Annotated in this window: 55 protein-coding genes (1 of these 55 running past the window's edge); 8 read left to right on the forward strand and 47 right to left on the reverse strand. The window is 68.2% G+C overall.

The window, feature by feature from the left end; genetic code table 11:
- Positions 1-185: 185 nt before the first annotated feature.
- The 16 genes from tyrS to infC form a co-directional block, all read right to left on the reverse strand.
- Complete coding sequence (gene tyrS / locus ABEA39_RS05010) at positions 186-1,502, reverse strand: tyrosine--tRNA ligase (RefSeq protein WP_345373976.1); 1,317 nt, start codon at positions 1,500-1,502, stop codon at positions 186-188.
- On the reverse strand, positions 1,499-2,149 hold the full coding sequence (locus ABEA39_RS05015; RefSeq protein ID WP_345373978.1) for a DNA-3-methyladenine glycosylase: 651 nt from the start codon (positions 2,147-2,149) through the stop codon (positions 1,499-1,501). The genes tyrS and ABEA39_RS05015 overlap by 4 nt, the downstream gene beginning before the upstream one ends.
- A gap of 5 nt (positions 2,150-2,154) precedes the next feature.
- Positions 2,155-2,295: a hypothetical protein gene (locus ABEA39_RS05020; protein ID WP_345373980.1), complete on the reverse strand. Its 141-nt coding sequence runs from the start codon at positions 2,293-2,295 to the stop codon at positions 2,155-2,157.
- A gap of 1 nt (position 2,296) precedes the next feature.
- The gene (argH, locus tag ABEA39_RS05025; protein ID WP_345373981.1) at positions 2,297-3,757 is read right to left on the reverse strand and encodes an argininosuccinate lyase; all 1,461 of its coding nucleotides are present in this window, start codon (positions 3,755-3,757) and stop codon (positions 2,297-2,299) included.
- A complete protein-coding gene (gene argF, locus ABEA39_RS05030) occupies positions 3,754-4,698 on the reverse strand; it encodes an ornithine carbamoyltransferase (protein ID WP_345373983.1) in 945 nt (314 codons plus the stop codon). The genes argH and argF overlap by 4 nt, the downstream gene beginning before the upstream one ends.
- Entirely contained in the window at positions 4,695-5,915 is a 1,221-nt protein-coding gene (locus ABEA39_RS05035; RefSeq protein ID WP_345373985.1) for an acetylornithine transaminase, read from the reverse strand. Before ABEA39_RS05035 ends, argF begins: the two co-directional genes overlap by 4 nt.
- Positions 5,912-6,826 carry an acetylglutamate kinase gene (gene argB / locus ABEA39_RS05040; RefSeq protein WP_345373987.1) on the reverse strand — a complete coding sequence of 305 codons (915 nt, stop codon included), beginning with the start codon at positions 6,824-6,826 and terminating at the stop codon, positions 5,912-5,914. Before argB ends, ABEA39_RS05035 begins: the two co-directional genes overlap by 4 nt.
- Before the next feature lie 13 nt (positions 6,827-6,839).
- Positions 6,840-7,997: a bifunctional glutamate N-acetyltransferase/amino-acid acetyltransferase ArgJ gene (argJ, locus tag ABEA39_RS05045; RefSeq protein WP_345373989.1), complete on the reverse strand. Its 1,158-nt coding sequence runs from the start codon at positions 7,995-7,997 to the stop codon at positions 6,840-6,842.
- The gene (argC, locus tag ABEA39_RS05050) at positions 7,994-9,040 is read right to left on the reverse strand and encodes an N-acetyl-gamma-glutamyl-phosphate reductase (RefSeq protein WP_345373991.1); all 1,047 of its coding nucleotides are present in this window, start codon (positions 9,038-9,040) and stop codon (positions 7,994-7,996) included. Before argC ends, argJ begins: the two co-directional genes overlap by 4 nt.
- Positions 9,041-9,096: 56 nt before the next feature.
- Positions 9,097-11,673, reverse strand: coding sequence for a phenylalanine--tRNA ligase subunit beta (pheT, locus tag ABEA39_RS05055; RefSeq protein ID WP_345373993.1), 2,577 nt, complete (start codon positions 11,671-11,673; stop codon positions 9,097-9,099).
- Positions 11,673-12,713, reverse strand: a complete 1,041-nt coding sequence (pheS, locus tag ABEA39_RS05060) for a phenylalanine--tRNA ligase subunit alpha (RefSeq protein WP_345373995.1) — start codon at positions 12,711-12,713, stop codon at positions 11,673-11,675. Before pheS ends, pheT begins: the two co-directional genes overlap by 1 nt.
- 110 nt (positions 12,714-12,823) lie before the next feature.
- Positions 12,824-13,684 carry a DUF559 domain-containing protein gene (locus ABEA39_RS05065; protein WP_345373997.1) on the reverse strand — a complete coding sequence of 287 codons (861 nt, stop codon included), beginning with the start codon at positions 13,682-13,684 and terminating at the stop codon, positions 12,824-12,826.
- Positions 13,685-14,315: 631 nt separating this feature from the next.
- The gene (locus tag ABEA39_RS05070) at positions 14,316-15,233 is read right to left on the reverse strand and encodes a TrmH family RNA methyltransferase (protein ID WP_345375260.1); all 918 of its coding nucleotides are present in this window, start codon (positions 15,231-15,233) and stop codon (positions 14,316-14,318) included.
- 45 nt (positions 15,234-15,278) lie between these two features.
- Entirely contained in the window at positions 15,279-15,668 is a 390-nt protein-coding gene (rplT, locus tag ABEA39_RS05075) for a 50S ribosomal protein L20 (RefSeq protein ID WP_345373999.1), read from the reverse strand.
- A 33-nt stretch (positions 15,669-15,701) separates the two neighbouring features.
- Positions 15,702-15,896 (reverse strand): 50S ribosomal protein L35, encoded by a 195-nt coding sequence (gene rpmI / locus ABEA39_RS05080; RefSeq protein WP_286343274.1) that lies wholly within the window; start codon positions 15,894-15,896, stop codon positions 15,702-15,704.
- 75 nt (positions 15,897-15,971) lie between these two features.
- Entirely contained in the window at positions 15,972-16,634 is a 663-nt protein-coding gene (gene infC, locus ABEA39_RS05085) for a translation initiation factor IF-3 (RefSeq protein ID WP_345374002.1), read from the reverse strand.
- A 271-nt stretch (positions 16,635-16,905) separates the two neighbouring features.
- On the opposite strand from infC, the gene ABEA39_RS05090 reads away from it, so the two are divergent.
- A complete protein-coding gene (locus tag ABEA39_RS05090; RefSeq protein ID WP_345374004.1) occupies positions 16,906-17,277 on the forward strand; it encodes a DUF1844 domain-containing protein in 372 nt (123 codons plus the stop codon).
- Between the two features lie 30 nt (positions 17,278-17,307).
- Here the strand turns inward: ABEA39_RS05090 and ABEA39_RS05095 are convergent, their stop codons facing one another.
- The 6 genes from ABEA39_RS05095 to ABEA39_RS05120 all read right to left on the reverse strand — a co-directional run bounded on the left by ABEA39_RS05095 (position 17,308) and on the right by ABEA39_RS05120 (position 21,901).
- The gene (locus ABEA39_RS05095; protein WP_345374006.1) at positions 17,308-18,090 is read right to left on the reverse strand and encodes an SseB family protein; all 783 of its coding nucleotides are present in this window, start codon (positions 18,088-18,090) and stop codon (positions 17,308-17,310) included.
- A gap of 47 nt (positions 18,091-18,137) precedes the next feature.
- A complete protein-coding gene (priA, locus tag ABEA39_RS05100; protein WP_345374008.1) occupies positions 18,138-18,884 on the reverse strand; it encodes a bifunctional 1-(5-phosphoribosyl)-5-((5-phosphoribosylamino)methylideneamino)imidazole-4-carboxamide isomerase/phosphoribosylanthranilate isomerase PriA in 747 nt (248 codons plus the stop codon).
- 81 nt (positions 18,885-18,965) lie between these two features.
- Entirely contained in the window at positions 18,966-19,583 is a 618-nt protein-coding gene (hisH, locus tag ABEA39_RS05105) for an imidazole glycerol phosphate synthase subunit HisH (RefSeq protein WP_345375262.1), read from the reverse strand.
- 125 nt (positions 19,584-19,708) lie between these two features.
- On the reverse strand, positions 19,709-20,314 hold the full coding sequence (gene hisB, locus ABEA39_RS05110; RefSeq protein ID WP_345374010.1) for an imidazoleglycerol-phosphate dehydratase HisB: 606 nt from the start codon (positions 20,312-20,314) through the stop codon (positions 19,709-19,711).
- Entirely contained in the window at positions 20,311-21,405 is a 1,095-nt protein-coding gene (locus tag ABEA39_RS05115) for a histidinol-phosphate transaminase (protein WP_345374012.1), read from the reverse strand. Before ABEA39_RS05115 ends, hisB begins: the two co-directional genes overlap by 4 nt.
- A gap of 82 nt (positions 21,406-21,487) precedes the next feature.
- A complete protein-coding gene (locus ABEA39_RS05120; protein ID WP_345374014.1) occupies positions 21,488-21,901 on the reverse strand; it encodes a LysM peptidoglycan-binding domain-containing protein in 414 nt (137 codons plus the stop codon).
- A 271-nt stretch (positions 21,902-22,172) separates the two neighbouring features.
- On the opposite strand from ABEA39_RS05120, the gene lexA reads away from it, so the two are divergent.
- On the forward strand, positions 22,173-22,889 hold the full coding sequence (gene lexA / locus ABEA39_RS05125) for a transcriptional repressor LexA (RefSeq protein WP_345374017.1): 717 nt from the start codon (positions 22,173-22,175) through the stop codon (positions 22,887-22,889).
- 641 nt (positions 22,890-23,530) lie between these two features.
- Here the strand turns inward: lexA and ABEA39_RS05130 are convergent.
- Positions 23,531-25,231, reverse strand: a complete 1,701-nt coding sequence (locus ABEA39_RS05130; protein ID WP_345374019.1) for a TIGR03767 family metallophosphoesterase — start codon at positions 25,229-25,231, stop codon at positions 23,531-23,533.
- A gap of 7 nt (positions 25,232-25,238) precedes the next feature.
- Positions 25,239-26,795 (reverse strand): GTPase HflX, encoded by a 1,557-nt coding sequence (hflX, locus tag ABEA39_RS05135; RefSeq protein ID WP_345374023.1) that lies wholly within the window; start codon positions 26,793-26,795, stop codon positions 25,239-25,241.
- A gap of 41 nt (positions 26,796-26,836) precedes the next feature.
- Between hflX and ABEA39_RS05140 the strand changes: the two genes are divergently transcribed.
- A complete protein-coding gene (locus ABEA39_RS05140; RefSeq protein WP_345374025.1) occupies positions 26,837-27,445 on the forward strand; it encodes a class I SAM-dependent methyltransferase in 609 nt (202 codons plus the stop codon).
- 77 nt (positions 27,446-27,522) lie between these two features.
- Here ABEA39_RS05140 and dapF read toward each other — a convergent pair whose 3' ends face one another.
- The 13 genes from dapF to thyX all read right to left on the reverse strand — a co-directional run bounded on the left by dapF (position 27,523) and on the right by thyX (position 42,094).
- The gene (dapF, locus tag ABEA39_RS05145; RefSeq protein ID WP_345374029.1) at positions 27,523-28,404 is read right to left on the reverse strand and encodes a diaminopimelate epimerase; all 882 of its coding nucleotides are present in this window, start codon (positions 28,402-28,404) and stop codon (positions 27,523-27,525) included.
- Positions 28,401-29,297 carry a tRNA (adenosine(37)-N6)-dimethylallyltransferase MiaA gene (gene miaA / locus ABEA39_RS05150; RefSeq protein WP_345375264.1) on the reverse strand — a complete coding sequence of 299 codons (897 nt, stop codon included), beginning with the start codon at positions 29,295-29,297 and terminating at the stop codon, positions 28,401-28,403. The genes dapF and miaA overlap by 4 nt, the downstream gene beginning before the upstream one ends.
- A gap of 121 nt (positions 29,298-29,418) precedes the next feature.
- A complete protein-coding gene (gene miaB, locus ABEA39_RS05155; RefSeq protein WP_345374032.1) occupies positions 29,419-30,984 on the reverse strand; it encodes a tRNA (N6-isopentenyl adenosine(37)-C2)-methylthiotransferase MiaB in 1,566 nt (521 codons plus the stop codon).
- Between the two features lie 55 nt (positions 30,985-31,039).
- Positions 31,040-31,906 carry a regulatory protein RecX gene (locus tag ABEA39_RS05160; protein WP_345374034.1) on the reverse strand — a complete coding sequence of 289 codons (867 nt, stop codon included), beginning with the start codon at positions 31,904-31,906 and terminating at the stop codon, positions 31,040-31,042.
- Positions 31,903-33,024 carry a recombinase RecA gene (gene recA / locus ABEA39_RS05165; protein ID WP_345374037.1) on the reverse strand — a complete coding sequence of 374 codons (1,122 nt, stop codon included), beginning with the start codon at positions 33,022-33,024 and terminating at the stop codon, positions 31,903-31,905. Before recA ends, ABEA39_RS05160 begins: the two co-directional genes overlap by 4 nt.
- Positions 33,025-33,368: 344 nt before the next feature.
- Complete coding sequence (locus ABEA39_RS05170) at positions 33,369-33,593, reverse strand: DUF3046 domain-containing protein (protein WP_345374039.1); 225 nt, start codon at positions 33,591-33,593, stop codon at positions 33,369-33,371.
- Between the two features lie 307 nt (positions 33,594-33,900).
- Positions 33,901-34,209: a helix-turn-helix domain-containing protein gene (locus tag ABEA39_RS05175; protein ID WP_345374041.1), complete on the reverse strand. Its 309-nt coding sequence runs from the start codon at positions 34,207-34,209 to the stop codon at positions 33,901-33,903.
- 147 nt (positions 34,210-34,356) lie between these two features.
- A complete protein-coding gene (locus tag ABEA39_RS05180; RefSeq protein ID WP_345374043.1) occupies positions 34,357-34,863 on the reverse strand; it encodes a CinA family protein in 507 nt (168 codons plus the stop codon).
- Positions 34,860-35,519 carry a CDP-diacylglycerol--glycerol-3-phosphate 3-phosphatidyltransferase gene (gene pgsA, locus ABEA39_RS05185; RefSeq protein WP_345374045.1) on the reverse strand — a complete coding sequence of 220 codons (660 nt, stop codon included), beginning with the start codon at positions 35,517-35,519 and terminating at the stop codon, positions 34,860-34,862. Before pgsA ends, ABEA39_RS05180 begins: the two co-directional genes overlap by 4 nt.
- A gap of 4 nt (positions 35,520-35,523) precedes the next feature.
- On the reverse strand, positions 35,524-38,430 hold the full coding sequence (locus ABEA39_RS05190) for an FtsK/SpoIIIE family DNA translocase (RefSeq protein ID WP_345374047.1): 2,907 nt from the start codon (positions 38,428-38,430) through the stop codon (positions 35,524-35,526).
- Positions 38,431-38,563: 133 nt separating this feature from the next.
- A complete protein-coding gene (locus ABEA39_RS05195; protein ID WP_345374049.1) occupies positions 38,564-40,240 on the reverse strand; it encodes a ribonuclease J in 1,677 nt (558 codons plus the stop codon).
- Between the two features lie 74 nt (positions 40,241-40,314).
- On the reverse strand, positions 40,315-41,292 hold the full coding sequence (dapA, locus tag ABEA39_RS05200) for a 4-hydroxy-tetrahydrodipicolinate synthase (RefSeq protein ID WP_345374051.1): 978 nt from the start codon (positions 41,290-41,292) through the stop codon (positions 40,315-40,317).
- Positions 41,293-41,347: 55 nt separating this feature from the next.
- A complete protein-coding gene (gene thyX / locus ABEA39_RS05205; protein ID WP_345374053.1) occupies positions 41,348-42,094 on the reverse strand; it encodes an FAD-dependent thymidylate synthase in 747 nt (248 codons plus the stop codon).
- Positions 42,095-42,198: 104 nt separating this feature from the next.
- Between thyX and ABEA39_RS05210 the strand changes: the two genes are divergently transcribed.
- Positions 42,199-43,143 carry a TIGR01777 family oxidoreductase gene (locus ABEA39_RS05210; RefSeq protein ID WP_345374055.1) on the forward strand — a complete coding sequence of 315 codons (945 nt, stop codon included), beginning with the start codon at positions 42,199-42,201 and terminating at the stop codon, positions 43,141-43,143.
- A 55-nt stretch (positions 43,144-43,198) separates the two neighbouring features.
- Here ABEA39_RS05210 and ABEA39_RS05215 read toward each other — a convergent pair whose 3' ends face one another.
- Together ABEA39_RS05215 and dapB are read right to left on the reverse strand one after the other, a co-directional pair.
- The gene (locus ABEA39_RS05215; RefSeq protein WP_345374057.1) at positions 43,199-43,660 is read right to left on the reverse strand and encodes a hypothetical protein; all 462 of its coding nucleotides are present in this window, start codon (positions 43,658-43,660) and stop codon (positions 43,199-43,201) included.
- A complete protein-coding gene (gene dapB / locus ABEA39_RS05220) occupies positions 43,657-44,421 on the reverse strand; it encodes a 4-hydroxy-tetrahydrodipicolinate reductase (protein ID WP_345374059.1) in 765 nt (254 codons plus the stop codon). The genes ABEA39_RS05215 and dapB overlap by 4 nt, the downstream gene beginning before the upstream one ends.
- Positions 44,422-44,458: 37 nt before the next feature.
- On the opposite strand from dapB, the gene ABEA39_RS05225 reads away from it, so the two are divergent.
- Positions 44,459-44,935, forward strand: coding sequence for a GNAT family N-acetyltransferase (locus tag ABEA39_RS05225; protein ID WP_345374061.1), 477 nt, complete (start codon positions 44,459-44,461; stop codon positions 44,933-44,935).
- Positions 44,936-44,972: 37 nt separating this feature from the next.
- Here ABEA39_RS05225 and ABEA39_RS05230 read toward each other — a convergent pair whose 3' ends face one another.
- From ABEA39_RS05230 to ABEA39_RS05245, 4 genes are read right to left on the reverse strand one after another with little or no spacing between them, the layout of a single operon-like run.
- Positions 44,973-46,271, reverse strand: coding sequence for a hypothetical protein (locus ABEA39_RS05230; protein ID WP_345374063.1), 1,299 nt, complete (start codon positions 46,269-46,271; stop codon positions 44,973-44,975).
- On the reverse strand, positions 46,268-46,999 hold the full coding sequence (locus ABEA39_RS05235) for an ABC transporter ATP-binding protein (protein WP_345374065.1): 732 nt from the start codon (positions 46,997-46,999) through the stop codon (positions 46,268-46,270). Before ABEA39_RS05235 ends, ABEA39_RS05230 begins: the two co-directional genes overlap by 4 nt.
- 59 nt (positions 47,000-47,058) lie before the next feature.
- Positions 47,059-47,661, reverse strand: a complete 603-nt coding sequence (locus ABEA39_RS05240; protein WP_345374067.1) for a histidine phosphatase family protein — start codon at positions 47,659-47,661, stop codon at positions 47,059-47,061.
- Between the two features lie 14 nt (positions 47,662-47,675).
- Positions 47,676-49,076 carry a M16 family metallopeptidase gene (locus ABEA39_RS05245; protein WP_345374069.1) on the reverse strand — a complete coding sequence of 467 codons (1,401 nt, stop codon included), beginning with the start codon at positions 49,074-49,076 and terminating at the stop codon, positions 47,676-47,678.
- 221 nt (positions 49,077-49,297) lie between these two features.
- On the opposite strand from ABEA39_RS05245, the gene ABEA39_RS05250 reads away from it, so the two are divergent.
- A complete protein-coding gene (locus ABEA39_RS05250; protein ID WP_345374071.1) occupies positions 49,298-49,966 on the forward strand; it encodes a TetR/AcrR family transcriptional regulator in 669 nt (222 codons plus the stop codon).
- Between the two features lie 66 nt (positions 49,967-50,032).
- Here the strand turns inward: ABEA39_RS05250 and ABEA39_RS05255 are convergent, their stop codons facing one another.
- Complete coding sequence (locus tag ABEA39_RS05255; RefSeq protein WP_345374073.1) at positions 50,033-51,088, reverse strand: aldo/keto reductase; 1,056 nt, start codon at positions 51,086-51,088, stop codon at positions 50,033-50,035.
- 481 nt (positions 51,089-51,569) lie between these two features.
- On the reverse strand, positions 51,570-53,843 hold the full coding sequence (locus ABEA39_RS05260) for a polyribonucleotide nucleotidyltransferase (RefSeq protein ID WP_345374075.1): 2,274 nt from the start codon (positions 53,841-53,843) through the stop codon (positions 51,570-51,572).
- 409 nt (positions 53,844-54,252) lie between these two features.
- Between ABEA39_RS05260 and ABEA39_RS05265 the strand changes: the two genes are divergently transcribed.
- Entirely contained in the window at positions 54,253-55,590 is a 1,338-nt protein-coding gene (locus tag ABEA39_RS05265; protein WP_345374077.1) for an aggregation-promoting factor C-terminal-like domain-containing protein, read from the forward strand.
- Positions 55,591-55,739: 149 nt separating this feature from the next.
- Here ABEA39_RS05265 and rpsO read toward each other — a convergent pair whose 3' ends face one another.
- Entirely contained in the window at positions 55,740-56,009 is a 270-nt protein-coding gene (gene rpsO, locus ABEA39_RS05270) for a 30S ribosomal protein S15 (RefSeq protein WP_345374079.1), read from the reverse strand.
- A 111-nt stretch (positions 56,010-56,120) separates the two neighbouring features.
- Entirely contained in the window at positions 56,121-56,564 is a 444-nt protein-coding gene (locus ABEA39_RS05275) for a VanZ family protein (RefSeq protein ID WP_345374081.1), read from the reverse strand.
- A gap of 132 nt (positions 56,565-56,696) precedes the next feature.
- On the opposite strand from ABEA39_RS05275, the gene ABEA39_RS05280 reads away from it, so the two are divergent.
- Positions 56,697-56,918, forward strand: partial view of a M50 family metallopeptidase gene (locus ABEA39_RS05280; protein ID WP_345374083.1) — the beginning only. The gene runs 504 nt beyond the window's last position; 222 of the gene's 726 nt are visible here — the first part of the coding sequence; the start codon lies at positions 56,697-56,699; the stop codon falls past the right edge of the window.

The following is a 56,918-nucleotide window of genomic DNA, read 5'->3' on the forward strand; positions in this document are numbered from 1 at the left end:
CCCCCCACCCACCAGGCAAATCCCACCCACATCCCGGGCGTGTCGCACACCACAACCCCGGAAACACGGGGATGTGGGGCACGGGCCGCGGCGTGATGGGCGGGAACGTGCATCCCACGCTCTCGTCGACAATGACGAAACCGCCGCCCCAGAGGGACGGCGGTTCGTGAATAGCGAGATCGGACTCAGCCGGCGGAGACAGTGACCCCGGCGAGAGTCTTCTTGCCACGACGCAGAATGGCGTGACCACTGGCGAGTGCCAACGACGCGATGGCGGTCGACTCGTCCGAGACGCGCTCGTTGTTGACGTAGACCCCGCCCTCGGCGGCGGCCCGCTTGGCCGCACCGAGACTCGCCACGAGTCCGGTGGCAACGAGGGCCTGCCCCACGGTCGTCGTCGAATCGACGATCGCATTCGGCAGTTCGGCCACGGCGGCTTCGACGACGTCGGTCGGAAGGTCGGCGAGACTCCCCTGCCCGAAGAGCGCCGCGGACGCATCGATGGCCGCTTGGGCCGCCTCGGTTCCGTGAACGAGGGCGGTCACCTCGAACGCGAGACGCTTCTGCGCTTCACGAGCGAACGGTCGCTCGGCGACCTGGACCCCGAGTTCTTCGATCTCCGCACGAGTCAAGAACGTGAACACCTTCAGGCGCCCGATCACATCGGCATCGTCGGTGTTGAGCCAGAACTGGTAGAACGCGTACGGCGACGTGAGCGCGGCATCGAGCCAGATGGCGTTGCCCTCGCTCTTGCCGAACTTGGTCCCGTCGGAATTGGTGATGAGAGGCGTGCCGATCGCGTGGACCGCCACCCCTTCGGTGCGACGGATCAGCTCGGTACCGCTGGTCAGGTTGCCCCACTGGTCGCTGCCACCCGTCTGCAGAACACAGCCGTAGCTTCGGTACAGCTCGCGGAAGTCGAGCCCCTGCAGGATCTGGTAGCTGAACTCGGTGTAGCTGATGCCGGCATCGGAGTTCAGCCGCGCACTGACCGCGTCTTTCTTCAGCATGGTGTTGACGCGGAAGTTCTTGCCGATGTCGCGGAGGAATTCGATGGCGGAGAGCGGCTCGGTCCAGTCGAGGTTGTTCACGACGGTCAGGCCGTTCTCCCCCTCGGCCGAAAGGAACTTCTCGACGTGCACACGAATCTTCTGCACCCACTCCGCCGTCTGCTCCCGCGACTTCAGGGTGCGTTCAGCGGTCGGACGAGGATCGCCGATGAGGCCCGTCGACCCGCCCACGAGCCCCAGAGGCCGATGCCCGGCGAGTTGCAGCCGGCGCATGAGCAGGAGTTGGACCAGGTTGCCGAGGTGGAGGCTCTCGGCCGTCGGGTCGAAACCGCAGTAGTACGTGATCGGCGCACCGGCGAGAAGCTCTTTCAACGCGACCTCGTCGGTGGAGACGTGGACGAGCCCGCGATAGACGATCTCGCTCCAGATGTCGTCGAAGGAGGGATCGTTGCGCTGGGCCGCCAGGAGTTCGGCCGTCGAGAGGGACGTCACCGCGACAGTTTACCGGGTCCGCCGGTTCCGCCCTGCGGCGTCACGCCTTTCGACCGGCGGCTCACGGCAGCGCGATACGGCGACACGGTCGGGTCCCCTTCGAGCCAGAAACGCCAGGAGAACCGGTCGGTACCGGCATCCCCCGACACCCCGACGCGAGGGCCGGCGAGGATGCGCGGGGCCGGCTCGAGCGAGTCCGGCCAGTGGATCGAGAACGGCGGGCTGTCGATGGAACGACCGTCGTCGGAGAGCTCGATGCCGAGAGCGGTTCCGAGTCGGCCGGGCCCCCGCGCCAGGTCGTCGTCGACGCGTGAGGTCCGTCGGCGCTCTCGGGCGAGATCGAGTCCGTCGACCACCTGCCCGGATCTCAGGAGGACACCCGAGGCATAGCCCTTCGGACCGCACGCCAGATTGAGGCAACGGTGGATCCCGTAGGACAGGTAGACGTAGAGGGTGCCGGGCGGGCCCCACATGCTGCTGTTTCGAACGGTGCGACCGCGGTGCGCGTGCGAGCCGGGATCCTGGCCCTGCCCGTGATAGGCCTCGACCTCGGTCAGGCGGACGGCCACCTCTCCTGATCGGACGATGGCGCCGAGCAGGAGAGGGGCCGCTTCGAGAGCGGGAAGGGCGAGCGGCCGGAGATCCACCGGACTCAGAAGAACTTCTGGCCCGTCGCCACGGTGTAGACGATGGCGGCGACCACGACGACGACCGCCACGACGATGACGACCGTCAGAATCGTCGAGCGCTTGGGGTCGCCGGATGCGCGGTCGTGGCTGGTCTTCTTCGCCATCTCACACCGCCTGCGGGTCGAGCTCGGACACGAGCGCTCGCACGCGTGCCGTGAGGAGGGCGAGTTGTTCCGCGACGCGCTCGGGTGCGGTGCCGCCCACCCCGTTGCGACTCGCGATAGAACCTTCGACCGTCAGCACGGGGCGGATGCCCGGGGTCAAGTGCTCGGAGATCGACTGGTATTGCTCGTCGGTCGGCTCGTCGAGTTCGAGACCGTGGGCCTCGCAGAAGCGGACCAGCTCGCCGCTGATCTCGTGGGCGTCGCGGAAGGTGACCCCCTGGCGGACGAGCCACTCGGCGACGTCGGTCGCGAGCGAGAAGCCCTGGGGGGCGAGCTCGGCCAAACGTTCGACGTCGAACTCGAGGGTCGCGATCATGCCGGTGAAGGCGGGGAGCAGGACCTCGAGTTGGGTGACCGTGTCGAAGACGGGCTCTTTGTCCTCCTGCAGGTCGCGGTTGTAGGCGAGCGGCAGACCCTTGAAGGTCGTGAGGAGCCCCGTCAGGTTGCCGATGAGGCGGCCGGACTTTCCACGGGCGAGCTCGGCGATGTCCGGATTCTTCTTCTGCGGCATGATCGACGACCCGGTCGAGAAGGAGTCGTGAAGCTTCACGAACCCGAACTCGCGAGTGGACCAGAGGATGACCTCTTCGGCGAGTCGCGACACGTCGATTCCGATGGAGGCGGTCACGAAGGCGAATTCGGAGACCACGTCGCGACTGGCCGTTGCATCGATGGAGTTCTCGGTCGTCCGGTCGAAACCGAGCTCGGAGGCGACCAGGGCGGGATCCAGACCCAGCGAGCTGCCGGCGAGGGCTCCTGCTCCATAGGGCGAGGCTCCGGCACGGCGCGTCCAGTCACGAAGCCGTTCGAGGTCGCGGACCAGGGGCCAGGCATGAGCCAGCAGGTGGTGGGCCAGAAGGACCGGTTGAGCGTGTTGCAGGTGCGTCCGACCCGGCATGACCGTGGTCTCATGCCGAGTCGCCTGGCCTGCGATGGCGTCGATCAGCCCGACGACGAGATGAGCGATGCTCCGACCGTGGTCGCGGAGGTACAGCCGCACCAGGGTGGCGATCTGATCGTTGCGGCTCCGGCCGGCACGGAGTTTTCCGCCGAGCTCGGGGCCCGCGATCGTCATCAGGTGGCGCTCGAGGGCGGAGTGGACGTCTTCGTCGGAGTCGGCTGCGGTGAGGGTGCCGTCCGCGACACCGTCGGCCAGCCGATCGAGGGAGTCGAGCATCCCGCGCAATTCGGTCTCGTCGAGGTAACCGGCCGCAGCGAGGGCTTTCGCGTGGGCCCGCGAACCCGCGATGTCGTAGGGCGCGAGCTGCCAGTCGAACTGGGTCGACTTGCTGAGCGCGGCGAGCTCGGGTGACGGGCCGGAGGCGAAACGGCCGCCCCAGAGTGCGCCCGCCTCGGCGGCGCGGGACGTGCCCGCGCCGCCGAGAGAGGAGTCGTGACTCATCGAGCCGCTCCGTCGGGTGTGGGCTGCTCGAGCAGCCAGGTGAGCAGGGCCTTCTGGGCGTGAAGGCGGTTCTCCGCCTCGTCCCAGATGACGCTGCGGGGACCGTCGATCACGTCGGCCTCGACCTCGTAGCCGCGATCGGCGGGCAGACAGTGCAAGAAGATCGCGTCGTCGTCGGCGTGCGCCATCAAGGCCTGGTCGACCTTGTAGGAACCGAACGTGGCGACCCGATGCGCCTTCTCGCCTTCTTTGCCCATCGACACCCACGTGTCGGTCACGACGATGTCCGCGCCGCGGACCGCCTCGACGGCGTCGACCAGGACGGCGACGGAACCGCCGGTCTCGGCCGCGATCGCTGTGGCGTCGGCCACCACGGCGTCCTCGGGGGCGAATTCGACAGGGGCGCCGATCCGGACGTGCATGCCCGCCGTGGTGCCGGCCAGGAGGTACGACTGCGCCATGTTGCAGCGGCCGTCGCCGACGAAGGCCACGGTCAGGCCTTCGAGGCTGCCCTTGGTCTCGCGGATCGTCAGCAGGTCGGCGAGCAACTGACACGGGTGGAAGTCGTCGCTGAGCGCGTTGACGACAGGCACCGTCGTTCCCTTCGCCATCTCCTCCAGGCCGGACTGCGCGTAGGTGCGCCAGACGATGGCGGCGACCTGACGCTCGAGGACCCGCGCCGTGTCGCTCGGAGTCTCCTTGCCGCCGAGCTGGCTGGAGGCGGTCGCGATGATCAACGGCACTCCCCCGAGATCGGCGATGCCGACTGCGAACGACACGCGCGTGCGGGTCGACGACTTGTCGAAGATCACCGCAACCGTCTCCGGCCCCTCGAGCGGGCGGGCGGAGAATCGGTCTGCTTTCAGCTTCGCAGCAAGGTCGAGGACGGCCGACTGCTCGGCCGGGCTCAGGTCGTCGTCGCGGAGGAAGTGCCGGGTCATTCGAGGCCTTTCAGGACGGCGGTGAAGAGGCGCACGAACTCCGCGATCTCGTCGTCGCCGACGATCAGCGGCGGTGCGATGCGGATGCTCGAGTCGTTGGCGGCGTTGACGATCAGGCCAACCTCGAGAGCACGGGCGGAGACCTCCGCCGCGATGGGATCGACGAGGCCGACTCCGATCAGGAGGCCACGACCGCGGATCTCTTGCACGAGCGGCGAGCCGATGGCGGCGATGGCCTCGCGGATCTGGTGACCACGGACCTCGGCGTTCTGGACGAGGCCCGAGGACTCGATCTCGCCCAACACAGCGTTGGCCGCAGTGGTCGCGAAGGGATTTCCGCCGAACGTGGAGCCGTGCATCCCCGCTTCGAAGAGATCGGAGGCGTCGCCGAACGTGACGAGGGCGCCGATGGGCACTCCCCCGGCGATGCCCTTGGCGACCGTGATCGCATCGGGCACGATGCCGAACTGCTGGAAGGTGAACCACGAGCCCGTGCGGCCGACACCCGTCTGGATCTCGTCGAGGATGAGCAGCGCACCGTGCTTGGCGGTGAGCTCGCGGGCGGCGACCAGGAAGCCCTCGGGAAGGTCGACGACGCCGGCCTCGCCCTTGATGGGCTCGATGATGATGCCCGCGACGGTCTCGTCGATGGCCTGTTCGAGGGCCTCGATGGACGTCTCGATGTGCTCGACACCGGGGAGCATCGGCTCGAAGTCTTTGCGGAGCGCGGGCTTGCCGGTCAGTGCCAGGGCGCCCATGGTGCGGCCGTGGAACGAGCTCTGCAGGGCGAGGATCCGTTTGCGGGAGCCGTCGCCCTTGTTGAGGCGGAGCAGCTTGAACGCGGCCTCGTTGGCCTCGGCACCGGAGTTGCCGTAGTAGACGCGCCCGCGTTCGCCGGCGCCCGTGATCCGCTTGAGGCGTTCGGCGAGTTCGACCTGCGACGGCGTCGCGAAGTAGTTGGACACGTGGATCAGCGTGGCGGCCTGCTTCGACAGAGCCTCGACGAGCACGGGATGCGCGTGGCCCAGCGAGTTCACGGCGATGCCGGCGAGGAAGTCGAGGTAGCGTTTTCCGTCGACGTCCCAGACGTAGCAGCCCTCACCCCGCTCCAGCATCACCTTCGGAGTCGCCAAGGACTTCATGAGCGAATCACCGAATCGGCGCTGCCACGTACCGCCTTGGGTCTGGCTGCCGGGCGTCTGTGTGGACGTGGTCATGACTGTCCTTTCTTCTCGTTGGGGATGACCTCGGTGCCTGCACCGCGCTGGGTGAAGATCTCGAGGAGGATGGAATGCGGGATGCGGCCGTCGATGATGGTCGCCCCGCCGACTCCGGCCACGACGGCGTCGCGGCAGGCGGTCATCTTGGGGATCATGCCGGACTCGAGGCGAGGCAGGAGCTCGTCGAGTTCGTCGATCGTGATCAGGGGGACGAGCGAGGTCCGGTCGGGCCAGTCGCTGTAGAGCCCCGGGACGTCGGTGAGCATCACGAGCTTGGAGGCGCGGAGCGCGATGGCCAGCGCTGCCGCGGCCGCATCGGCGTTGACGTTCAGAGCGAGGTCGGAGTCGGCGTCGTTGACCGCGATAGACGACACGACGGGAATGCGGCCCGCCTCGATCTCGGCCAGCACGCGGGTCGGGTCGACGGCGGTGATGTCGCCGACGTGGCCGAGATCGAAGGGCTCGCCGTCGATCACGACACCGCGCTTGTGCCCCTCGAAGAGGCGGGCGTCGTCGGTGCCGTCGCTGAAGACGCCCCGTGCGAGGTCGCCGTGCTCGTTCATCAGGTCGACGATCTCGCGGTTGACCTCACCCGCCAGGACGTCGCGGACCACGGAGATCGCTTCGGTCGTCGTGACGCGGTAACCGCCTCGGAACTCGCTCTCGATGCCGGCCGCTTTCAGCGCGGCGGAGATCTGCGGACCGCCGCCGTGGACGACGACGGGGTGAAGGCCGACGTGACGCAGGTAGACCATGTCCTCGGCGAAAGCACGCTTGAGGTCGTCGTTGATCATGGCGTTGCCGCCGAACTTGACGACGACGACCTTGCCCGCGTAGTTCTTCAGCCACGGGAGGGATTCGATGAGAGTCGCGGCTTTGACGGCCGCGATGGCTTGCTCGGTGTCCATGTCTAGGCCCCCATCAGCTGGAGTACGCGCTGTTCTCGTGCACGTAGTCGTGCGTGAGATCGTTCGTGAGAACGGTCGCCTCAGCATCGCCGGCGTGGAGATCGAGCAGGATGTGAAGGGCCCGCGGAGTCATGTCGACTTCGGTGACGGGACGGTCGGGGGCGCCCTTCGCGCAGAGCCGCACGTCGTTGAAGGAGACGTCGACGTCGTACGGATCGAACGTCGCCTGCGTCGTGCCGATCGCTGCCAGGACACGGCCCCAGTTGGGATCGTTGCCGAACACCGCCGTCATCAGCAGATTGCTCCGAGCGAGCGAGCGCCCGACCTCGACGGCTTCGTCTTCGGACACCGCGCCGACGACCTCGATGCGGATGTCGTGCGAGGCCCCCTCGGCGTCGCCCTGGAGTTGCCGGGCCAGGTCGGCGCAGAGCGCGGTGACCGCCGTTGCGAACTCGTCGTCGCTGGGAGCGACACCCGACTCGCCGCTCGAGAGGAGCACGACGGTGTCGTTCGTCGACATGCAGCCGTCGGAGTCGAGCCGGTCGAACGTCAGGCGGGTGGCCTGCCGAAGAGCCGAGTCGAGGCGCTCGGCAGGGAGGTCGGCGTCGGTGGTGAGGACCACCAGCATTGTCGCGAGGCCGGGGGCGAGCATCCCCGCGCCCTTGGCCATGCCACCCACCGACCAGCCGGCGCCCTCGACGACCGCCTGCTTGGGATGCGTGTCGGTGGTCATGATCGCGGTTGCGGCGTCGAGACCGCCTTCGGCGTGCAGTTCGCCCGCAGCGGCTCTCGCCCCGGATACCACCTTGTCGCGGAACGTCTGGTCGCCGACACCGATGAGGCCGGTGGAGCAGACGACGACGTCGCCGGCCGACACGTCGAGTGCTTCGGCGACGGCTTCGGCGGTGGCGTGGGTCGTCTGGAAACCGAAGGCGCCCGTGAAGCAATTGGCGCCCCCGGAGTTCAGGACGACGGCGCGAGCCTGGCCGTCGGCGACGACCTGTTGCGACCAGATGACGGGATTCGCCTTCGCGCGATTGCTCGTGAAGACCGCCGCCGCGGCGGCGCTGCGCCCGCGGTTGACGACGAGCGCGACGTCTTTCGCGCCGGTGGACTTGAGATGCGCCACGACGCCCGAGGCCTCGAAGCCCTTCGCTGCAGTGACACTCACGGCGCGACTCCGTCGGTCGGCAGACCCAGGGTCTCGGGCAACCCGAGAGCGAGATTGGCCGACTGGATTGCGGCGCCGGCGGTGCCCTTGACGAGGTTGTCGATCGCGCTGACCGTCACGACGCGACCGGCGGCCTCGTCGACGGCGATGCCGATCAATGCCGTGTTGGCGCCCACCGTGTCGGCGACACGGGGGAAGTCGCCGGCAGCGAGAAGGTGCACGAACGGCTCGTGGGAGTACGCGGACTCCCAGGCCTGGCGGATGTCGCCCGCACCGACGCCGGGTGCCAGCTTCGCGGTCGTCGTCGCGAGGATGCCTCGCGCCATCGGGACGAGCACGGGAGTGAAGGAGAGGCGCACATCGGTGCCCCCGGCGAGGCGGAGGTTCTGCTGCACCTCGGGGATGTGCCGATGGGTGCCGCCGACGCCGTAGACCGACGCCGAGCCGAGCATCTCGCTGGCCAGGAGGTGGGGCTTCAGCGACTTGCCGGCACCGGACGGGCCGACGGCGAGCACCGAGACGATGTCGTCGACTCCGACCAGGCCGGCCTGGACTCCGGGAGCGAGAGCGAGAGTGATTGCGGTGACGTTGCAACCGGGCACGGCGATGCGCTTCGTGCCGACGAGGGCATCGCGCTGACGGGTGCCGTCGGCCAGGATCAGTTCGGGCAGCCCATACGTCCACGCGCCGTAGAAGTCGCCGCCGTAGAAGGCCGCCCAGTCGGACTCGTTCGTGAGTCGATGGTCGGCACCGCAGTCGACGACGAGGACGTCGTCCGGCAACTGCGCCGTGATCTCGCCCGACTTGCCATGAGGCAGGGCGAGGAAGACGACGTCGTGGCCGAGGAGGTTGTCAGCGTTCGTCTCGACGAGTGTGAGGTGCGAGAGCGAACGAAGGTGCGGGTGCGCAGCGATGAGAGGCTGCCCCGCGTTGGTGAATGCCGTGACGGTTGTCACGTCGAATTCGGGATGTGAGGAGAGGAGCCGGAGGAGCTCCCCACCGGCGTAACCGCTTGCGCCTGCGACGGCGACGGATAAAGGCATGCTTCTACCCTAATGTTCGGAACGGACGAGATCGGGGCGGCGGCGCTGGACGACGGTCAGTCGCGAAGCGTCGCCCCGAATCGCTCGCCGGCCAGGCGCACAGCGCCCGCCTTCGCCTCGGACGCCTCGGCGGCCGTGAGCGTGCGGTCGCCGCTGCGGAATCGCAGCGCGAACGTGAGGGATTTCGTGTCGGCGGGGATGCCGGCACCGCGGTAGTCGTCGACGAGTCGTGCGGTCTCGAGGAGGTCGCCGGCTCCCTCGACGACCGTCTCGAGCACCTCGCCCGCAGGAGCGTCGAGTCCGACGACGAGCGAGACGTCTTGAGTCGCAGCCGGGTACGAGGAGATCGGCTTCGGCTGCGGTTCGGGGCGGGCGAGTTCGATCAGGAGATCGAGGTCGAGCTCGGCGACCACGACGACGCGCGGCAGGTCGAGATCGAGAGCGATCGCCGGCAGGAGTTCGCCGGCGAAGCCCACGACGGTCTCCCCGACGAGCAGGTCGGCGGTCCGGCCCGGGTGAAGGGCCGGGTGCCAGCCCTGGCGCACCGTGATGTCGGCGGCGACGGCCCGTGCCGCGACGCGCACGTCGTCGAGGACACCGGCCAGGTCGGCGGGCTCAGCGGCCTGCCCGACCTGCTTCTCGATGGAAGCGCCCACGGCCACGACGGCGAGGTGGCGCGGCTGTTCGGGAAGGCCCGCGTTCAGAGCGTCCAGCACGTCGACCTCGGGGCGTGCCGCCCCGACCGGGATGAAATCGGATCCGAGGGATGCGCGGTTCCGGGTGAAATACACGCTGCCGGTCTCGTAGAGCGCGATGTCCACGAGGCCGCGGGACAGGTTGCGGCGCGCCGTGTCGAGCAGACCGGGCAGAAGGGAGAGGCGCATCTCACCGGCGTCGGTGTCGAGCGGGTTGGCGAGGCGGATGGCTTCGGCGTGCCCGCTTGCTTCTCCGCCCTCGCCTGCCGCAGCCTTGTTCTCCGCCCCCTTGTCCTTGGCCACCTTGTTCTCCGCCCGCGGCGCGAAGACTGCATTGCGGGACGGGGAGACGAAGGGATACGCGTAGACCTCGGTGAGGCCGGCCGACGCAAGGCTCGCCGATACGGCGCGGCGAAGCGACTGTTCTCGGGTCAGGCCACGCCCGGGAGGCGCGACCGGAAGGATCGAGGGAATGCGGTCGTACCCGTTGATCCGGGCGACCTCTTCGACCAGGCCGGCGCTGTCGACGAGGTCACTGCGCCATGTCGGCGGGGTGACGTTCCACCCACCGTCGGCGACCGTCAGGTCGGCGCCGATGGCGAGGAGGCTCTCTTCGACCTCGGTATCGGTGTAGTCGACCCCGATGAGACTGCTCGCGCGAGACGCGGGCAGGAAGATGGCGTCCGGCTTCTCGGAGGCGTCGTAGGACGATCCGAGAGCATCGGCCGTTCCACCGGCGAGTTCGACGAGGAGGTGTACGGCCCGCTCCACGGCCGCCGCTCCCACTGCAGGGTCGACGCCGCGTTCGAATCGACGAGATGCCTCGCTCGGAAGCTTGTGCCGGCGAGCACTGCGTGCGATGGAGATGGGGTCGAAGTTCGCCGCTTCGATGAGAACATCCGTGGTCGTCGATCCGACTTCCGTGCGCGCGCCGCCCATGACCCCGGCGAGACCGATCGGACCCTCGTCGTCCGTGATGAGCAGATCTTCGGCATCGAGCTCACGGGTCTGGCCGTCGAGCGTGGTCAGCTTCTCTCCGGCTGCGGCACGTCGCACAGTGATCCCGCCGACAAGGGTGTCGAGGTCGTAGGCGTGCAAGGGCTGACCGAACTCGAGCATGACGTAGTTCGTGATGTCGACGGCGAGCGAGATGGATCTCATGCCCGCGAGGCGGAGCTTGGCCTGCATGGCGGGAGGCGTCGGACGCGTCACGTCCAGCCCGCGAACGACCGCGGTCGTGAAGGCGTTGACACCATGGCGCCCGCGAACGGGTGCCGAGTCGTCGATCGTCACCGAATAGCCCGTGCGAGCCACCGGCTCTGGAGCGGCAACGGGGTCGCGGAAGGCGGCGCCGGTCGCATGCGAGTACTCGCGAGCGACGCCGCGGATGCTGAGCGCGTAGCCGCGGTCAGGTGTGACGTTGATCTCGACGGCCGCGTCGTCGAGCCCGAGAAGCGAGATCGCGTCGGTACCGACCTCGGGGTCCAACCCCAGGTCTTTGAGGAGCAGAATGCCGTCGTGCTCGTCGCCGAGGCCGAGCTCGCGTGTGGACGCCATCATGCCGTCGGAGACGTGGCCGTACGTCTTCCGAGCGGCGATGGGGAAGGGACCGGGGAGCACGGCCCCGGGCAGCGACACGACGACCTTGTCGCCGACGACGAAGTTGTGGGCGCCGCAGACGATGCCACGGACGTCGTCTTCGTTCGACGCGTGATCGGGACCGACAGCGATCCGACACCAGTTGATGGTCTTGCCATTCGTCTGGGGCTCGGGCGTGAATTCGAGGACCTGACCGACGACGAGCGGGCCCGTCACGTCGGAGAGATGAACGTCTTCCTCTTCGAATCCCACGGATACGAGAGCCGCATGGACGTGCGCCAGCGTGACGTCGTCGGGGAGATCGACGTACTCGCCGAGCCAACTCAGGGGTACGCGCATCAGACCACCATGCCGAACTGCTCGCTGAAGCGGACGTCGCCCTCGACCATGTCGCGCATGTCGTTCAGGTCGTTGCGGAACTGGAGGGTGCGCTCGATGCCCATACCGAAGGCGAAACCCTGGTACTCGTCGGGATCGATGCCCGCAGAGCGGAGCACGTTTGGATTGACCATGCCGCAACCACCCCACTCGACCCAACGAGCCCCGCCCTTGGCATGCGGCTGCCAGACGTCCATCTCGGCGCTCGGCTCTGTGAACGGGAAGTAGTTCGGGCGCAGGCGGATTTCGGCTTCGTCGCCGAACATCGCGCGCGCGAGGTGCTCGAGGGTTCCGCGCAGGTGGGCCATCGTCAGGCCCTTGTCGATGGCGATGCCCTCGATCTGGGTGAAGACAGGAGTATGAGTCGCGTCGAGCTCGTCGGTGCGGAAGACCCGACCGGGCGCGACGACGTAGACGGGGAGTTCGCGAGAAAGCAGCGCTCTGATCTGCACAGGGGACGTGTGCGTGCGGAGGAGGAGATGACGGTCGACGGGCTCGACGAAGAACGTGTCCTGCATGGCACGCGCGGGGTGGTCCGCGTCGAAGTTCAGAGCGTCGAAGTTGAACCACTCGTGCTCGAGCTCGGGCCCTTCGGCGATCTCCCACCCCATGCCGATGAAGATGTCGCCCATCTTCTCCTGTAGGAGGCTCAACGGGTGACGCGAACCCTGCCTGCGACGCGTCGGAAGAGCTGTGACGTCGATGCGCTCGTCTTCGAGTCGCGCGAGCTCTTCGGCCTCGGCCAGCTCGCCCTCGCGAGCGGCGATTGCTTGATTGACCCGTCCGCGCGAAGCCCCCATCAGCTTGCCGGCAGCGGCCTTCTGGTCGTTCGGGAGATCGCGAAGACCCGCGTTCATCCGCGCCAGCACGGAGGCTTCCCCGACGTGAGCCCCTCGGACCGCCTTGAGCTCCGCGACTGTGGCGGCCGAGGCGATGGCTGCGAGAGCCGCCTCGACGGCGCTGGAAACGGCGTCGTCGGTGATGGGCACGGTGTCTGACACGAGAACCAACCTTACCGAACCCGGGCACTTGCCCCGTGCATCCCCCGTTCTGGTCGATCTGGTGCCCGCACACCCGTCGACGTCGTGGAGGAACGACGAGTCACGCGGCCTCATCGGGGAGTCCGCTCGACGAGGAGACGCTCGAGGCGAGCCACGAATTCCGACCGGTGAGCCGTGAGGTCGCCTCTGGTGACGCGGAGCACGCGCCACCCCGCGTCTTCGAGACGCTCACGCCGACGGATGTCGTTCTGGAACACCTTCGGATCGGTGCGATGGTGATCGCCCTCGTACTCGACCACGACTCGAGCGCGGCGATAGACCAGGTCACCTCGTGCGAGGAAGCGCCCTGTGGGCCCCGTGATGCGCGCGTTGAGTTCGGGCTCGTCGAGCCCGAGTCGGTTGGCCTCGAGACGAAGCCTCGTCTCGCCCGGTGATTGCGAGCCGACGCGGATCTCGGCAAGCGCACGGCCCAGACGCCTGACGCCCCGACGGTGCCGTGCTTGGTCGACGGCCTGCCTCAGCATGGCCAACGTGGCCAGACCGGGTTGGATTGAGCCATCAGCCCGATAGACGGGACAGACGAGCGCGTCTCCCAACTCCACGAGCTCGTCGACACGCAGCTTCGCTGCCAGATCGACCCAGACCCGAACGGGATCGCAGACGATCAGGCCTCGCACCGTGCGCAATTCGGGCGGACGGCGTGTGCGGTGGCCGGCGACGCCTCGTGCGCGGACCGCCAGGTCGGGACTCGGCGTGGTCACGTGCACGCGCCGGTCGCGTTCGAGACGAGAGGGAAGGGGGAGATGCCAGATGGCCGCGGCAGTCGAGTGGCTGAGGTACGAGCCGGCCTTGAGGCGAACCGCGAGAGCCCTGGCTGCCGCCTCGGGCCCCGTCGGCCGGGCCTTGGATCGGATGCCGACGAAGGGGCGCACAAGATCGGCAGCGCGCAAGCGGTGGGGTTTGACGCCCAAGCGGAGGGCTTCACGAGTCGAGAAAGGTCTGTCGAGGAGAGGACGAGGGAGCGGGCACGGCTGAACCATGGATCGATGGTGGACGCCCCCGAGCACTCGGGACGCGCATCCCACCCTCTCTGTGGACAACCTCGCTCACACGCGGCCCTGTGCACAAGACGTGCCGTGCCCTGCGCTCGCGTGTGCGTGCAATTCGTGCGGCCCGGGTGTCCCGGCAGGCGCCGAAAATGCACGCAGAGCTACCTCGCGGGGTGTGGCGGACAGCCGCGAGGTTGCAGTACGCGCGGCCACGGTGGACGAACACCTGTGCGTGCGAAATGCGCTGCCTCGGGCAGCACGAAGTAACCAGAAGTGCACGCAACGAGGAAGGCACCGCGGCGCGGCAGTCAACTCCACGCCGCAGGGCAGTGAGCCGCTGGGACCACCCGGGTGTCTGCGTGCATTTCTTGTCGCGCGATCTGGACGCCGGTGGCAGAAAACGCACGCACGGGCGGGCACACAGAAAACGCACGCACGGGCGGGCACGCAAAAAACGCACGCACGGCGGGCACGCAAGAAGTGCACGCACAAAAAGTGCACGCAGGCAGGACAGAGCGAGCGGGGGATGCACAGCCCCCGCCTCGGCCACGGCTCAGTGCTGGGCGAACGCGCTCTCGTAGAGGCACACGGACGCAGCGGTCGCGAGGTTCATGCTCTCGGCGTGCCCGTAGATGGGTACGACGATGGCACGCTCGGCCAGGGCGAGGTGCTCATCCGTCAGACCACGGGCCTCGTTGCCGAACAGCCACGCGGTCGGAGCCGCGAGCAGCCCCTCCCGCCGGGCCGTGAGGAGGTCCGACCCTTTGACGTCGGCGGCCAGGACCTGCAGACCGGCGGCGGCGCAGCGAGCCAGGACTGCAGGCAGCTCGATGCCGACCGCGACCGGGACGTGGAACAGCGAGCCGGTCGTGGCCCGGACGACCTTGGGGTTGTAGAGGTCGACGCTGCGGCCAGTCATGATGACGGCATCGGCGCCCGCGGCGTCGGCGGCGCGGATGATCGTGCCGGCATTGCCCGGATCGCGGACCTCCTCGAGGATCGCGATGAGGCGGGGCGAACCCCCGGAATCGCCAGAACCCGAACGAGAACCCGAGCCCGAACCAGAACCCGAGCCCGAATCCGAATCCGAGCCGGAGTCCGAATCGGAGTCCGAACCCGAGCCGAAACCAGCACGGCCCGACCCGAAGATGTCTTTGATGGACGTCGGGAACTGGCGGCAGACGGCGACCAGCCCCTGCGGCGTGACCGTGTCGGCCATTGCGGACAACACGTCTTCGGTCACGAACTCGATGTCCACGCCCGCATCAACCGCCGCCTGCGCGAGTTCGGTGTAGCGCTCGAGGGCTGTCGGCGTCGCGAAGAGCTCGACCACGAGCTCCGGCCGGAAGGTCAGGGCCTCGGTGACGGACTGCGGGCCCTCCAACAGAAAGAGCCCGGTCTGGGACCGGGCGTCTCTCTTGGCCAGTTTGGCCACCGCACGCACTCGAGGTGAACGCGGGTTGTCGATCATCTGGTTGCTGGGCATCCGACAACTATGCCCCACTGACCAGGGAAATTACGCAGCGACGACCTTGGGGGCCGACGTGTCGGCGGGAAGCGCGGCCTTGGCGGCAGCGACGATCCCGGCGAAGGTGGTGGGCTCGTTGACCGCGAGGTCGGCGAGGATGCGGCGGTCGACCTGGATGCCGGCCAGAGCGAGGCCCTGGATGAGGCGGTTGTAGGTCAGGCCGTTCGCACGCGAGGCGGCGTTGATGCGCTGGATCCAGAGGCGACGGAATTCGCCCTTGCGAGCGCGACGGTCGCGGAACGAGTAGACGAGCGAGTGGATGCCCTGCTCTTTGGCCTTGCGGTACAGACGCGAACGCTGTCCGCGGTAGCCCTTGGCGCGCTCGAGGATTACGCGACGCTTCTTGTGGGCGTTTACGGCCCGCTTTACTCTTGCCATCTTCTTATTTCCTTTACTACGTCAGTCGACGGCTCAGCGGCCGAGAAGCTTCTTGATGACCTTGCTGTCGGCCTTGGACAGCACCTGGTCGGTGTTCAGACGAGCCTTGCGCTTGGAGGACTTGACCTCGAGGTTGTGACGCATACCGGCCTGCTGCTTCATGATCTTGCCGGTACCGGTGACCTTGAATCGCTTCTTGGTGCCGGAGTGGGTCTTCATCTTGGGCATAGTCGTTACTTTCTTGTTGTCACTCGGAGGAGTGGTGGCACTCGGTGGAAGCGGTGCGCCCCCTCCGAGTGGTCGTCACTCGGTAGGAGCGGTGGTCTCGGCGGGAGCTGCGCTCTCGGCCGGGGCCTCGGTGGACGTGGGGTGCTTCGGCGGCTTGTTGGCCACCTTGCGTGCTTCGGCTTCGGCCTTGGCCTCGGCCTTGTTCTTGAGCGGACCGATGACCATGACCATGTTGCGGCCGTCGATCGTGGGGTTGCTCTCGACGGTGCCCAACTCGGACACGTCCTCGGCGAAACGCTGGAGAAGACGGTGGCCCTGCTCGGGACGCGACTGCTCGCGACCGCGGAACAGGATCATGGCCTTGACCTTGTCGCCCGCCTGGAGGAAGCCCTCCGCGCGCTTGAGCTTGGTCTCGTAGTCGTGCTTGTCGATCTTCAGACGGAAACGGACCTCTTTGAGGATCGTGTTCGCCTGATTGCGACGCGCTTCTTTGGCCTTCTGAGCCGCCTCGTACTTGAACTTGCCGTAGTCCATGATCTTGGCCACGGGCGGCTTGGAGTTCGGAGCGACCTCGACCAGATCCAGGTCTGCCTCTTGAGCCAGGCGGAGAGCCATGGCGATGGGCACGACACCCACCTGTTCGCCGGCGGGGCCGACGAGGCGGACCTCGGGAACGCGGATTCGGTCGTTGGTACGGGGATCGCTGATGCGGGGCTCCTCTTGCTTCTTGGTGTTCACCGCGACGGGAGGTCGCGGGGGCAGAAGGAGGAAATCAGGTGCCGCACCCGAAACCCGCTCGTGTGAGCCGTGTTCGAGGTACTGCGCCGGCCCGGACCGAGTGTCGGACGAACCGACGTTTCGGACTATCGAGGCGAGTCGCAACTCACATCGACGGGGCACTACAACCCGGTAACCTAATCAAACGGTCAAGCGCGGGTGGGAGAATCTCCACTTTCGTAACGGAGCACATGGCTCCGCAGCCGGATGAAGCTTAGCAGAGGAACAGCACGTGAGCCAGACGCCTTCAGATCAGACTTCTCCCTACGACACCGACGAGGCCGTCGGCGCCGAACGGGACATCGCCGAGGTCCCCGCAGTCGAGATCATCAACACGGTCGCGGTCCACCTCTTGAGCGCTGCGGCGGTCAAGGTGGGCCTGGCGGACTCCCCCGAGACGCAGCTCGACCTCGACGAGGCTCGCAAGCTGATCACAGCCCTGGCAGGGCTCGTCGTCGCAAGCGCCCCCGAGGTCGGCGACGTCCACGCGCGTGCCCTCCGCGACGGGCTGCGCACGGTACAGCTCGCCTTCCGGGAGGCCTCGCCGATCCCCGACGCCATCGGCCAGGGACCGGGCGAGAAGCTCACCGGCCCGGTCAACTGACCCCGAGAACGTGGGATCCACTGCCGCGCGTCAGCGGGCGGCGACGACTCGCACGGCCATGCTGTCGACGCGCGTCGCGATGACCTCGCTGGCCGTCCAGCGCGCCTGAAGCCGTCCGACCAACGCCGCCAGTCCTTCCTGGTCGAGCCCCGGCCGCAGCACGAGCTGCACTACGAGTTCGGGCCCGACCAGCGCGGGCGAGACCGCCCCGGGTGCAAGACCGACGGACTCGACGGCGTCTTCGCCCGCCGCGGCCTCGAGGAACGCGGCGCCGACCTCCGCGTCGAGGTGAGCCGGTACCCACGGCAGGTCTTGCGCCAGCGCCCACAGAGCGGGCCGCCGCACACCGAACTCGGTCGGGGACCCCGGATCGAGCACCATCAATTCGGTGGACTCGGACACGGCGGCGATCGCGACGCGACGCGACTCGGCAGGCACGGGCCGAGCCCGTGGATCCCACGCTCGCAATGCCGTCACCGAGGTGAAGGCGGGCAGTACCGCGCGCCCGTCGGGGCCCTGGACCGTGACGATCGCGAGTTCTTGCGTCTTGTCGACGGTCACTCCGTGCTCGTTCACGCCCTCGTCGCCCGCGTGTGCGAGCAATGGGATGAGAAGGCGGATGCCCCGCAGCGCCTCGAGGACGTCGACCTCGGTGCCCGTCCCGGCGCGAAGAGCCTCGAGGGCGACGAGGACACGCGGGTCGGCGGTTCCGTCGTCGTCCGCGTAGGTCGTGTCGTGAGCTTGGAACGTGCGCCCCTCGAACGACTGCCCGGCACTGTCGGCCTTGGCTCGAGGGCGCAGGTGCTCCGGCAACTCGGGGCGCTCGACGGGACCTTCAGGGTCGCCGGACCTCGGCCCCATCAGCGACCGGCGACGTCCAGCGCCGCGGGGAGTGTGAATGCTCCCGCGTAGAGCGCCTTGCCGACGATTGCCCCCTCGAGCCCGGCGGGTACGAGCGCGCGCAAGGCGGCGATGTCGTCGAGGCTCGAGATGCCGCCCGACGCCACGACGGGGCGGTCGGTTCGCTGCATGACTTGCTGCAGGAGTTCGACGTTCGGGCCCTTGAGGGTGCCGTCCTTGGTGACGTCCGTGACCACGTAGCGCGCACATCCCGCGTCTTCGAGCCGGTCGAGGACCGTGAAGAGGTCGCCGCCCTCTTTCGTCCAGCCACGAGCGGCCAGGGTGGTGCCTCGCACGTCGAGGCCGACAGCGATTGCCTCGCCGTACTGCGCGATGACGGACGCCGCCCACTCGGGGTTCTCGAGCGCGGCAGTGCCGAGGTTGATGCGCTTGACGCCGGTCTCGAGGGCGGCCTCGAGCGAGGCGTCGTCGCGGATGCCGCCGGAGAGCTCGACGTTGAGGCCCTTGACGTGCTTGATCACGCGCTGGATCACCTCGCGGTTGTGGCCGCGACCGAACGCGGCGTCGAGGTCGACGAGGTGCAGCCACTCGGCCCCTTGGTCTTGCCAGTCGGCCGCGGCGTCGACCGGGTCGCCGTAGTTCGTCTCAGTGCCGGCCTCCCCCTGGGTCAGACGGACCGCCTTGCCGTCGGCGACGTCGACCGCGGGGAGGAGGGTGAGGGACGGGGTGGAGGTGAACTCGCTCATCGGTGCTTTCGTTTCAGTGGCCTGGACGGATTCGAACGGCGGGATGCACGGCTCGGCCGCCGAGGGAACGGCAGGGGTGGGTCAGAGAGTCTTGAGCCAGTTGCTCAACAGGCGGATGCCCGGCGCACCGGACTTCTCGGGGTGGAACTGAGTCGCCCAGAGCGGGCCGTTCTCGACGGCGGCGACGAAGCGGCCACCGTGGTCGGCCCACGTGACACGGGGCTGAGCATGACGCCCGTCGCTGTGCAGGGTCCAGTCTTGAGCGGCATAGGAGTGGACGAAGTAGAACCGCTCGTCGCGGACGCCGTCGAAGAGGACGGAGTCGTCGGGAGCGTCGACGGTGTTCCAGCCCATGTGCGGCAAGACGTCGGCCTTCAGCGCGTCGATCGACCCGGGCCATTCGCCGAGACCCTCGGTGGTCTGGCCCCGCTCGACACCCTGGTCGAAGAAGACCTGCATTCCGACGCAGATTCCGAGCACGGGTCGCCCGCCGGCGAGACGGCGGTCGATCAGTTCGCCGCCTCGGACGGACTGGAGCTGGCTCATCACGGCGGAGAAGGCACCCACCCCGGGAACGAAGAGGCCGTCGGCCGCCATCACCCGCGACCGGTCGGACGTGAGTTCGACGTCGGCGCCGGCGAGTTCGAGGGCTTTGATAGCCGAGTGGACGTTGCCACTGCCGTAGTCGAGGACGACCACGTCGGGTCGCGAGCCGACGGCCGGCGTGGTCGCGGCATCGCTCGGCGTGGTCGCGGCGTCGCTCGGCGTGGTCGCGGCGTCGCTCGGCGTGGTCGCGGCGTCGCTCGGCGTGGTCGCGGCGTCGCTCACAGGGCGCCCTTGGTGGAGGGGATGCCGGTCACGCGGGGGTCGAACTCGACGGCCTTACGGAGAGCGCGCGCGAAGGCCTTGAATTCGGCCTCGGCGATGTGGTGCGGGTCTCGGCCGCCCAGCACGCGGACGTGGACAGTGAGCCCGGCGTTGAACGCGATCGCCTCGAACACGTGCCGCACCATGGATCCGGTGAAGTGACCGCCGATGAGGTGCAGTTCGAACCCGTCGGGCTCGCCGGAGTGGACGAGGTAGGGACGCCCGGACACGTCGACGACGGCCTGGACCAACGCCTCGTCGAGCGGCACGAGGGCATCGCCGTAGCGACCGATGCCGCTCTTGTCGCCGAGTGCCGCCTTCAGAGCCGTGCCGAAGGCGATCCCGATGTCTTCGACCGTGTGGTGGACGTCGATGTCGGTGTCACCCGTGGCCTTGACCGTGAGGTCGATCAACGAGTGCTTCGACAGGGCCGTCAGCAGGTGGTCGTAGAACGGGACCGAGGTGTCGATCGAAGAGGTGCCGGTTCCGTCGAGGTCCAGGGACAGCTCGATGGAGGACTCGCTCGTCGTGCGGGAAACGGAGGCGGAGCGGGGCTCGGTCATGAAGCGAGCTTAATGTCGCGGAGGGCCTCGAGGAACGCGGTGGTCTCGGCCTCGGTGCCCGCACTCACCCGGAGGTGCCCGGGGATCGCGAGGTCGCGGACGATGATGCCGCGTTCGAGGAGCTTCTCGAACACGTCGTGCGGGTCGTCGACGCCGCCGAAGAGGACGAAGTTCGACCACGTCGGCCACGGCTGGTAGCCCAACTCGGCGAGCGTGTCGACGATGCGGTCACGCTGCAGCTTGATGTCGTCGACCATGGCCAGCATCTCGTCGGCGTGACGGAGGGCGGCGACTGCGGCCGCCTGGGTGAGCGACGACAGGTGGTAGGGCAGGCGGACCAGGCGCAGCGCGTCGATCACCGCGGGGTTCGCGGCCAGGTAGCCAACGCGCGCGCCCGCGAAGGCGAAGGCCTTGCTCATGGTGCGGGAGACCAGCAGACGAGGCCGCCCCTCGAGAAGGGTCAGGGCTGAGGGCTGGTCGGCCGGCATGAACTCGGCGTACGCCTCGTCGACGAGGAGGATGCCCGGGGTGGCGTCGTACGCCGCCTCGATCGTCTCGAGGTACAACGGGGTACCCGTCGGGTTGTTCGGCCCGCAGAGGATGACGATGTCCGTCTTGGTCCGCTCGATCTCGGCGCGAACCGTCTCGGGTGAGATCTGGAAGCCCTCGTCTCGCCGGCCTTCGACCCACTCGGTGCCCGTGCCCTTGGCGATGATGGAGTGCATGGAATAGGTGGGAGGGAAGCCGAGGATGCTGCGGCCCGGCCCACCGAACGCCTGCAGAATCTGTTGGATGACCTCGTTGGACCCGTTCGCGGCCCAGATCTGTTCCGCCGTGATGCCGTGGCCGAGGTAGCCCGCCAAGGCCTCGCGGAGGGCCGTGAACTCACGGTCGGGGTAGCGGTTGATCTCGAGGACGGCGGCGGCCACCGATTCGACGATGTCTCGTGCGACGTCTTCGGGGATGGGATGCGTGTTCTCGTTGACGTTCAGCGCCACGCGCACCTTCTTCTGAGGTGCACCGTACGGGGACTGGCCGCGGAGGTCGTCGCGGATGGGCAGATCGTCGAGAGTGATTTCCACGAGCCTCATTTTACGGGGGCGCCCAGACGCATGACGCCGGTTCTCCACAGGCCGGGAGCCGTCTTCGTCTCTCCTGCGGACCGACTACGGGTCAGTGCGAGTACTGAAGCGGAATCGCCAGGGTCTGCCCGGGCTGGAGGTCTGTGCTCGACAGGTTGTTGAGCTTCGTGATGTCGACGATGACGTCGCGCGGGTCGGCCTTCGGAGCCACCGTCTCGGCGACCTGCCAGAGAGTCTCGCCGGAGGAGATCGTCACGTGCTGGAAGTGCACGTCACCCGGGGTCGAAGTTGCAGCGGCTCCGCCCCCGCCCATCAGGAAGATGGCCAGCACCGCGAGGAGCGGCACCGCTACGAGCACGGTGAGCACGGCCTGCCCGCGACGTGTGATGCGGAGTCGAGTGCGGCCCGCCGGCATGGCAGCGACTGCCGCCTCACGGACGGCGGGCGCCGAGGGTGCGGAGAGACGGGAAGAGGTGGTCGGGAAGGCGGTGATCGTCGCGCTCATTGTGATTGCCCTTTCGGTGTGACCCCCTCCCGTTCGGGCGGGAGGAGGTGGTGGTCTTCGTGCCCGGCACTCGGCCGGGACTGCCAGGCACGAAGACGTGTTCCGAACATATCTTCGACTGATGCCGATTTCAAGGGGTCGATAGCAGAAATGAAGGAAAAAACACGCGACACACTCGAACATGTGTTTCTCACAAGCCCTGCTACCGGATACAGTTTCGATCGGCGGGGTGAGTCAAACACCGACCACCGACATTCACGGCGGGAGAGCAATGAGCGACGCGACCACAGCAGCAGCCGCACCGGGAGCCCGGGCGGCAAGAGGTGCTGCCGACCCCCGCGAGCGGAAGCCGCTGACCGCGAAGCAGGCGAGCATCCTCGCTGCCATTCGCGATTCCATCGCAGATCGCGGGTACCCGCCGAGCATGCGCGAGATCGGCGACGCCGTGGGCCTCGCGTCACTCTCGAGCGTCACGCACCAGCTGAATCAGCTCGAACTCGCAGGGGCGATCCGCCGAGACCCCAACCGACCTCGCGCTCTCGAAGTGCTCCTCGAGGACCCCGACAAGGTGCAGGCCGAGCCGACGATCCTGCGGTTCGACGACGACGACAACACGACGGCCCACGTCCCCCTGGTCGGACGCATCGCGGCGGGCATCCCGATCACGGCCGAGCAGCAGGTCGAAGAGGTCATGCCCCTCCCCCGCAGCTTGGTGGGCAAGGGCGAGCTCTTCATGCTGCGCGTCGTCGGCGAATCGATGATCGACGCCGCCATCTGCGACGGCGATTGGGTCGTCGTCCGCCAACAGGGCAACGCCGAGAACGGAGAGATCGTGGCGGCGATGCTCGACGACGAGGCCACGGTCAAGGTCTTCCGCCAGCGCGATGGCCACACCTGGCTGCTCCCCCGCAACTCGAACTTCGAACCGATCGTCGGGGATCATGCGCAGATCCTCGGCAAAGTCGTGGCGGTGCTCCGCTCGGTCTGAGCCTCGGCGCGTCGCAAGCGAGCACAGACAGAAGGCCCCCGGGACTCCCACCCGGGGGCCTTCTGCGTGAAGCGCCTCATCGACTCGTGCCTTGAGTAGGCCTCGGCCGGACGGGTCACCGTGGGTCGGGGCGGTCTCGTCGATCCGCCGAGCCTTGGCACGTGCATCCCCCGTTCTCTGTCCGCTCGTGCCGGCACTGCGTGCACTTCTTGCGGCCCGAACGCGCCCGCGGCCGCACGAAACGCACGCAGACACCCCCGCACGATCGGACAACGCACTGCGTGCACTTCTTGCGGCCCGAACGCGCCCGCGGCAGCAAGAAACGCACGCACACACCCCCGCACGATTGGACAACGCACTGCGTGCACTTCTCGCGGCCCCAACGCGCCCGCGGCAGCACGAAACGCACGCACACACCCCTGCACGATCGGACAACGCACTGCGTGCACTTCTCGCGGCCCGAACGCGTCCGCGGCAGCACAAAATGCACGCACAAGAAGTGCACGCAGACGCCCGGCGCCGCAGACGAGGGATGCACGGCCCACCGCCGCACAAGACAGCCGCCGCACACGACATCCGCCGCACGAGACACCGCCCCGCACGGCCCGCCGCCTCAGAGCCGCAGCCTCACAGGCCCCGCCTCAGAGCCGCAGCACGCCCGGCCTCGGCAGCACGAGCTCGACGTTCCGATCGATCACTGCCCCGCGCAGCCCGTCCACCGTGGAGGAGGGCCGAGCGCTGTCCTGCGGATCGTTCGCCGCCAGCTCCCGCGACAGCGAGGCCAGCGCCACGGGGTCGCGCAGCGACCCGTCCCAGCGCACCGGGGCGATGCTGTCGACGATCGTGCCGAAGATCGACAGGGTCCCGTCGCCGTTCTCGACGATCTCGACCGTGCGCACCTGCTGCGGCCAGTCGATGTGCGAGGCCGTCGCGACCTCCCAGAAACCGCCCGGACCCGCTTCGTGCCCGGGCGGGCGATGCCGCGGCGTGACCGTGTTCTCGTGCGTGTGGCCGTTCAGCCACAGGACGACCTGAGGCCGCGCCAGCAACTCCCGCACGACGGGGCCGCCGCCCACCCGCAGGTGGAAGTCGCCGCCGGTGCCGATGAAGTGGTTGCCCATCGTGTCGCCGGTGTGATGACTGACGATCATCGTCAGCCGATCCGGTTCTTCGTCGAGGGTGTCGAGCAGCCAGTGGTACTGCGGCCGGTCGAGGGAGCCGTCCGCTTCGCCGTTCTCGTTGACGGTGTCGAGCACGAGCATCCTCACCGGCCTCGCCCCGGCGGCAGCCGGAACGTCGGCGGCGTAGTAGGCGGTTCCGGCGTCTCGGTTCTCGGGCGTGTAACCGTGGCCGACGGGGGTGCCCGACGTGTGGAAGTGCGCCTCCACGACGTCGGCCCGCTTGACGAGGCGGCGGGTGGGATCCGGGGTCACCGAGCGGACGGGCAGGTCGGGTGACAGCGATCGGTGCGTCACGATCCGCTCCACGAAGTCGGCGAGGCCCGATCCGTCGGGAAGCGCGATCGGCTTCGACGACCCGACCGAGAGCGCGTCGAGGAACGGCCAGGAGGGGAAGTTGCCCGCCACCAGCTGATCGTGGTTGCCGTGAGCGGTGTACCAGGGCAGACGGATGCCCGTCGCCGCGAACGGCCGGATCGCCGCCTCGAGGAGACCCGGCACCAACGGGAACCCGCTCTGCCGGAAGAGGTCCTCGTCGAGCCCCGGAGGCGACCCGTCGGGGTGCCAGTAGTGGTGGTCGAAGTGCGCCGCATCGGAGTCGGAGACGCCCTCGTAGACGCCGAGCCGACCGCTGTCGGGAGTGATCGGGCCCCCGTCGAGCAGGTCGATCGCCCACCTCAGTTCGTTCTCCTGGCAGTTGTCGGTCGCGTCGCCGGTGCTCACGAGGAACGCCAGCGGCTCTCCGGTCGCCGGGCCGACGCCGAGGGCGTCGACGGCTTGGACCGTGGCCTCCGCGACCTGCAACGACAGCATCTCGTGCGCCCGGTAGGCAGCTCGGAACGGCGTCACCGGCCGGTCGTCGAGAAGACGATCCAGGAACTCCACCCGCGAGGGCGACTGCGAGTCTTGAACGTGGACGTCGGTGAACTGCGCGAACGAGGCGAGGACTCGAGGGTGGGATGCACGCCGCGGCGCCACGCCGCCGTTCAGCTCGGCCCGCAGCACGTACGGCTCCCCTGGGCCGACGTCGTGCGGACGATAGCCGTCGACCGCCGTGCCGCGGATCAGCGTCCGGTCGAGAGTGGTCCCCTCGGGATGGACGGCGACCAGGTCGCTGACGGGATGCGGCGACTCGGCGGCCGCCGCATCCCCGTCAGCACCCATGTCGGGCTCAGCTCGCGAACTCTTGCAGGGTCGCTGCGTCTTGCGGGTACACCTTGGCCAGCACGCGGGTGCCGGTCTCGAGGTACTCGACGTCGACGACCCGGCCGATGTCGTGGATACGGGCCACGACCTCGCCGCGGTCGTACGGCACCAGCAGGTCGAGGTCGACCTCGGGCCGGGGCAGGATCTCGGCCAGGCGCGCCAGCAGCTCGTCGATGCCCTCGCCGGTCCGTGCCGAGACGAAGATCGCGTCCGGCACCAGCCCGCGGAGCACGAGTCGACGGCTGTCGTCGACCAGGTCGCTCTTGTTGAAGACGACCACCTCGGGGATCTCGCGTCCGTCGACCTCGTGGATGACGTCGCGGACCGTGGCCAGCTGCGCCTCGGGGTCCGGGTGCGACCCGTCCACCACGTGGATGATGATGTCCGACTCGGCGACCTCTTCGAGGGTCGAGCGGAACGCCTCCACCAACTGGTGCGGCAGGTTGCGGACGAAGCCCACCGTGTCGGCGTACGTGAACGGACGGCCGTCGGCGGTCACGCTCTTGCGCACCGTAGCGTCGAGGGTCGCGAACAGCGCGTTCTCGACCAGGACACCGGCCCGCGTCAGCCGGTTGAGGAGACTCGACTTGCCGGCATTGGTGTAGCCGGCGATGGCGACGCTCGGCACCGCGTTGCGGTTGCGGTTGGCCCGCTTGGCCTCGCGAGCCGGCTTCATCTCCTTGATCTTCTTGCGGAGGATCGCCATGCGGGTGTGGATGCGGCGACGATCGAGTTCGATCTTCGTCTCACCGGGGCCACGCGAGCCCATGCCGTTGCCGGCCCCGACCTGACCACCGGCCTGGCGGGACATCGACTCACCCCAGCCGCGGAGGCGGGGAAGCAGGTACTCGAGCTGAGCCAGCTCGACCTGGGCCTTGCCCTCGCGGCTCTTGGCGTGCTGGCTGAAGATGTCGAGGATGACCGCGGTCCGGTCGATCACCTTCACCTTCACCACGTCCTCGAGCGCACGTCGTTGGCTGGGCGCCAATTCGGTGTCGGCGATGACGGTGTCGGCCCCGAGGGACGCGACGATGTTCTTCAGTTCGATCGCCTTGCCCGAGCCCAGGTAGGTGCTGGGGTCCGGGTGCGGACGCCGTTGCAGGAGGCCGTCGAGGACGACCGCGCCGGCCGTCTCCGCGAGGGCCGAGAGCTCGCGAAGGCTGTTCTCCGCGTCGGCGAGGGTGCCCTGCGAGTAAACGCCGATGAGCACGACGTTCTCCAGTCGGAGCTGTCGGTACTCGACCTCGGTGACGTCTTCGAGTTCGGTCGACAGACCGGCCACGCGCCGGAGCGCCTGCCGGTCGTCGCGATCGAACTGATCGCCGTCGACGCCGAGACCGTGGTCGTCGCCGCGGTAGGTGCCGCTGCCGAGACCGGTGGTCTGGATGGCCTGGGCGGCACCCGGAGTGAACACCGAGACGCCGGCGCGCGACGAGGCGTTGGCCAGGATGCGGTCGACGACGTCGTCACCCGAGGCGGGCGCGTCGTCACGCTCGGTCGGGGTGGTGGTGTCTTCAGTCATTGCAGTCACAGTAGACCTTTCACAGTCGATAATCTGGGGTCATGGCCAGCGACCACTACTTCTCGGCGCAACCGTCGAGCTCCTTGAAACCCCGCGAAATCGAGGTCGAGCTCGCCGGGCGCACTCTGTCGCTGGCGACCGCCGCGGGAGTCTTCTCTCCCGGGCGGGTGGATCAGGGCACGCAGGTGCTCCTGGGGTCGATGCCCGCGCCACCGCGCGAGGGCGTCTTCTTGGATGTGGGATGCGGATGGGGTCCCATCGCGCTGAGTCTCGCCCTGCTCTCCCCCGAGGCGACCGTCTGGGCCGTCGACGTGAACGAGAGGGTTCTGGAGCTGCTTCGGACGAATGCAGCTCGGGCGGGCGTCACCAGTGTGAACGCCGTGCTGCCGGAGGATGTTCCCACGGACCTCGTCTTCGACGGGATCTGGTCGAACCCGCCGATCCGCGTCGGCAAGGCCGTCCTCCGCGACATCCTGTCGACGTGGCTACCCCGGTTGGGCATCGACATGGAGGCGTACCTCGTGGTCCAGAAGAACCTCGGGGCCGACTCGTTGCAGAAGTGGATGAACGAGACCCTGGGCGACGTGGTCGAGGTCGAGCGGGAGTCGACCTCGAAGGGGTTCCGGGTGCTCCGGGCAACGCGCCTCTGAGCGGATCGACTGACGTCGACCGGTCGGCGCGGCGGGAGTGCTCTACTTCTTCATGTCTCCGAGCCTAGACCCGACGACTACTGCACCGCCAGGTCGCCCGTGAAGACGAGCTCGGCGGGGCCGCTGAGCGAGACGTGCTCGCCGTCTTCCGTCGCGAACATCCGTACGCCGACCGTGCCGCCGGGCACGTCGACCCGCCACTGGTCAGGGGCCCCGGCGCCGGCCCAGTAACGCGTCGCGAGAGCCGCCGCAGCGGCACCTGTGCCGCACGACAGGGTCTCGCCACTGCCCCGCTCGTGCACACGCATACGGATCCGGCCGATACCGTCGGCCACCAGCGGTTCTTCGGGCAAGACGAACTCGACGTTGGCGCCGTGCGGGGCGGCCGGTTCGAGCTCGGGCGCGACGGAGAGGTCGAGCGCCGCGAGTTCGTCGGCCGAGGCCAGCGCCACGACGACGTGGGGATTGCCGACGCTCAGACCGAGACCGGGCCGCGTCGCATAGAGCTCGCGAGCCGAGACGGTGGGATGCACGTCGTCGAGCCGCCACCGGCCGAGGTCGACCTGGAAGCCAGTGCTCGACCGCTGGACGTCGCGGACGCCCGCTCGAGTGCCGATCGCGAGCGTGTCGCCGCGCTCGAGCGTGACGAGGCCCTCTTCGAGCAGGTACTTCGTGAACACCCGGATGCCGTTGCCGCACATCTCCGAGGGCGAGCCGTCGGAATTGTGGTAATCCATGAACCACTCGGCCGCATCGTCTTCGGCGAGAGAGGCTTCGCCGTCGGGCAGTTTCGAACTGCGCACCGCCCGGATGACTCCGTCGCCCCCGACACCGAATCGCCTATCGGCCAGCGCTCGGATGCGCTCGGGAGTGAGGTCGAACGAGCCGTCGGGGTCGGAGAACAGCACGAAGTCGTTGCCCGTGCCCTGGCCCTTGGTGAAATGGACGGTGGTGGTCACGCGAGAAGTCTATCGGCGGCGTCCGAGACGGCCCGGGGGTCGCTCGCTGTCGCCCAGGTCACTCGGGGATAGCGCTTGAACCAGCTCACCTGGCGGCGCGCGTACCTCCGGGTGAGCGCTCGCGTGGCCTCTTTCGCCTCGTCCTCGGTCAGGTCGCCCCGCAGCTCGGCGATGGCCTGCGCATACCCGATGGCTCGGCTCGCGGTGACGCCCTGTTCGAGGCCGTTCGGGAGGAGCGCGCGCACTTCGTCGAGGAGACCGTCGCGCCACATGGCGTCGACCCGGGCATCCAACCTGTCGACGAGGACGGAACGGTCTTCGCTCAGGCCGACGAAGTGCGGCGCGTTCCAGGTCGGGGCGTCCTCGGGCAGCCCGACGGCGAACGGCGCCCCCGTCATCTCGCCCACCTCGAGCGCCCGGACCAGCCGGCGTCCGTTGTGCGGGCCGATCGCGACGGCCGCGGCCGGATCGCGTTCTCGCAGAAGGGCGAAGAGACGCCCCACGCCCTCCTTCTCGAAGACCGCCTCATACTTGCGGCGAAGCGCCTCGTCGGTGCCGGGGAAGCGGAAGTCGAAGACGGCGGCGGAGACGTACAGTCCGGACCCGCCCACGAGAAGAGCAACGCTGCCGCGACGCTGGATGCTCGCCATGACGTCTCGAGCACGCCGCTGGTACCACTCGACGCTCGCCTCGGCCGTGACGGGCAGCTCGTCGAAGAGGTGGTGCGGGATTCCGCGGCGCTCGGCCTCCGGCACCTTGGCCGTGCCGATGTCCATGCCTCTGTAGAGCTGCATCGCGTCGGCGTTGACGATCTCGGCGGATCGCCCACGACGCCCGAGTTCTTCGGCCAGGTCGAGAGCGAAGGCCGTCTTGCCGGTGCCCGTCGCTCCGATGACGACGCCGTAGCGGTGCCGGCCGGCGAGGTCCTCGGCGTCTTCGGGTTCGGTCGGCTCGGCGAGGTGTTCGGCGTCTTTGGAGTCGGACGGCTCGGCGGGTTCGGTGACGCTCACGACCTCAGCGGAGACCGTCGGTCGGGTCGTAGATCGGGGTCGTGGCGACACGCAGGGTCGGCAGACCCAGCGAGACGCGGGGCGCACCGACACCCGCCGTGCCGGGTGCGGCGGGCACGCCGCAGGACGCTGCTTCGGCGCGGTCCCAGGCGTCGCCGGCTCGGGTCGGTCGGACCGCGAACGGGGCGTCGGCGGACTCGTCGGCGATCAGGTAGAACGGCTTGGCGTCGGTGATGGTGACCGAGACGACGTCGCCCGGGCGCGGCGCCGGTCGACCGGCCGGAGCGGAGAAGTGCACGAGACGGCTGTCTTCGGATCGGCCCGAGAGCCGGTGCGTCGCCTCGTCCTTGCGGCCCTCGCCGGTGGCGACGAGGACCTCGACCCGACGGCCGATCTGCTTCTGGTTCTCCTCGTAGGAGATCCGGTCTTGCAGCGCGACGAGCCGTTCGTAGCGCTCTTGGACGACAGCCTTCGGGATCTGATCCGGAAGAGTCGCCGCGGGCGTGCCGGGGCGGATGGAGTACTGGAACGTGAACGCCGTTGCGAACCGGGCCTCCTCGACGACACGGAGGGTCTCGGCGAAGTCGTCCTCGGTCTCGCCGGGGAAGCCGACGATGATGTCGGTGCTGATCGTCGCGTTCGGCATCTTCGCCCGCACGCGGTCGAGGATGCCGAGGAATTTCTCGCTGCGGTAGCTGCGACGCATGGCCTTGAGGATGCGGTCGGAGCCCGACTGCAGCGGCATGTGGAGCTGTGGCATGACGGCGGGGGTCTCGGCCATGGCGTCGATGACGTCGTCGGTGAACGCGGCCGGGTGCGGGCTCGTGAAGCGGATCCGCTCGAGGCCCTGGATCTGGCCTGCTGCACGGAGGAGCTTGGCGAAGGCGCCGCGGTCGCCGAACTCGACGCCGTAGGAGTTGACGTTCTGCCCGAGCAGGGTGACCTCGATCGCGCCGTCGTCGACCAGGGCCTGGATCTCGGCGAGGATTTCACCGGGCCGGCGGTCCTTCTCCTTGCCCCGCAGAGCCGGCACGATGCAGAACGTGCAGGTGTTGTTGCAGCCCACCGAGATGGACACCCAGCCGCTGTAAGTGGAATCGCGTTTCGTCGGAAGGGTCGACGGGAAGACGTCGAGCGACTCGAGGATCTCGAGCTGGGCCTCGTCGTTGTGCCGCGCCCGCTCGAGCAGGGTCGGGAGGGCGCCCATGTTGTGGGTGCCGAACACGACGTCGACCCAGGGGGCCTTGTCGAGGATGACGGACTTGTCCTTCTGGGCGAGGCATCCGCCGACGGCGATCTGCATGCCGTCGTGCTTGCGCTTGATCGAGGCGAGCTGGCCCAGCGTGCCGTAGAGCTTGTTGTCGGCGTTCTCCCGCACGGCGCAGGTGTTGATCACGACGATGTCGGCCTCGGCGCCCTCGGCCGGCACGTAGCCGGCCGCCTCGAGGGAACCGCTGAGGCGCTCGGAGTCGTGGACGTTCATCTGGCAGCCGAACGTGCGCACCTCGTAGGTGCGGGGTGCCGCGTCTTCGCCAGGACGTGCTTCGGAGGAGGTCAGAACCGTCGACATAAGGCCCCAGTGTAAATCGTTGCGAAACGGGGGATGCACGTGCCGGCCGTCGTCGTCATCGGAAGCGGACCCCGCCACCGCCGTTGCCCCCGCCCCTCGGCAGCGCTTTCTCGATCGAGCGCCGGATTACCTCGGAGCGGTAGCCCCGTCGCATGAGGTACCCGTTCAGGCGACGCTCGGCCGTGGCGTGATCGAGCCCCCGCAGCTGGCCCACCCGTTTTGCGGCCCATTCATCGCAGCGAGCCTGTTCGTCGTCGTCGTCGATATCCGCGATGGCGGCCTCGATCGCCTCTTGAGCGACGCCTCGCTGGCGGAGCTCGTTCGAGATGGCGCTCTTGCCGAGCCCCTTGCGTTCCTGCTTGCTCCGCACGAGGTTCTCGGCGAGTTCGGCGTCGTCGAGCAGACCGACGCCTTCGAGCCGTGCGATCTCCGACTCCACGACCTCGTCGGGCAGGTCGCGGGAACGCAGGATATTCGTCATCTCGTGCGATGACACCCCCCGTCTCGAGAGGGCGTGCATACTGATGTTCTCGGCCCGGACACGAGCCGCCTCGAGCGTCTCGGCAGGCTCTTCCGCTGCGGCATCGGAGTTGTGCTCGTCAGCCAGGACGGGTTCGCTCCGGGCCGCGAACTCGGCGTAGGTCGGCAGAGCCCGGAGTGCGGGCCTGGCCGGACTGGCCTCGCCCGCCTCGGTCGGGCCGTTTTCGCCGTGGGGGGACGCTTCTGCGTCTCGCGTCTCGTCGGGCCCCGGACCCGCTTCGGCCCACCCGCCCGAGGCCTGAGCCGACGACGACTCGCCACGCCCGGACCCGGCCGGATGCGTGAGGGACGACCCCGAGCGCGAATCGGCTGCGGGCTCCTCCCGGTGGCGCTGCCCGAAGAGCGGGGTCACCGGGGCGAGGCGGTCGTCGTCGGAACTCATGCGCCCTTGGCGAGTTTGCGCTGGATCGGCGCGATCGGTGCCTCGGCGCCACCGGCGGCTTCCGCAGCCGCAGCGGTTGCTGCCGCGGCCGCGTCGTTCGCCGCCTTCGCCGCAGCGCCGTCGGCGCCGACCCCGAGCTTGGCGAGGATCTTCTGCTCGATCTCGGCCGCGATGGCCGTGTTCTGCAGCAGGAAGTTACGCGAGTTCTCCTTGCCCTGGCCGAGCTGGTCGCCCTCGTAGGTGTACCAGGCACCCGACTTGCGGACGATGCCGTGTTCGACACCGAAATCGATCAGGCTGCCCTCGCGGGAGATGCCGACGCCATAGAGGATGTCGAACTCGGCCTGCTTGAAGGGCGGCGCCATCTTGTTCTTGACGACCTTGACGCGGGTGCGGTTTCCGACTGCGTCGGTGCCGTCTTTCAGGGTCTCGATGCGGCGGATGTCGAGGCGGACCGAGGCGTAGAACTTGAGCGCCTTGCCGCCGGCGGTGGTCTCGGGACTGCCGAAGAACACACCGATCTTCTCGCGCAGCTGGTTGATGAAGATCATCGTGGTGCCGGTCTGGCTGAGGCCACCGGTGAGCTTGCGAAGAGCCTGCGACATGAGCCGGGCCTGGAGGCCGACGTGGGAGTCTCCCATCTCGCCCTCGATCTCGGCGCGGGGCACGAGTGCCGCGACGGAGTCGATGACGACGAGGTCGATCGAACCCGATCGGACGAGCATGTCGGCGATCTCGAGGGCCTGCTCACCCGTGTCGGGCTGTGAGACGAGGAGGGCGTCGATGTCGACGCCGAGCTTCTTGGCGTACTCGGGGTCGAGAGCGTGCTCGGCGTCGATGAAGGCGGCGATGCCGCCCGCCGCCTGCGCATTGGCGATGGCGTGCAGCGTCAGAGTGGTCTTACCGGACGACTCCGGCCCGTAGATCTCGACGATGCGGCCTCGCGGAAGCCCGCCGATGCCGAGCGCGACGTCGAGAGCGATCGAACCGGTGGGGATGACGGCCACGGGAGCGCGCTCGTCGCTGCCCAGCCTCATGACGGCACCCTTGCCGAATTGACGGTCGATCTGAGCGAGGGCTGTCTCGAGGGCCTTCTCGCGGTCTGCAACTGACGGCATGGTGTTCTCCTTCTGAGGTGTGACCGAGGCGGCAGCAGGACTGCGTGACCGTGGTCGGATCGGTGCGCCTATAGGCTGTCGCGGCCCCTCCGGCCGGTGGAACAAGGCCGGAGGATGAGCGACAAGGCTGTCGAGATGCGCTGTTGTCCTGAACGCTACGGGTGGCCACCGACACTGGAAGCGTCGAGTGAGCAACTGTGGAGAACCGGACTCGGGCGAGCCCCTGTGAGGGAGAGGCTAGCACCCGACCGAACACACGTTCGAGTAGCGAGACGCGGCGTGTCGAACACTGCGACGAGCATCCCACGGGCCCGATTCACCACGCGACGAGGCGGAAGAGCGCCTCAGGCCGGGGGTTTCGGCAGGCCTCGACCGTGGCGTCGAGCAGGCGGGACGTCTTCGGCTTCGCACAGGGCCTGCCAGACGAGCGCGGGCTCGACGCCCTGGTCGACGGCTTCTTCTGCGGTCCGGTTGGCGAGGGTGGGCAACACGACGTCGCGCGTCACGACACGGCCGTACGCCTCGCCGAACTCGTCGGTGACCGCCTGGGCGAACTCGCTCTTCCGCATCCCCCGACCGTACCCGACCAGCGGCCGCTCGCCACTGCGTGCACTTCTCGCGGGGCCGCCGGCCTGCCCGCCGCAGAAAACGCACGCACACCCGCCGCAACCACCACTGCGTGCACTTCTCGCTGGCCGGCGCGCCACCCGGCCGCAGAAAATGCACGCAGTGGAGGCCGGGCGGAACGGCGCGGGACCCGGCCTCCGTCAGAGGAGCGAGCGCCCGCCCCGAAACGACGAACGCCCCGACCGGAGTCGGGGCGTTCGAAGAAGCGATGAGGTCGACCCGCCACACCGTGCGAGTCGACGAAGAGGTCTAGCGGACTGCGGGCTCGGCACCGAACTCGGCGACGAAGTCGTCGGGCAGCGTGTCGGGGATGGGGTTGAGGCCTTCGAGGACCGCCATACGGTCGCCGACCTCACGCATGATCGTTGAGATGGGCGTCTCGAGAGCATCCGCCACGGATGCGAGGATCTCGGAGCTGGCCTCTTTCTGGCCACGCTCGACCTCACTCAGGTAGCCGAGTGCCACGGACGCCTTGCTGGCGACCTGACGAAGCGTGCGACCCTTTTGCAGGCGGAAGTCACGAAGGACGTCACCGATTTCTTGACGTACCAAAACCATTAGGACCCTCCTCCTGAGGACAGACCCACCACGGTCGGAATACCTGGTGGGTGAGTAACACTAATGCCACCGATGCGTGCCACTCTACGCAGCAAGCTCTGAATGACCCTTGTGAAGCTACGAGATGTAACGAGACCGAAACCCACGCTATTCCCGGGACGACCCGGTGGAGAGCAACATGCGTCGAAGAGACGACAGGGATTCGGATACGGTGGCCGTTCGGATTGCCTGCCGGTCGCCCTCGAGGTGGAGTTCGGTGACCTCGACTCGATCGCCGATCGAGACCCCCACGAACACCGTGCCGACCGGTTGACCGTCTTGAGGGTCGGGCCCCGCGACACCCGTCGTCGAGAGACCGACGGTCGCCGGCACTCCCCCGATGGCTACAGCGGTGCGCACACCGGTGGCCATCTCGGACGCGACACGGGGATGCACGGCCCCGTGCTCGGCGAGCAGCGACTCGGACACGCCCAGCAGTGCGGCCTTGAGCGGCGTCTGATAAGCCACGATGCCCCCCTGCACGACCGCAGACGCCCCCGGGACGGAGACGAACTCGGCCACGAGCATCCCGCCCGTGAGCGATTCGGCGACACCGAGGGTGAGGCCCCTCTCCTTCAGCAGAACGACCAGCTCGGCGACGGGTGAACCCGTCACGCCTTGCCCGCCGAGGCGTCGGCCTTCGGCCCGGAGAACGCGGCCCGCATGTAGTCGAGCCCCGACAGCACGGTGGCGAGGAAGGCCAACGACATGACGACGATGTTGACGTAGTCGAACCAGTTACCGAACCAGTGGACGAACGGGAAGAGCGCGAGCGTCAACGCGACACCTTGAAGGAGGGTCTTGAGCTTGCCGCCTCGGGAGGCCGCGATGACACGGTTGCGCAGGGCGGCGAACCGGTAGACCGTGATGCCGACTTCACGCACGAGGATGACGATGGTCACCCACCAGGGCAGCTCGCCCAAGACGCTGAGGACGATGAACGCCCCGCCGGTGAGCACCTTGTCGGCGAGCGGGTCGACGATCTTGCCGAAGTCGGAGACGAGGTTCTGTCGACGGGCCAGGAAGCCGTCGAGGCTGTCTGTCAGGATCGCGACGACGAAGATGACGGCCGCCCAGACCCGGAGGGCGCCGTCGTGGCCGTCGTCGACCACCAGGAGGGCGAAGAACAGCGGCGCCATCAGGATGCGCACCACCGTGATGATGTTGGCGATGTTGGCGGTGTTCGCCGGCCCGTCGCCATTGGAGACGATCCGGCCCGTGAAGGGGAAGGTCTTGGGTGCCGGGGTCTCGGCCGCAGTGGGATCGCTCATGGACCTAGTCTCGTCCTGTCAGACCCCAGGCGTCTTCCGACTCCTCGTCTCCGTCGACCTCGTCGTACCCGCGGGTCATCTGGGCGACCGGGTCGTCGGCGTACTGGTCGTGCTCGGGACGAGGAGCGGACAGGCCGCCGCCATGTGCCGACGATGCGCCGGCGGGGGCCGACGTGCCGGTCTCGAAACCTCTGATCTTGGCCAGGGTCGCCGGAAGCTGCTCCACCGTGACGAGGACGTCTCGGGCCTTCGACCCCTCCGAGGGACCGACGATGTCGCGGGACTCCATGAGGTCCATCAGGCGCCCGGCCTTGGCGAACCCGACGCGCAGCTTGCGCTGCAGCATGGAGGTCGAGCCGAATTGGGTCGACACGACGAGCTCGGTCGCCGCGAGGAGGAGTTCGAGGTCGTCGCCGATGTCGCCGTCGATCTCCTTCTTCTCGACCACCTGGGCGACGTCGTTGCGGTAGTCGGGACGGGCCTGACGCGTGACGTGCGCCACGACCTCGTTGATCTCGCTCTCCTGCACCCAAGCGCCCTGGACGCGCATCGCCTTGGAGGCACCCATCGGCAGGAAAAGGCCGTCGCCCTGGCCGATGAGCTTGTCGGCGCCCGGCTGATCGAGGATGACCCGCGAGTCGGTGACGCTCGTGACGGCGAACGCGAGCCGGGACGGGACGTTGGCCTTGATGAGGCCGGTCACGACGTCGACCGAGGGGCGCTGCGTGGCGAGCACGAGGTGGATGCCCGACGCTCGCGCCAACTGAGTGATGCGGACGATGGAGTCTTCGACGTCGCGCGGCGCGACCATCATGAGGTCGGCGAGCTCGTCGACCACGACGAGGAGGTACGGGTAGGGCTTGAGCGATCGCTCGCTGCCCTGGGGCAGGACGATCTCGTTGTTGACGACGGCGCGGTTGAAGTCGTCGATGTGGCGGAACCCGAACGACGCGAGGTCGTCGTACCGCATGTCCATCTCCTTGACGACCCATTGCAGGGCTTCGGCAGCCTTCTTGGCGTTCGTGATGATGGGAGTGATCAGGTGCGGCACACCGGCGTAGATGGAGAGCTCGACACGCTTCGGGTCGATGAGCACCATGCGGACGTCGCTGGGCTTGGCACGCATGAGCAGCGACGTGATCATCGAGTTCACGAAGCTGGACTTGCCCGAACCCGTCGAGCCGGCCACGAGGAGGTGGGGCATCTTGGCGAGGTTCGCGACGACGTACCCGCCCTCGACGTCTTTTCCGACGCCGATGGTCATCGGGTGGGTGCTCTTGGTCGCGGCGGACGAGCGGAGGACGTCGCCGAGCGACACGATCTCGCGGTCGGTGTTGGGGATCTCGACGCCGATGGCGCTCTTGCCCGGGATCGGCGAGAGGATGCGGACCTCGTTCGAGGCCACGGCGTAGGAGAGGTTCTTCGACAGGGCCGTGACCTTCTCGACCTTGACGCCCGGGCCCAGCTCGATCTCGTACCGTGTGACCGTCGGACCGCGGCTGAAGCCGATGACATGGGCGTCGACGTTGAACTGAGTCAACACCTCGGTGATGGCCGCGACGATCGTGTCGTTCGCTTCGGAGCGGGTCTTGGCCGGGTCGCCCGCGCTCAACGTCGAGGCGGCCGGAAGACGATAGGGCGCCTCGTCGGCGTGGTCGTCGAGCATCTCGAGGCTCGGAGGCGCCTCGGAGTCGTCGGGCTCGAAGAAGTCGGCCGCTGCGTCGGACGGGGTCAGGGGCACGGCCGGAGCGAGAGCGGCGGCCGGCGTGACGATCGGCGACGACGGGACGGAGAGGACCTTGGTCGCCGAATCGTCACCGGAGGCGGCGGCCTTGTCGCGCAGGGCCTCCTCGGCGAAACCGAGGTCGTCGAGCAGATCGGTGCCGAACTCGTCGGGCGACGGCTCGGGCGAGCCCTCGATGATGTCGGTGAAGGACGAGACCTCGCCCTTGCGACCGCGGGGCTTGCGCTTGCCGATGATCTCGGTCGGGGCGGTCTCGCCGGACGACTCGGCCACGACGGGCGAGTCGTAGGCCGGATCTTCTTCGCGGCCGCTCTTGTTGCGGCGCCACCAGGGAAGCGAGTCGGGCGACTCGTCGTCGGCGAAGTCGTCGCCGGCGCGGGAGGAGGCGCTGCCGCCGTCGGACTCTGCCCCAGCCTGCGTGTTTCGTTCGGGAAGCCCGAAGAGGTAGGAGTACAGATCGCCGACTCGACGACCGATGTGGTTCGGCGGCGTCTTGGTGATGATGAGGATCGAGAGCGCGAGGACGATCACGACGACGGGAGTCGCGACCCAGACGGTCAGCAGATTGAGCATCCACGACGCGACGACCCAGCCGACGATGCCGCCGCCGCCTGACAGGGCGGCCATGCCGCTCGAGGCTGCCGGACGCCCGCCGTAGATGTGGCAGAGGCCCGAGATCGAGGCGACCATGAGGACCACGCCGATGCCGATGCGCGTGTTGTCGTGGACCGAGGCCGGATGCCGGAACAACCAGCCGGCGAAGACGACGAGGATGACCGGGAGGGCGTAGGCGACCCGGCCGAACAGGCCGCCGAACGTGTTGTGGTCGAGAGCCAGGGCGAGCGAGTTGCCGGGGTTCAGCCATTCGACGATGGCACCCGCGATCGCCAGGAGGACCAGGAAGAACGGGAACCCGTCGCGGCGTTCGTCTTTGTCGAGGGACTCGCGGCCGAGCACTCGGAACGCGCCGCCCACCAGATGCGCCAGCCCCAACCAGGCACGCGTGCCGAGACCCGGACCGTGGTCGACGACCACCGTCTGCTTGCTCGTCGGCAGCCGCTTCGTCGGAGTCGACGACCCCCGGGAGGACCGAGCCGTCGACTTGGGCGCAGCCGTTCGCGGCGCGGAAGGACGCGCCCGGGCCGGTGGTTTCGTGCTCGTTGCCATTCGGCAAAGGTACCCGAGGCCACTGACGACGGCCCCGACCTCGCGCGCGTGTCAGGCCGGAATCCGGACGACACGCCCTGGAGATCAGGGCCGTTCGACGATGCAGGAGCTAAGGCGAGACGCCTCCGCGCGACTAGGCGGAGATGACCACCGGGACGATCATCGGACGACGACGGTGCTGGCTGTTGACCCAGCGCCCGACGGTGCGACGGACCACCTGCGTGAACGCGTGCGTGTCGCGGGTGCCGTTCTCGGCGGCCTCGGTGAGCGCAGCCAGGATCTTCGGTCGCACGTCGTCGAAGACGCTGTCGTCTTCGGCGAAACCGCGCGACTGGATCTCCGGCCCGACGACCACCCGACCGGTGGCGGGGTCGATCGCCAGGAAGACGCTGATGAAGCCCTCCTCCGACAGGACGCGGCGGTCTTTGAGATCGGCGTCGGTGATCTCGCCCACGGTCGAACCGTCGACGTAGACGTAGCTCAGGTCGAGCTGACCGGCGACCGTGACCTTGCCGTCTTTCAGATCGACGACGATGCCGTCCTGGCCCGTGATGATGTTTTTCGCGGGCACCCCCGTGCGTTGGGCCAGAGCGGCGTTCGCGTACAGGTGGCGGTGCTCGCCGTGGACGGGGAGGACGTTCTTCGGACGCAGGATGTTGTAGCAGTAGAGCAGCTCGCCGGCACTCGCGTGGCCGGAGACGTGCACCTTGGCATTGCCCTTGTGGACGACGTGGGCACCGAGCTTGGTGAGGCCGTCGATGACGCGGTACACCGCGTTCTCGTTGCCGGGGATGAGACTGGACGCGAGGATGACCGTGTCGCCCTCGCCGATCTCGATCTGGTGCTCGAGGTTCGCCATCCGCGCCAGCACGGCCATCGGCTCGCCCTGCGAACCGGTCGACATGTAGACGATGCGGTCGTCGGGAAGGTCTTTGGCCTTCTTCGAGTCGATGAGGACGTTCTCGGGCACCTTGAGGTAGCCGAGGTCGGCCGCGATCGTCATGTTGCGGATCATGGACCGACCCATGAAGGCGACCTTGCGACCGTTGAGGTGCGCGGCGTCGAGGACCTGCTGGACGCGGTGGACGTGGCTCGAGAAGCTGGCCACGACGACCCGGCGCGGGGCTCGCGAGATGATGTCGTCCAGGACCGGTCCGATGTCGCGCTCGGGCGCGGTGAAGCCGGGCACGTCGGCGTTCGTCGAGTCGGGGAGGAAGAGGTCGACGCCTTCTTCGCCGAGGCGGGCGAAGGCGCGCAGGTCGGTGATGCGGTTGTCGAGCGGCAGCTGGTCCATCTTGAAGTCGCCCGTGTGGAGCACGAGACCGGCCGACGTGCGGATCGCGACGGCGAGGGCGTCGGGGATGGAGTGGTTCACCGCGACGAACTCGAGTTCGAACGGGCCCATCTTCTCGATCTGCCCCTCCTTCACGACGAGCGAATACGGCGTGATGCGGTGCTCTTTGAGCTTCGCTTCGACCAGCGCGAGGGTGAGGTTCGAGCCGAGGAGCGGGATGTCCTTGCGGAGGCGCAGCAGATAGGGCACCGCGCCGATGTGGTCCTCGTGGCCATGGGTGAGGACGACGCCGAGGACGTCGTGCAGGCGATCCTTGATCGGAGTGAAGTCGGGGAGGATGAGGTCGACACCGGGCTGGTGCTCTTCGGGGAAGAGGACGCCGGCATCGACGATGAGGAGCTTTCCGTCGATCTCGTAGACGGTCATGTTGCGACCGATCTCGCCGAGGCCGCCGATCGGGATGACGCGGAGCGTGCCTTTTTCGAGGGCGCGCGGAGTCTGAATTGTCGTGGGCATCTGTTCCTTGGTGTTCGTGAGGTGAGGTCTGGAACCTCCGGTGTAAGTCGTACGGGCGGACGGGGCCGCCCGGGTCAGCGCGTGGTGCCGTGCACCTTCGGCAGGGCGCCGCCGGCGGCCGCGTTGCGGTCGGGGCGGAACTTCGAGAAGTCGACGCCGGGGATCTCGCCCACGTGCGACAGCTCGTCTTCGATCAGGGCTGCTTCGCTGTCTTCGGGGCCCACGAGGGGCAGGCGCACGCGCGGGCTGCCGATGCGGCCCAGCCCGTGCAGGATGTACTTCGCGGCGACGGTGCCGGGCACGTGGGTCATCACGGCACGCACGAGGGGCTCGAGTTGCTTGTGGGCAGCGGTGGCCGTGTGCAGGTCACCGGCGTTCACGGCGTCGACGATGGTGCGGTACGGAGCCGCGGCGATGTTGGCGGTGACGCCAATGAGGCCCGTCGCGCCGATCGCCAGATGCGGCAGCACGTTGGTGTCGTCACCCGAGAAGTAGAGCAGGTCGGTCTGGTTGAGCACGCGGCTCACCTCGGCGAAGTCGCCCTTGGCGTCTTTCACCCCGACGATGTTGGGGTGCTTCGCCGCGCGGAGGATCGTCTCGTACTTGATCGGGATGCCGGTCCGGCCGGGGATGTCGTACAGGAGGACCGGCAGATCGGTCGCGTCGGCGATCATGCGGAAGTGGGTCAGGACGCCGGCCTGCGTGGGCTTGTTGTAGTACGGCGTGACGATCATGACCCCGTCGGCACCGGCCTTCTCGCTGGCCTTGTAGAGCTGGATCGCGTGCGCGGTCTCGTTCGAGCCGCCGCCCGTGATGATCTTGGCGCGGCCGGCGGCGACGGACTTGCCGACCTCGACCAGACGCAGCTTCTCGGGGTCGGTCAGCGTGGACGTCTCGCCCGTGGTGCCCGTGACGACGATGCCGTCGGCGCCCTGGTTGATGCAGTCGTCGATGTGCTTCTCGACGCCCGGCCAGTCGACTTCACCGTCGGCGGTGAAGGGGGTGACGAGCGCGACGAGGACCTGACCGAAGGGATTGGGGATGTTCGACACCCCTACAGAGTATCGGCAAGGATGCGGGACCCTACACCGTCTGCGAATCCGAGGGTCACGGAGCCACGCGGCCGTTCTTGCCGAACGCCGCGTAGGTGAGGGGCATGAGGTCGGCCCAGATGTCTTCCATCTTCTCGGCGCACATCTCGATCTCGCGCTGCGGGAACGAGGGGAAGTGCGTGCCTTCGCGCTTCGTGCGGAGGCTGAGGAAGTTCATCAGCGAGCGGGCGTTCACGGTGACGTACATCGACGAGTAGATGTTGAGCGGGAGCACGATCCGAGCGACCTCTCGGGCGACTCCGGCCTGGAGCATCTGCTGGTACGCCTCGAAGGCCTGGGTCGACGCATCGCGCGTCGCCCCGTCGACGAGCTCGAACTGCTCGTCGGAGCCGGGGAGGAAGTCGTAGGCACCGGGCTTGCCCACCTGGACGAGGTTGCGCTCGCGGTTCGGCACGTAGAACACCGGGTTGAGCTCGCGGTAGCGCCCGCTCTCTTCGTTGTAGGAGGCCATGCGGTGACGCATGAATTCGCGGAAGACGAAGATCGGAGCCTGCACGTAGAAGGTCATGGAGTTGTGCTCGAACGGGGAACCGTGGCGATCCCGCATCAGATAGTTGATGAGCCCGGCGCCTTTCGTGGCGCCGTCGCTCTCGGCCGAGGCCTGGGCGCCTTCGAGGGTCTGTTCGCCCATGGTGGACACGCGGGCGGCGAAGAGCACGTCGGAGTCGTGGGCACTCGAGCGCACGAGCTCGACGGTCACGTCGGAACGGAATTCGATGGGCTTGGTCTCGTCGTCAGGCACGCCCTCGACATTACCGGCAGGCGCCGACACCGACGTCACGACGCACGCCACGGACACCTCGGAGGGGCCGAGTCTAAGCTCGGGGTCCCGACGAAAGGCATGGCATGACTACGAGCTCCGACCCCGGAACCCAGGGCGCGAACCGCGATGACGACAGTCGATTGACCGTCCTGATCGCAGGAGCGTCGGGGCTCATCGGTACCGAGCTGACGCGTCAGTTGAAGGCGAAGGGGCACGAGGTGCTGAGCCTCGTCCGGCGCCCGTCGTCGACCAAGACCGAGTTCACCTGGTCGCCGAGCGCGGGGATCCTCGACTACAACCTCCTCGATCGAGCCGACGCGGTGATCAACCTGAGCGGTGCATCCCTGTCGAAATTGCCGTGGACGGCGAAGTACAAGGAGGAGATCCACGATTCACGCGTGGACGCCACTCGAACATTGGCGCAGGCGATGCATCACGCCTCGAATCCCCCGAAGGTGTTCCTGAGCGGCTCGGCCGTGGGCATCTACGGCGACCGGCCCCTCGACGTTTTGACAGAGGAGTCGCCCCGGGGTGCGGGATTCCTGGCCGACGTCGTCGAGGACTGGGAGAAGGAGGCGCACGAGGCTCCCGAAGGAACCCGGGTGGTGACTTTCCGCACCGGCGTCGTCGTCGGCCCGGGAGGCGCCATGAAGCCTCTGCTCGCCCTCACGAAGGTCTTCCTCGGCTCGCGTCTCGGCAACGGCTCGCAGATCTGGCCGTGGATCAGCCTGCACGACGAAGCAGCGGCTATCGTCCACCTGCTCACGAGCGATCTCGAAGGGCCGGTCAACCTGGCCGGGCCGACGCCCGCGACCAGCGACCGTCTGACGGCTCGCACCGCCAAGGACCTCGGCCGGCCGTACAAGCTGGCCGTGCCCGAGTTCGTCATCAAGACCGCGCTCGGCGAAGCCGGTCAGGAGATGCTGCTGTCGAGCCAGGAGGTCGTTCCCGCCAAGCTGCTCGCCGATGGTTTCGTCTTCGAGCACCAGACCGTGGAACAGGCCCTCGACGCTCTGATCAAGCCCTAGCGGGCGACCCCGGGCGAGTCCTGTTGAGCGACACAGGGCGACGCCCTCCGTCAGATCACGCAGTCGCCCTGGACTTCGACGCGGCCCCGCGCATCCGGATCGATCGTCGGATCGTCGCGCGGGCCCGTCGCCGGTCGCCGCAGGCGTCGTAGGCCAGGCCCAGGCGGAACCAGGCGCGCCAGTCGCCGGGAGCCTGCTCGACAGCCGCCGCATAGCCCGGGAAGGCCGCGTCGGCTTCTTCACGCTCGTAGCGACCGCTGGCTCGTCGGGCGACGTCGTCGACCGGCAAGCCGCCCTCCGAGGAGAGCTGGTTGACGATCTGCTCGGTCTTGACGCCGAAGCGGATCTCGTAGACGAGCGCGAAGACGCCAAGGATCGGCAGGACGAAGAGGGCGATGCCGATCACGACGGCGATCGGGACCCCGGTCTGCATGAACTCGACCGCGCGAGCCGAGATCAGCACCAGGTACAGCACGAGGAGCGCGCACATCACGAGCGCGGCGACGCGGCTCTTCACGAGGAGGCCCCGGCGTCGGCCGAACCGGACGCTGCGAGCGGCAGAACCTTGTCGAGCCCGACGACGACCCCTTTGAGCGTGGGAGCCGCGGCGAGGGCCGCGAGGATGCCCTGTTCGTACGCCGCCTGCGACGTGGTGTCGTGCAGCAGGGTCAGAGTCTCGCCCGCTCCCCCGAAAACGACCTCCTGGCGCGCCTCGATGCCCGGAAGACGCAGGCTGTGGACGGGGACGCTCGCGACCTGCTGCCCACGGGCACGCTGGTCGGCGTGGGGCGCGCGGACGGGACCGAAGTCGCGGCGCGCCTCGGCGATCAGCTCGGCCGTGCGGATCGCGGTGCCGGACGGGGAATCGACCTTGCCCGGGTGGTGAGTCTCGACGATCTCGACCGACTCGTAGAAGCGCGCCGCAATCGTCGCGAAGAGCGTGGCGAGGACCGACCCGACGGAGAAGTTCGGAACGACGAGGACACCGGGTCCGTCGACTTCGGCGACCACCCGACGAAGGGCGGCGAGCCGAGGCTCCGACCAGCCGGAGGTGCCCACGAGGACGGGGATGCCCGCACGGACGGCCTTCTCGACGATGCCAGGGCTCACCGCGGGCACCGTCACGTCGACCACCAGGTCGGCACCCAGCACCGCGTCGAGCGGATCGCGCGACGACAACCCTGCGTGGAGTTCGAGATCGGCGGACTCTTCGATGAGTCGGAGGAACAGAGTGCCCATTCGACCGGTGGCTCCGACGACGGCGACGCGAGTTGACATGCGGTCCAACCTACCGGGCTCGGTATCATCAGGACTCATGCTGCAGTTCCGTGAGGTCGCCGTCGATGCGCCCGAGGCGCACGCCCTGCTCGAGGAGTACTTCGCCGAGCGGATCGCGACGTTCCCCGATCCTGCGGGCTACTCGACCACCCATCCCGACCCGGCTGCGTTCGTGCCGCCGAATGGGGTGTTCCTGGTGGTCGACGACGACGAGCAGCAGAGGTCGGTCGCCTGCGGTGGCATCCGACGGATCGATCCCGGGCCGGACGACGCGACCCGCTTCGAGATCAAGCACCTCTTCGTGAATCCGCATGGCCGAGGGAAGGGCCTCGGCAAGGCGCTGCTGACCGATCTCGAGGAGCGCGCCAAGGGCTTCGGCGCGCGCGAGGTCGTGCTCGACACCAATGCCAGCCTCACCGCGGCGGGAGGCCTCTACCGGTCGTCGGGCTACCGCACCATCGAGCCCTACAACGACAACCCGAACGCGACGCACTGGTACGCGAAAAACCTTTAGAGCGGCTGCTCCACCGCAAAAGCAGAGCCGCGCGTTCTCAGGCAGACTCCCGCGCGAGCTCCACTGACAAGACCCGACGGCGAGCCTGGAGGACGGGAGCGACGGTCGTCGTGAGGAGGAGCGCCAGTCCGAGGCCCAAGACGAATGGCAGCGGAACGAACGCCTGCCACCAGGTGCCGCCCGGCTGCGGTCCGAGCGCCGACGGCAGCGCCACCACGACCCCGAGTATGAGCGCAGTGATCACGAAGATGACCGCCTCGACGACAGCAGCTCGGACTGCCGTTCCGTATGTTCCCCCGGACACCACCAATAGGGCTGCTTCACGCCGACGGTGCGTCGCCGTCATGAAGATGGTCGCCGCTCCCGTGACGAGCACCAGAGCAATAGGAGTGCCGAAGATGGCCAGCGCGATCGAGAAGTATTCCGGGTCCTGCCAAAGACCGATGTAGCCGGTCTCGACGCCGATTCCGGCCGCGACCACAAGCAGCGAGATGCCGGCGTGGCTCCGGACGACGTTGTGGTGCGCGAACTCCTTCGCCAGGAACCATGAGGGCGATCGGAAGGGCATAAGACGGGTCCAGCCTTCCATGACGACCTGTGACGCGACCGGCGCGACGAGCAGAAAAGCAATGATGACCAGGATTTGCGAGAAATCGAGGTATCCGCTGCCGCCATTGAGCGTCACGGCCCACAGGACTCCAGCCACGGCAAGAACGATCGCCCCGGCTACGGTGCGGGCCCGGCTCGGGCGTGACGGCTCCTCCGCCGGCGCGCGAACGGCCACGAGAGCCGGGGTCCGCGAGGCGGCGCGAGCAGCCGACGATGCACTCCCGACGACGACCATAAGGAACACCGTGAACGCGATCGCAGTCGGGGCCGGGGACAGCGCGACCTCGGTGATCTGCTCCTCCTCCGTTCCTCGCACTGCTGCCGAGAGACCGTTCAGGAGGAACCTCAGCGTCGGCGCGGCGAGAACGAGCGCCACGAGGAAGGCGAGGACACCCACGACGCCCACCTGCAGAACGACGATTCGCCGGATGAGCTTGGGCGTGACACCGCCGAACTGCCAAAGCGCGTGATGGGTGCGCTGGAGGCGCACGACGTACACGAGGAGGATGTTCAGGGCACCGATGACGACCGGGACGTTCATCGCACCGAAAACGAGTGCGTGATTGATGAGCCCGGAGGGATTCTGCGCTTCGGAGAGGATGGCCGCGGTCGAGACATCACCCGCACAGACCAGGGCGATGAGTGCCGCGACGACGCAGACGACGAACGCGCCTGCCCAGAGCCGCCAGCCGCCGACGAGTTCGGCGAGGACCAGGCGCGGGATCATCGGCGACCCTGCCGCGCGTTGTCGACGGCGGCGAACACGTCGACTGCGGTGGGACGCACGAGTTGGGTGTGGATGCCCCCGTCGCGAAGGACTAGGACTCGGTCGCCGAGAGCGGCGGCCTCGAGGTCGTGGGTGACCATGACCACGCTTCGCTCGCCCGAGGCGTACGTCCGCAGGAGTGTCAGCACTCGGGAACCCGACTCCGTGTCGAGCGCTCCGGTGGGCTCGTCGGCGAACAGGAGAGCCGGGGACGCCGCGAGGGCTCTTGCGATCGCGACGCGTTGTTGCTGACCACCGGAGAGCTGCGACGGCCGCTGTCGCGCCACCTCTGTGAGGCCGACGGCCGACAGAGCCGATCGGACCCTCGCCTTGTCGACGGAGCCGCCGGACAGTCGAGTGGGAAGCGCGATGTTGTCGAATGCGCTCAAGGCCGGAATGAGGTTGTACGACTGGAACACGAAGCCGAGCCGATCTCGACGGAACTCGGCGAACGCGTCGGCCCCGAGAGTGGCGAGATCGGTGCCTTCGATCTCGACCCGCCCCGACGTCGGCGAGTCGAGCCCGGAAAGGCACTGCAGCAGCGTCGACTTACCAGAACCGCTCGGACCGACGATGGTCACGAGTTCGCCGGGCTGGATAGCTAGGGAGATGCCGGCGAGTACGGTCGTCGAACCCGACGAGCCGTTGTAGGTCTTGACGAGATCTCGCGCAAAGAGAAGATGAGGCATGCCAGTCCTGTCTGAAATGTGTATTTCAGAAAGGATGAGGCATCAACCTGAGTGTCGAATCAGAGCGGCTGCTCCACCGGCAGCCCGGTGCGGAGCTCGACCGGCAGGTGCCCGAGGTCGTTGTGGGTCACGAGCTCCGGCGGCTTGGCCGACCGGACCCGGATGATCGTCAGCCCGGCATTGGCCTGGTTGACACCCATCCAGCGCCAGGAGGGTGCACCGAAGACCTCGCGCACGAACCACCCGATCACGAAGTTGTGCGTGATGAGCAGGTCGTGTCGGTCTTCGCGTGCCGGGGTGAGCCATTCGGCCACGGCATCCGCCATCTGGGCCTCTCCGGCCTCGATCTGCTCCTCGGTCACGCCGCCGAAGAACGGCTTGTAGGCGTTCGGCATGTCCGGGGTGGGCCCGGAGGGGATGCAGTCGAACAGCAGCGTCGAGGGCTCCGGTCGGAGAGCCGGCATGACCTCGGTCATGATGCGGGCGGTCTCGGCAGCGCCCTCGAGAGGCGAGTGCCAGGCGGCGTCGAACGGGACTCCCCCGAGCCGGGCCGCGATCGCGCGGGCCTGGCGCTTGCCGCGCTCGGACAGCGGACCGTCGGGCAGACCGTGCTCGGCGTCCTGCTGCTCACCGTGGCGGACGAGGTAAAGGTAGTGCGACACGGTCGTCTCCTGGTTCATGAGGCGCCGAGTGGCGTCGTTGCCACCGGGCCGGTTCCTGCCGAATCGACGTCCTCAGGAAGCACGAGGGTCGGGTCGAAGAGCGCGGGGTCGACGTCGCCGACGATCACGGTGGACACTACGCCGGAGCGCAGTTCTTCGGCGAGAGCCCGGACCCCCGCCTTCGTCACTCGCCCGAGGCGCGCCAACGACTCGTCGAGATCGACGAACTCCCCGGTGGAGATCTCCGCGCGCCCGAGTCGATTCATGCGGGTGTCGCTGTCTTCCAGCGCCAGAGCCGCAGCCCCGCCGAGCATGCCCAGTGATCGGGAGAGCTCGTCGTCGGTGATGCCGTCGACGGCGATGCGCTCGAACTCGTCGAGGAGGAGTCGGGTGACCTCCGATGCGTTGCGGGGCGCGCATCCCGCGTAGAGCCCGAAGATGCCGGCATCGGAGTAGCTCGGCGTGAACGAGTACACCGAGTAGGCCAGACCGCGCTTCTCGCGGATCTCCTGGAACAGACGGGACGACATGCCGCCGCCGAGAACCGCGTTGAGGATGCTCAGCGTGGGGCGCCGGGGATCGGTCAGGGCCAGGCCGGGCACGCCGAGCAGCACGGTGGCCTGTTCGAGGGGACGGGGCAGCACGAGCACGGGCTCGCCCTGCGTGAGGGCGACTGCGCCCTTGGCGCGGCGCGGGACCGGCTCGCCCGCGTCGTCGGGCCAGCCGGCTGCGACCAGCGCCGCTTCGATGCGCGCCACGACCCGTTCGTGGTCGACTGCTCCGGCGACGGTGACGACCAGGTCTTGCGGACGGTAGTTCTCGCGATAGTGACGGAGCACCTCGTCGCGTGACGCCTCGCGAATGCTCTCGGGCGAGCCGCCGATCGGCCGACCGAGCGGGTGGTCGCCCAACACGGACTCGAAGAGCCGCTCGCTGCCCACGTCGGCGGCGTCGTCGTCGGCCATGGCCAGCTCGTCGAGGATGACCCCGCGTTCGACTTCGAACTCGTCCGGGTCGAGCACGGACGACGTGACCATGTCGGCGAGCACGTCGACCGCCATGTCGAGGTCGACGTCACGCACCTTGGCGTAGTAGCAGGTGTACTCCTTGGCCGTGGCGGCATTGTGCTCGCCGCCGACCGACTCGAAGGCGACGGAGATGTCGAACGCCGAGCGCGTGGGCGTGCCCTTGAAGAGGAGGTGCTCGAGGAAGTGGGTGGAACCCCGTCGCCCCTCCACCTCGTCGCGCGATCCGACCGCGACCCAGAAACCGACCGTGGCACTTCGAGCGCTCGGCATGGCCTCGCTGAGGATGCGCACACCGCTGGGGAGGACCGACCGCCGGACGAGTTCGTCGCCGGATGCGCGAAACGAGATCTCGATCGAGTCGAGGGGCAGCGGGACGGGTCCGTTCATCGCCATCGAGCCTACGGGATGCGTGACACCCGAACTGGGGGACGGAAAAGGTGGACAGACAGACTCGTCTGTTTGTCCTCATCCGTGTTACGCTGGCTTCACCGATCGGGTCAGACCCCTAGCTTGACCCGCTCGGCGGCTAGCTCGGACGATCGATGTCCGGAACCCCTCACTCCCCCCGGTGGCGGGTCCCAGCCGATACGTTCCCAAGGAGCCACGCTGTGACGGTCGAATCCCCCCGCTCGGCCGTCCAGCGTTCCCTCGGGCTCGACAGAGACAAACTCCCCGGCCTCGGCGCCGACGAGCAGGCGGCCCTCCACCAGCCCGGCCCCGGCGCCAAGCAGCGCGTCCTCGTGACCGCCGATCGCCTCTTCTACGACGAGGGCATCCGCACGGTCGGAGTCGACCGCCTCATCAGTGAGTCCTCCGTCACCAAGGCCACCTTCTACAAGCACTTCGGCTCCAAAGACAACCTGGTGCTCGACTACATCAACCGCCGCCATGAGGCCGCCGTCGCCATCGTCGACGAGATCCGCGCCGGCGCCGAGGGTTCCGCGATCGGCGTCCTGCGCGGCATCGTGTCGGCGATCACCGCAGGCATGCAGGCATCCGCTTTCCGGGGGTGCCCCTTCATCAACGCGGCCGCCGAGTTCAGCGAGGCCGCACACCCCGTCCGACTCGTCGTCGTGGCGCACCGCGACTGGTACACCGAAATGCTCGTCGACCTCTTCAAAGGCGCCGGGCACCCCTTGCCCGGCGACGCCGCCGACGAGTTCGCTCTGGCTCGCGACGGCGCCCTCGTCGGCGGGTACGCCGGCGACGCGATCGCTGCTGCTGCCGCCCTGGCGCGCGTGTCCGACCGCCTGTTCGCCGACTGCGCTGCAAATTAGCGCCCGTCAGCCACCCTGCGCCGCCGCGGCCGCTGTCAGCGCGCCACGACGGGACCCGGGCGACGCCTAGCCCGCGCTGACCCGATCGAGGTCGGCCATGTCGTGGCGCGTGAGCTGCACCCGCGCCGCCTGGACGAGCTCGAGCACCTGCCCCGGGCTCGTGGCGCTGGCGACTGGAGCCACGACGTTCGGCTTGACCAGCAACCACGCCAAAGCCACCGCAGCCACGGGCGCCGCGTGCAGCGAGGCGATGCGATCGAGTTCGGCGAGGATGCGCAGACCGCGCTTCGAGACGAGCTTCGCGACCTCGCTCCCCCGCCGGTTGCCGCGGACGTCGTGCTTCGAGCGGTATTTGCCGGTCAGGAAGCCGCTCGCCAGAGCAAATCGCGGCATGACGCCGAGTCGTTGCTGCTGTGCCACGCGCGCCAGGCTCTGCTCGTACTCCGTGCGGTGGACCAGGCTGTAGCGGTTCTGGAGGGCGACCATGGGGGCCACCCCGAGCATCCCCGACGCGATCCGGGCCTCGTACAGACGATTGCCGGAGTGGTCGGAGCCGCCGAACCAGCGCACCTTGCCGGATCGGATGAGTCGGTCCACGCCGAGGAGAGTGCGCTCGAAGGCGACCTCGGTGTCGTCGACGTGCAGGTAGAGAAGATCGATGTGATCGGTTCCGAGGCGCTTCAGCGAAGCCTCGACGGCCCTCTCGATGGCGAGCGGAGTGAGCCCCGGGTTGTCCCGACTCTTGCCGATCTTGGTCGCCAATACGATGTCGTCGCGGGAGCGCCGCGAAGCCATCCAGGCCCCGATGAGCTCTTCGCTGCGGCCGTCGGTGTAGGAGTCGGCCGTGTCGACGAAGTTGCCGCCGATGTGGAAGTACGTGTCGAGTACGTCGAAGGTCTGTTGGTCGTCGGCAGTCCAGCCGAAGACGTTGCCGCTGAGGGCGAGTGGGAAGACCTTCAGATCGGACACCCCCAGGCGCCGACGCGGCTGGATCACGCCGAGATCGACCGGCACGGTGCGCACGGGAGCCGTCAACACGGGGCGGACCACCGGGGCCGCGACGGACTCGTCCGTGGCGGGGCGCTCGACCGAGACGTCGATGCGGGCAGCCGCTTCGGTCACGTGTCGTCTCCTGATCCGGGTGTTCCTGTGTTCCGCCTCTGAACTGAGGGTAGATCCACTTTGTCATCACAACATCGCGCCGCACCCTTTCTTTACCGAAAAGATGTCCCCAGTTCGAGGTACAGGCGAAAAGGTGCGCTCAGCGGACATTCGGTGCGGCTCCGCGAAAGGGTGGGATGCGCATCCCACCGTTCTCAGGAAGCCCCGAGCCCGGCCACAGCACCCTCTGGGGCGCCTGCGGGAACCGCCACAGGTGTCGTCCGTAGTGTCTCTCGTGTGCGGTTCCTGGGAGGGTTCCGGGGCAGCGTCTCCAGTGGTGGGAGGCGGTGCCGTCACGTTGTGTCGACCAGTCATAGTCGGCATGGAAGGGCCGTTGCGGTGGGGATCGCATCGGCCCTTCGCCCATTCCGTGCCTGTACGTGGAAGAGCGAACGCCCGCCCCGACCGAAGTCGAGGCGGGCGTTCGTGACTTCCGGAGAGGCTAGACCTCGACGGAGGCGTCTTCCGAAGCCTCGGTCGCACCGCTCGAGTCGGTGTCGGCCTCGTCGGCCACGACCGGAGCGAGCGAGAGCTTGCCGCGGTCGTCGATCTTCGTGATCTCGACGAGGATCTTCTGGCCGACGCCGAGCACGTCTTCGACGTTCTCGACACGCTTGCCACCTGCGAGCTTGCGCACCTCGCTGATGTGGAGCAGGCCGTCCTTGCCCGGGAGGAGCGAGACGAACGCACCGAACGTGGCGATCTTGACGACCGTGCCCAGGAACTGCTCGCCGACCTCCGGGTTGGTGGGGTTGGCGATCGCGTTGACCTGGGCGCGAGCGGCCTCGGCCGACGGACCGTCGACGGCGCCGATGTACACGGTGCCGTCTTCTTCGATCGAGATGTCGGCGCCGGTCTCGTCCTGGATGGCGTTGATCGTCTTGCCCTTCGGGCCGATCAGCTCGCCGATCTTGTCCTGCGGGATCTGGACCGAGATCACGCGGGGCGCGGTCGGGGCCATCTCGTCGGGAGCGTCGATCGCGGAGTTCAGCACGTTCAGGATGGCCGTACGGGCCTCCTTCGCCTGCTTGAGCGCTGCGTCGAGGACCGCGGAGGGGATGCCGTCGAGCTTCGTGTCGAGCTGGATGGCCGTGACGAACTCCGACGTGCCGGCGACCTTGAAGTCCATGTCGCCGAGGGCGTCTTCGGCACCGAGGATGTCGGTGAGGGCGGCGTAGCGGGTCTGGCCGTCGACCTCGTCGGAGACGAGACCCATGGCGATACCGGCGACCGGGGCCTTCAGCGGCACACCGGCGTTGAGGAGGGACAGCGTCGAGGCGCAGACCGAACCCATCGAGGTGGAGCCGTTGGAGGACAGGGCCTCGGAGACCTGACGGATCGCGTAGGGGAACTCCTCGCGGCTCGGCAGGACCGGGACGAGGGCGCGCTCGGCGAGGAAGCCGTGCCCGATCTCGCGACGCTTCGGCGAACCCACACGACCGGTCTCACCGGTGGAGTAGGGCGGGAAGTTGTAGTGGTGCAGGTAGCGCTTCTTGGTGATCGGGCTCAGCGAGTCGATCTGCTGCTCCATCTTGAGCATGTTCAGCGTGGTGACCCCCAGGATCTGGGTCTCGCCGCGCTGGAAGATGGCGGAGCCGTGCACGCGCGGGATGACCTGCACCTCGGCGTCGAGCGGGCGGATGTCGGCGAGGCCGCGGCCGTCCATGCGGATCTGCTCGGTGAGGATGCGCGAGCGGACGACCTTCTTGGTGACCGACTTGTACGCACCCGAGACCTGGCCGTTGGCCGTGGCGGGCAGGGTGCCGGCCTCGACCTGGGCTGCGATGGCCGCCTTGACGCGACCCTTAAGCTCGTCGTCGGCGTCCTGGCGCTCGACCTTGGCGGCGATCTTGTAGACGCTCTTGAGCTCCTCCTCGGCCACTGCGGCGACGGCCGTGTAGACCTCGTCGGTGTAGGGCGGGAAGACCGGGTAGTCGGCGATGGCCTTGGCCGACTGGGCGGCCAGCTTGGCCTGCGCCTCGACGAGGACCTTGAGGAACGGCTTGGCCGCCTCGAGACCCTGCGCGACGACGGCCTCGTCGGGCTTGACGTCGCCGCCCTGGATGAGACCCCAGGCGTGCTCGGTGGCCTCGGCCTCGACCATCATGATCGCGACGTCTTCGTTGCCCGCGGCGTCCGTGACAACGCGACCGGCGACGGTCAGGTCGAACACGGCGTCTTCGAGCTGCGATGCCTTCGGGAAGGCGACCCACTGGCCCTTGATGAGCGCGAGACGCACACCGGCGATGGGGCCGGAGAAGGGGAGGCCGGAGATCTGGGTGGAGGCACTGGCCGCGTTGATGGCGAGAGCGTCGTAGAACTCGTCGGGAGCGATGCTCAGGACGGTGATGACGATCTGGACCTCGTTGCGGAGACCGTCGACGAACGACGGACGGAGCGGCCGGTCGATGAGACGGCAGACGAGGATGGCCTCGGTCGAGGGACGGCCTTCACGGCGGAAGAACGAACCGGGGATCTTACCGGCGGCGTAGGAACGCTCTTCGACGTCGACGGTCAGCGGGAAGAAGTCGAAATTGTCTTTCGGGTTCTTCGAGGCGGAGGTGGCGGAGAGAAGCATGGTCTCTTCGTCGAGGTACGCAGCGACGGCTCCCTGAGCCTGCTGCGCGAGACGGCCGGTCTCGAACCGGACCGTGCGGGTGCCGTACTTGCCGTTGTCGATGACGGCTTCGGCGAACTTGATTTCTGGACCCTCCATATGGGGGCTGACTCCTCTTTGTTTTGAATCGTGGCCCCGTGTGGGCTGCGATGTCGTGCGAGGAGCACTCGACAGGTGGGCGACGCCGAGGGCGCACCCGCGGGTGCGCGCAGACGGACCGCGCTGGTCGGAAGACGTCGATCTCGATCGACGCCCCGGAGGCGGCGGCGTGTGCCTGGCCAGCAGTAGAAACGATCGGAGCCCGTGAGGGGATCCGCGCGTCACCACCGATGACCAGCTTCGTGCCGGCCTGTCCGGAGTGCTCCGGTGTTCTGTTTTCGTCCGCACTCCGAACGGGAGCACGAGACGGGCCGATAGTACCATCAGGGCCCCCTCCTACCCCCAGAACGCGCGGCATGTGACCGGTGTTGCTGGTGTTACTCCTGTGAACCGCGTTACAGTCGAATCCATGTCTTCCGCCGAGCACCGTCCCCGTGCATCCCGCGTGCATGCCTTCGGACCGGCGTCCCGACAGCGTTCGCGCGGACTGGCCTTCGCTTCCGGGGCGGCCGTCGTCGCCGTCGCCGTAGGCATCCTCTGCTCGCCCTTGTCCGCGTCCGCGTACCCGTCGTGGAGCGACGTGCAGGCGGCCCAGGGCAATGCAGCGGCCACGCAGGTGCAGGTCCAGGCGATCACGTCGGCGCTGTCCAGCCTCCAGAACACCGCCGCGACGAGCAGCCAGGCGGCGATCACGGCCGAGCAGGCCAACGACACGGCCCAGCAGCAGTACGAGACCGCGAGTTCGGCCGCCGACGCCCTGCAGGCGAAAGTCGCCGCCGAGCAGAAGCAGGCGGATCAGGCTCAGCAGCAGGCGGGCCAGCTCGCCGCCAATCTCTACCGGCTCGGCAACTCGCAGTCCCTCGACGGTCAGCTCTTCTCCGGCAAGGACACCGGCAGCACTCTCTACCGACTGGGGGCCCTGTCGCAGCTCACCGCCCAGTGGCACACCGTCCTGGCGCAGGCGACCGTCGCGAGCAAGTCCGTCGCCTCGTTGAGCGCCCAGGCCCAGGTCGCCGCCGACGAACGCGACCGACTCGCCGGCGTCGCCAAGACCACGCTCGCCGCCGCGAAGAACGCCCAGGCGGCCGCCGACGCCGAGGTCACCGACGCCCAGACGCACCAGGCCACGCTCTACGCGCAGCTCGCCTCGCTGAACAACACGACAGCGCAGCTCGAGCAGCAGTACCAGCAGGGCCAGGCCGCTGCTGCCGCGTACGCCGCGGCGCAGGCCGAGAAGGCCAAAGAGGCGAAGCAGGCAGCGGATGCAGCCGCTCTCGCCGCCAAGACGAAGCCGGTCACGAGCGGCACGGGCACGTCCGGAACGGGCACGTCCGGCGCATCCTCCGGCAGCGGCGGCTCGGGCAGCGGCACGGGCACCTCGACCGGCACGACCGCCCCCGCCTCGGGCGGCGGCACCACGAACCTCGGCTCCGGCGTCGTCAACGACACCGCCGGCGCCCACGCCTACGCCCAGGCCCAGCTCGCCTCGCGCGGCTGGTCGGGCGACTACCAGTGCCTGGTCAACCTCTGGAACCAGGAGTCGGGCTGGCGCACCAACGCCCTCAACGTGTCGAGCGGCGCCTACGGGATCCCCCAGGCTCTGCCTGCCAAGAAGATGGCCACGGCCGGCCTCGACTGGCAGACGAGCTACGCCACCCAGATCAACTGGGGTCTCGGCTACATCGCGGCCGCCTACGGCACCCCCTGCGGAGCCTGGGCCCACGAGGTCGCGCACAACTGGTATTGAGCCCCTGAGTCGGGGACGCCGTGCAGGAGTAACCCGGGTCGGGAGGCGTCTCCTGCGAATGAGAAAAGGCCCACCCCGCATGCAGGGTGGGCCTTTCGTCGAAGACTGCGTCAGCGACGCATCACGCTAGGTGGCTGGCGACGCAGTAATTAGCGACGCAGGCCGAGGCGCTCGATGAGCGCACGGTAGCGGTTGATGTCGACGTCGGAGAGGTACCCGAGGAGTCGACGACGCTGGCCGACGAGGAGAAGGAGGCCACGACGCGAGTGGTGGTCGTGCTTGTGCTCTTTCAGGTGCTCGGTCAGGTCTTTGATGCGCTGAGTCATCATCGCCACCTGGACTTCGGGGGATCCCGTGTCGCCTGGGTGGGTCGCGTACTCTTCGATGATCGCAGTCTTGACTTCAGGTGCAAGTGCCATAGCTGGATCCCCTCTCTGTCGTTGCGCGGTGCCCCTCACCCGATGCGGGGGCTCTCTTTATCCGCGGCCGTTGGACGGCAACCTCCATAGCCTAGCAGAGGGGCGGCGGCCTCAGACCGTGCGGAGGCGACGGCTGCGCGGCCGGGGAGCAACCACGAACCGGATCACTGCGGCGAGGACCGCCCCGATGAGCCCGCCCGTCCCGTTGTGCACGATGTCGCGCACGTCTTCGACCCGCGTCGGCAGGTAGGCCCCCTGGAACATCTCGATACCGGTCGAGGCCAGGACGCAGAGGACGGCGGCGACGAGCCAGGCCCGCCGCGGAAGGAAGAGCGCGAGGAAGAAGCCGAGGGGGACGAACATCGCCACGTTCGCGAGCCCCTCGACGTTCGAGAAGTCGAGCCACCGGGTCGACGCATGGCTCTGACTGAAGTCGAAGAACCGGGTCAGCAGGCCGGCCGTCGACGAGTCGTACGGCTGCGGGCCCAGAGTGACCCAGCCCACGAAACCGATGTACAAGACGGTGGGGAAGAGGGCCCAGGGGTGGAATCGCATACGAATACTGTGACGGATCTTCCTGGGCATCTCCGCTCCCCGTGCCGGAATTCCTCCCAGAGGAGGAGACGAGAAGGGTGAGGATGCCCGGGTCGGCCGAGAAGGTCGGTCGCCTTCCCTAGGCTGGGCGCCGTGAACGTCGTCAGCACCATCTGGTCCCGCGTGACCCAGGTGGCCCCCTCCCTGTCCGTGCCGATGCTGATCGGGGCGCTCGTCGTGGGTGTCCTCCTGGTGCTCCTCCCCGGCGCCTGGCACACGGTCCGCAACGCGGTGACCGTCGTCCACGAGGGTGGTCACGGCCTCGCAGCCGTGCTCACCGGTCGTCGGCTGACGGGCATCCGCCTCCACTCCGAC

The sequence above is a fragment of the Frondihabitans cladoniiphilus genome (assembly GCF_039544345.1).
Classification (GTDB): domain Bacteria; phylum Actinomycetota; class Actinomycetes; order Actinomycetales; family Microbacteriaceae; genus Frondihabitans; species Frondihabitans cladoniiphilus.

Bases quoted from the DNA above. Each gene is read 5' to 3' on its own strand.
- ABEA39_RS05020 (WP_345373980.1), bottom strand. From the start codon at position 2,295: ATGGCGAAGAAGACCAGCCACGACCGCGCATCCGGCGACCCCAAGCGC.
- argH (WP_345373981.1), bottom strand. From the start codon at position 3,757: ATGAGTCACGACTCCTCTCTCGGCGGCGCGGGCACGTCCCGCGCCGCC.
- argF (WP_345373983.1), bottom strand. From the start codon at position 4,698: ATGACCCGGCACTTCCTCCGCGACGACGACCTGAGCCCGGCCGAGCAG.
- ABEA39_RS05035 (WP_345373985.1), bottom strand. From the start codon at position 5,915: ATGACCACGTCCACACAGACGCCCGGCAGCCAGACCCAAGGCGGTACG.
- argB (WP_345373987.1), bottom strand. From the start codon at position 6,826: ATGGACACCGAGCAAGCCATCGCGGCCGTCAAAGCCGCGACTCTCATC.
- argC (WP_345373991.1), bottom strand. From the start codon at position 9,040: ATGCCTTTATCCGTCGCCGTCGCAGGCGCAAGCGGTTACGCCGGTGGG.
- pheT (WP_345373993.1), bottom strand. From the start codon at position 11,673: ATGCGCGTACCCCTGAGTTGGCTCGGCGAGTACGTCGATCTCCCCGAC.
- ABEA39_RS05070 (WP_345375260.1), bottom strand. From the start codon at position 15,233: ATGATCGACAACCCGCGTTCACCTCGAGTGCGTGCGGTGGCCAAACTG.
- rplT (WP_345373999.1), bottom strand. From the start codon at position 15,668: ATGGCAAGAGTAAAGCGGGCCGTAAACGCCCACAAGAAGCGTCGCGTA.
- rpmI (WP_286343274.1), bottom strand. From the start codon at position 15,896: ATGCCCAAGATGAAGACCCACTCCGGCACCAAGAAGCGATTCAAGGTC.
- priA (WP_345374008.1), bottom strand. From the start codon at position 18,884: ATGAGCGAGTTCACCTCCACCCCGTCCCTCACCCTCCTCCCCGCGGTC.
- hisB (WP_345374010.1), bottom strand. From the start codon at position 20,314: ATGACCGAGCCCCGCTCCGCCTCCGTTTCCCGCACGACGAGCGAGTCC.
- ABEA39_RS05115 (WP_345374012.1), bottom strand. From the start codon at position 21,405: ATGAGGCTCGTGGAAATCACTCTCGACGATCTGCCCATCCGCGACGAC.
- ABEA39_RS05120 (WP_345374014.1), bottom strand. From the start codon at position 21,901: ATGAGCGCGACGATCACCGCCTTCCCGACCACCTCTTCCCGTCTCTCC.
- lexA (WP_345374017.1), top strand. From the start codon at position 22,173: ATGAGCGACGCGACCACAGCAGCAGCCGCACCGGGAGCCCGGGCGGCA.
- ABEA39_RS05130 (WP_345374019.1), bottom strand. From the start codon at position 25,231: ATGGGTGCTGACGGGGATGCGGCGGCCGCCGAGTCGCCGCATCCCGTC.
- hflX (WP_345374023.1), bottom strand. From the start codon at position 26,795: ATGACTGAAGACACCACCACCCCGACCGAGCGTGACGACGCGCCCGCC.
- ABEA39_RS05140 (WP_345374025.1), top strand. From the start codon at position 26,837: ATGGCCAGCGACCACTACTTCTCGGCGCAACCGTCGAGCTCCTTGAAA.
- miaB (WP_345374032.1), bottom strand. From the start codon at position 30,984: ATGTCGACGGTTCTGACCTCCTCCGAAGCACGTCCTGGCGAAGACGCG.
- ABEA39_RS05160 (WP_345374034.1), bottom strand. From the start codon at position 31,906: ATGAGTTCCGACGACGACCGCCTCGCCCCGGTGACCCCGCTCTTCGGG.
- recA (WP_345374037.1), bottom strand. From the start codon at position 33,024: ATGCCGTCAGTTGCAGACCGCGAGAAGGCCCTCGAGACAGCCCTCGCT.
- ABEA39_RS05170 (WP_345374039.1), bottom strand. From the start codon at position 33,593: ATGCGGAAGAGCGAGTTCGCCCAGGCGGTCACCGACGAGTTCGGCGAG.
- ABEA39_RS05175 (WP_345374041.1), bottom strand. From the start codon at position 34,209: ATGGTTTTGGTACGTCAAGAAATCGGTGACGTCCTTCGTGACTTCCGC.
- pgsA (WP_345374045.1), bottom strand. From the start codon at position 35,519: ATGAGCGATCCCACTGCGGCCGAGACCCCGGCACCCAAGACCTTCCCC.
- ABEA39_RS05190 (WP_345374047.1), bottom strand. From the start codon at position 38,430: ATGGCAACGAGCACGAAACCACCGGCCCGGGCGCGTCCTTCCGCGCCG.
- ABEA39_RS05195 (WP_345374049.1), bottom strand. From the start codon at position 40,240: ATGCCCACGACAATTCAGACTCCGCGCGCCCTCGAAAAAGGCACGCTC.
- ABEA39_RS05210 (WP_345374055.1), top strand. From the start codon at position 42,199: ATGACTACGAGCTCCGACCCCGGAACCCAGGGCGCGAACCGCGATGAC.
- dapB (WP_345374059.1), bottom strand. From the start codon at position 44,421: ATGTCAACTCGCGTCGCCGTCGTCGGAGCCACCGGTCGAATGGGCACT.
- ABEA39_RS05225 (WP_345374061.1), top strand. From the start codon at position 44,459: ATGCTGCAGTTCCGTGAGGTCGCCGTCGATGCGCCCGAGGCGCACGCC.
- ABEA39_RS05230 (WP_345374063.1), bottom strand. From the start codon at position 46,271: ATGATCCCGCGCCTGGTCCTCGCCGAACTCGTCGGCGGCTGGCGGCTC.
- ABEA39_RS05235 (WP_345374065.1), bottom strand. From the start codon at position 46,999: ATGCCTCATCTTCTCTTTGCGCGAGATCTCGTCAAGACCTACAACGGC.
- ABEA39_RS05245 (WP_345374069.1), bottom strand. From the start codon at position 49,076: ATGAACGGACCCGTCCCGCTGCCCCTCGACTCGATCGAGATCTCGTTT.
- ABEA39_RS05260 (WP_345374075.1), bottom strand. From the start codon at position 53,843: ATGGAGGGTCCAGAAATCAAGTTCGCCGAAGCCGTCATCGACAACGGC.
- ABEA39_RS05265 (WP_345374077.1), top strand. From the start codon at position 54,253: ATGTCTTCCGCCGAGCACCGTCCCCGTGCATCCCGCGTGCATGCCTTC.
- rpsO (WP_345374079.1), bottom strand. From the start codon at position 56,009: ATGGCACTTGCACCTGAAGTCAAGACTGCGATCATCGAAGAGTACGCG.
- ABEA39_RS05275 (WP_345374081.1), bottom strand. From the start codon at position 56,564: ATGCGATTCCACCCCTGGGCCCTCTTCCCCACCGTCTTGTACATCGGT.